The 56,313-nt window shown below is 66.4% G+C and carries 54 protein-coding genes (1 of these 54 only partly in view); 27 read left to right on the top strand and 27 right to left on the bottom strand.

Going from position 1 to position 56,313, the window contains the following annotated elements; translation table 11 throughout:
- From ponA2 to ABIA65_RS28770, 6 genes are all read right to left on the bottom strand, one after another.
- Positions 1–622, bottom strand: partial view of a transglycosylase/D,D-transpeptidase PonA2 gene (ponA2, locus tag ABIA65_RS28795; protein WP_354525699.1) — the 5' end (the start) only. 1,874 nt of this gene lie to the left of the window's left edge; the window shows 622 of its 2,496 coding nt (coding positions 1–622); its start codon is at positions 620–622; its stop codon lies beyond the left edge, outside the window.
- 208 nt (positions 623–830) lie between these two features.
- Positions 831–2,210, bottom strand: coding sequence for an NAD-dependent succinate-semialdehyde dehydrogenase (locus ABIA65_RS28790; RefSeq protein WP_354525698.1), 1,380 nt, complete (start codon positions 2,208–2,210; stop codon positions 831–833).
- A 53-nt stretch (positions 2,211–2,263) separates the two neighbouring features.
- A complete protein-coding gene (locus ABIA65_RS28785) occupies positions 2,264–3,739 on the bottom strand; it encodes an APC family permease (RefSeq protein WP_354525697.1) in 1,476 nt (491 codons plus the stop codon).
- Positions 3,740–3,767: 28 nt separating this feature from the next.
- Positions 3,768–4,874 (bottom strand): zinc-binding dehydrogenase, encoded by a 1,107-nt coding sequence (locus ABIA65_RS28780; protein WP_241404541.1) that lies wholly within the window; start codon positions 4,872–4,874, stop codon positions 3,768–3,770.
- Positions 4,874–6,232: an aspartate aminotransferase family protein gene (locus ABIA65_RS28775; protein ID WP_502919637.1), complete on the bottom strand. Its 1,359-nt coding sequence runs from the start codon at positions 6,230–6,232 to the stop codon at positions 4,874–4,876. The genes ABIA65_RS28780 and ABIA65_RS28775 overlap by 1 nt, the downstream gene beginning before the upstream one ends.
- 17 nt (positions 6,233–6,249) lie before the next feature.
- Positions 6,250–7,317, bottom strand: coding sequence for a phosphotransferase (locus ABIA65_RS28770; RefSeq protein ID WP_354525695.1), 1,068 nt, complete (start codon positions 7,315–7,317; stop codon positions 6,250–6,252).
- Between the two features lie 195 nt (positions 7,318–7,512).
- Between ABIA65_RS28770 and ABIA65_RS28765 the strand changes: the two genes are divergently transcribed.
- Entirely contained in the window at positions 7,513–8,688 is a 1,176-nt protein-coding gene (locus ABIA65_RS28765) for an RsbRD N-terminal domain-containing protein (RefSeq protein ID WP_354525694.1), read from the top strand.
- 9 nt (positions 8,689–8,697) lie between these two features.
- On the opposite strand, the gene ABIA65_RS28760 is transcribed toward ABIA65_RS28765, so the two are convergent.
- Both ABIA65_RS28760 and ABIA65_RS28755 read right to left on the bottom strand, forming a co-directional pair.
- On the bottom strand, positions 8,698–10,017 hold the full coding sequence (locus tag ABIA65_RS28760; RefSeq protein ID WP_354525693.1) for a Dyp-type peroxidase: 1,320 nt from the start codon (positions 10,015–10,017) through the stop codon (positions 8,698–8,700).
- Entirely contained in the window at positions 10,018–10,572 is a 555-nt protein-coding gene (locus ABIA65_RS28755; protein WP_354525692.1) for a hypothetical protein, read from the bottom strand.
- A gap of 278 nt (positions 10,573–10,850) precedes the next feature.
- Here ABIA65_RS28755 and ABIA65_RS28750 point away from each other — a divergent pair, with 278 nt between their 5' ends.
- From ABIA65_RS28750 to ABIA65_RS28740, 3 genes are read left to right on the top strand one after another with little or no spacing between them, the layout of a single operon-like run.
- Entirely contained in the window at positions 10,851–11,447 is a 597-nt protein-coding gene (locus ABIA65_RS28750; protein WP_354525691.1) for a TetR/AcrR family transcriptional regulator, read from the top strand.
- The gene (locus ABIA65_RS28745; protein WP_354525690.1) at positions 11,444–11,941 is read left to right on the top strand and encodes a DUF6653 family protein; all 498 of its coding nucleotides are present in this window, start codon (positions 11,444–11,446) and stop codon (positions 11,939–11,941) included. Before ABIA65_RS28750 ends, ABIA65_RS28745 begins: the two co-directional genes overlap by 4 nt.
- 49 nt (positions 11,942–11,990) lie before the next feature.
- A complete protein-coding gene (locus tag ABIA65_RS28740) occupies positions 11,991–13,130 on the top strand; it encodes a hypothetical protein (RefSeq protein ID WP_354525689.1) in 1,140 nt (379 codons plus the stop codon).
- A gap of 77 nt (positions 13,131–13,207) precedes the next feature.
- Here ABIA65_RS28740 and ABIA65_RS28735 read toward each other — a convergent pair whose 3' ends face one another.
- Positions 13,208–13,936, bottom strand: a complete 729-nt coding sequence (locus ABIA65_RS28735; protein ID WP_354525854.1) for a TVP38/TMEM64 family protein — start codon at positions 13,934–13,936, stop codon at positions 13,208–13,210.
- Between the two features lie 89 nt (positions 13,937–14,025).
- Between ABIA65_RS28735 and ABIA65_RS28730 the strand changes: the two genes are divergently transcribed.
- Positions 14,026–14,226, top strand: a complete 201-nt coding sequence (locus ABIA65_RS28730; protein WP_354525688.1) for a hypothetical protein — start codon at positions 14,026–14,028, stop codon at positions 14,224–14,226.
- A gap of 2 nt (positions 14,227–14,228) precedes the next feature.
- On the opposite strand, the gene ABIA65_RS28725 is transcribed toward ABIA65_RS28730, so the two are convergent.
- The 3 genes from ABIA65_RS28725 to ABIA65_RS28715 all read right to left on the bottom strand — a co-directional run bounded on the left by ABIA65_RS28725 (position 14,229) and on the right by ABIA65_RS28715 (position 16,411).
- Positions 14,229–14,996, bottom strand: a complete 768-nt coding sequence (locus tag ABIA65_RS28725; protein WP_354525687.1) for a glucose 1-dehydrogenase — start codon at positions 14,994–14,996, stop codon at positions 14,229–14,231.
- Positions 14,997–15,068: 72 nt separating this feature from the next.
- The gene (locus ABIA65_RS28720; RefSeq protein WP_354525686.1) at positions 15,069–15,857 is read right to left on the bottom strand and encodes a helix-turn-helix transcriptional regulator; all 789 of its coding nucleotides are present in this window, start codon (positions 15,855–15,857) and stop codon (positions 15,069–15,071) included.
- Between the two features lie 32 nt (positions 15,858–15,889).
- Positions 15,890–16,411 (bottom strand): hypothetical protein, encoded by a 522-nt coding sequence (locus tag ABIA65_RS28715; protein ID WP_354525685.1) that lies wholly within the window; start codon positions 16,409–16,411, stop codon positions 15,890–15,892.
- Between the two features lie 186 nt (positions 16,412–16,597).
- Between ABIA65_RS28715 and ABIA65_RS28710 the strand changes: the two genes are divergently transcribed.
- The 5 genes from ABIA65_RS28710 to ABIA65_RS28690 all read left to right on the top strand — a co-directional run bounded on the left by ABIA65_RS28710 (position 16,598) and on the right by ABIA65_RS28690 (position 23,450).
- Positions 16,598–18,133, top strand: coding sequence for an ABC transporter substrate-binding protein (locus tag ABIA65_RS28710; RefSeq protein WP_354525684.1), 1,536 nt, complete (start codon positions 16,598–16,600; stop codon positions 18,131–18,133).
- A gap of 13 nt (positions 18,134–18,146) precedes the next feature.
- A complete protein-coding gene (locus ABIA65_RS28705) occupies positions 18,147–19,121 on the top strand; it encodes an ABC transporter permease (protein WP_354525683.1) in 975 nt (324 codons plus the stop codon).
- The gene (locus tag ABIA65_RS28700; RefSeq protein WP_354525682.1) at positions 19,118–19,999 is read left to right on the top strand and encodes an ABC transporter permease; all 882 of its coding nucleotides are present in this window, start codon (positions 19,118–19,120) and stop codon (positions 19,997–19,999) included. Before ABIA65_RS28705 ends, ABIA65_RS28700 begins: the two co-directional genes overlap by 4 nt.
- Complete coding sequence (locus ABIA65_RS28695) at positions 19,996–21,642, top strand: dipeptide ABC transporter ATP-binding protein (RefSeq protein ID WP_354525681.1); 1,647 nt, start codon at positions 19,996–19,998, stop codon at positions 21,640–21,642. Before ABIA65_RS28700 ends, ABIA65_RS28695 begins: the two co-directional genes overlap by 4 nt.
- Before the next feature lie 137 nt (positions 21,643–21,779).
- Complete coding sequence (locus ABIA65_RS28690) at positions 21,780–23,450, top strand: hypothetical protein (RefSeq protein ID WP_354525680.1); 1,671 nt, start codon at positions 21,780–21,782, stop codon at positions 23,448–23,450.
- A 133-nt stretch (positions 23,451–23,583) separates the two neighbouring features.
- On the opposite strand, the gene ABIA65_RS28685 is transcribed toward ABIA65_RS28690, so the two are convergent.
- The 3 genes from ABIA65_RS28685 to ABIA65_RS28675 are packed head-to-tail and all read right to left on the bottom strand — an operon-like array spanning position 23,584 to position 27,406.
- The gene (locus ABIA65_RS28685; RefSeq protein ID WP_371747024.1) at positions 23,584–24,072 is read right to left on the bottom strand and encodes a DUF5078 domain-containing protein; all 489 of its coding nucleotides are present in this window, start codon (positions 24,070–24,072) and stop codon (positions 23,584–23,586) included.
- Positions 24,069–26,978, bottom strand: a complete 2,910-nt coding sequence (locus tag ABIA65_RS28680) for an MMPL/RND family transporter (RefSeq protein ID WP_241404559.1) — start codon at positions 26,976–26,978, stop codon at positions 24,069–24,071. The genes ABIA65_RS28685 and ABIA65_RS28680 overlap by 4 nt, the downstream gene beginning before the upstream one ends.
- Positions 26,975–27,406 carry an MmpS family transport accessory protein gene (locus ABIA65_RS28675; RefSeq protein WP_241404560.1) on the bottom strand — a complete coding sequence of 144 codons (432 nt, stop codon included), beginning with the start codon at positions 27,404–27,406 and terminating at the stop codon, positions 26,975–26,977. The genes ABIA65_RS28680 and ABIA65_RS28675 overlap by 4 nt, the downstream gene beginning before the upstream one ends.
- 246 nt (positions 27,407–27,652) lie before the next feature.
- On the opposite strand from ABIA65_RS28675, the gene ABIA65_RS28670 reads away from it, so the two are divergent.
- Together ABIA65_RS28670 and ABIA65_RS28665 are read left to right on the top strand one after the other, a co-directional pair.
- Positions 27,653–28,030, top strand: a complete 378-nt coding sequence (locus ABIA65_RS28670; RefSeq protein WP_241405593.1) for a DUF732 domain-containing protein — start codon at positions 27,653–27,655, stop codon at positions 28,028–28,030.
- A gap of 36 nt (positions 28,031–28,066) precedes the next feature.
- Complete coding sequence (locus ABIA65_RS28665) at positions 28,067–29,002, top strand: LLM class flavin-dependent oxidoreductase (protein ID WP_354525679.1); 936 nt, start codon at positions 28,067–28,069, stop codon at positions 29,000–29,002.
- Here the strand turns inward: ABIA65_RS28665 and ABIA65_RS28660 are convergent.
- Together ABIA65_RS28660 and ABIA65_RS28655 are read right to left on the bottom strand one after the other, a co-directional pair.
- Positions 28,996–31,500 carry a glycogen/starch/alpha-glucan phosphorylase gene (locus ABIA65_RS28660; protein ID WP_354525678.1) on the bottom strand — a complete coding sequence of 835 codons (2,505 nt, stop codon included), beginning with the start codon at positions 31,498–31,500 and terminating at the stop codon, positions 28,996–28,998. The genes ABIA65_RS28665 and ABIA65_RS28660 overlap by 7 nt on opposite strands.
- Positions 31,501–31,616: 116 nt before the next feature.
- On the bottom strand, positions 31,617–32,357 hold the full coding sequence (locus ABIA65_RS28655; RefSeq protein WP_241404563.1) for an SDR family NAD(P)-dependent oxidoreductase: 741 nt from the start codon (positions 32,355–32,357) through the stop codon (positions 31,617–31,619).
- 62 nt (positions 32,358–32,419) lie between these two features.
- Between ABIA65_RS28655 and ABIA65_RS28650 the strand changes: the two genes are divergently transcribed.
- The 6 genes from ABIA65_RS28650 (at position 32,420) to ABIA65_RS28625 (ending at position 39,349) form a co-directional block, all read left to right on the top strand.
- The gene (locus ABIA65_RS28650; RefSeq protein ID WP_241404564.1) at positions 32,420–32,947 is read left to right on the top strand and encodes a hypothetical protein; all 528 of its coding nucleotides are present in this window, start codon (positions 32,420–32,422) and stop codon (positions 32,945–32,947) included.
- Positions 32,944–33,996, top strand: a complete 1,053-nt coding sequence (locus tag ABIA65_RS28645) for a glycoside hydrolase family 183 protein (RefSeq protein ID WP_354525853.1) — start codon at positions 32,944–32,946, stop codon at positions 33,994–33,996. The genes ABIA65_RS28650 and ABIA65_RS28645 overlap by 4 nt, the downstream gene beginning before the upstream one ends.
- Before the next feature lie 12 nt (positions 33,997–34,008).
- The gene (locus ABIA65_RS28640) at positions 34,009–34,827 is read left to right on the top strand and encodes a potassium channel family protein (RefSeq protein WP_354525677.1); all 819 of its coding nucleotides are present in this window, start codon (positions 34,009–34,011) and stop codon (positions 34,825–34,827) included.
- Positions 34,824–36,587, top strand: coding sequence for an Hsp70 family protein (locus tag ABIA65_RS28635; protein ID WP_354525676.1), 1,764 nt, complete (start codon positions 34,824–34,826; stop codon positions 36,585–36,587). Before ABIA65_RS28640 ends, ABIA65_RS28635 begins: the two co-directional genes overlap by 4 nt.
- A 10-nt stretch (positions 36,588–36,597) precedes the next feature.
- Positions 36,598–38,346, top strand: coding sequence for an acyl-CoA dehydrogenase family protein (locus ABIA65_RS28630; RefSeq protein WP_354525675.1), 1,749 nt, complete (start codon positions 36,598–36,600; stop codon positions 38,344–38,346).
- A 91-nt stretch (positions 38,347–38,437) separates the two neighbouring features.
- Positions 38,438–39,349 carry an SPFH domain-containing protein gene (locus ABIA65_RS28625; protein WP_354525674.1) on the top strand — a complete coding sequence of 304 codons (912 nt, stop codon included), beginning with the start codon at positions 38,438–38,440 and terminating at the stop codon, positions 39,347–39,349.
- Here ABIA65_RS28625 and ABIA65_RS28620 read toward each other — a convergent pair.
- The 3 genes from ABIA65_RS28620 to ABIA65_RS28610 form a co-directional block, all read right to left on the bottom strand.
- On the bottom strand, positions 39,322–39,945 hold the full coding sequence (locus ABIA65_RS28620) for an antibiotic biosynthesis monooxygenase (RefSeq protein ID WP_241404569.1): 624 nt from the start codon (positions 39,943–39,945) through the stop codon (positions 39,322–39,324). The two genes, ABIA65_RS28625 and ABIA65_RS28620, sit on opposite strands and share 28 nt — an antisense overlap.
- A gap of 89 nt (positions 39,946–40,034) precedes the next feature.
- Entirely contained in the window at positions 40,035–40,346 is a 312-nt protein-coding gene (locus ABIA65_RS28615) for a hypothetical protein (RefSeq protein WP_354525673.1), read from the bottom strand.
- Positions 40,346–41,002 carry a DJ-1/PfpI family protein gene (locus tag ABIA65_RS28610; protein ID WP_354525672.1) on the bottom strand — a complete coding sequence of 219 codons (657 nt, stop codon included), beginning with the start codon at positions 41,000–41,002 and terminating at the stop codon, positions 40,346–40,348. The genes ABIA65_RS28615 and ABIA65_RS28610 overlap by 1 nt, the downstream gene beginning before the upstream one ends.
- 93 nt (positions 41,003–41,095) lie before the next feature.
- Here ABIA65_RS28610 and ABIA65_RS28605 point away from each other — a divergent pair, with 93 nt between their 5' ends.
- A complete protein-coding gene (locus ABIA65_RS28605; RefSeq protein ID WP_354525671.1) occupies positions 41,096–42,055 on the top strand; it encodes a GlxA family transcriptional regulator in 960 nt (319 codons plus the stop codon).
- 3 nt (positions 42,056–42,058) lie between these two features.
- Here the strand turns inward: ABIA65_RS28605 and ABIA65_RS28600 are convergent, their stop codons facing one another.
- The gene (locus ABIA65_RS28600) at positions 42,059–43,144 is read right to left on the bottom strand and encodes a class I SAM-dependent methyltransferase (protein ID WP_354525670.1); all 1,086 of its coding nucleotides are present in this window, start codon (positions 43,142–43,144) and stop codon (positions 42,059–42,061) included.
- Between the two features lie 87 nt (positions 43,145–43,231).
- Here ABIA65_RS28600 and ABIA65_RS28595 point away from each other — a divergent pair, with 87 nt between their 5' ends.
- Positions 43,232–43,939: an SHOCT domain-containing protein gene (locus ABIA65_RS28595; RefSeq protein WP_354525669.1), complete on the top strand. Its 708-nt coding sequence runs from the start codon at positions 43,232–43,234 to the stop codon at positions 43,937–43,939.
- Positions 43,940–43,949: 10 nt separating this feature from the next.
- Here ABIA65_RS28595 and ABIA65_RS28590 read toward each other — a convergent pair whose 3' ends face one another.
- Entirely contained in the window at positions 43,950–44,849 is a 900-nt protein-coding gene (locus ABIA65_RS28590) for a hypothetical protein (protein ID WP_354525668.1), read from the bottom strand.
- A 237-nt stretch (positions 44,850–45,086) separates the two neighbouring features.
- Between ABIA65_RS28590 and ABIA65_RS28585 the strand changes: the two genes are divergently transcribed.
- On the top strand, positions 45,087–45,719 hold the full coding sequence (locus ABIA65_RS28585; RefSeq protein ID WP_241404576.1) for a TetR/AcrR family transcriptional regulator: 633 nt from the start codon (positions 45,087–45,089) through the stop codon (positions 45,717–45,719).
- A gap of 4 nt (positions 45,720–45,723) precedes the next feature.
- Here ABIA65_RS28585 and ABIA65_RS28580 read toward each other — a convergent pair whose 3' ends face one another.
- On the bottom strand, positions 45,724–46,347 hold the full coding sequence (locus tag ABIA65_RS28580) for an MBL fold metallo-hydrolase (protein ID WP_354525667.1): 624 nt from the start codon (positions 46,345–46,347) through the stop codon (positions 45,724–45,726).
- 31 nt (positions 46,348–46,378) lie between these two features.
- Positions 46,379–47,464, bottom strand: a complete 1,086-nt coding sequence (locus ABIA65_RS28575) for an S-(hydroxymethyl)mycothiol dehydrogenase (protein ID WP_354525666.1) — start codon at positions 47,462–47,464, stop codon at positions 46,379–46,381.
- Between the two features lie 30 nt (positions 47,465–47,494).
- Here ABIA65_RS28575 and ABIA65_RS28570 point away from each other — a divergent pair, with 30 nt between their 5' ends.
- From ABIA65_RS28570 to ABIA65_RS28560, 3 genes are all read left to right on the top strand, one after another.
- Positions 47,495–48,274, top strand: coding sequence for a dioxygenase family protein (locus ABIA65_RS28570; protein WP_354525665.1), 780 nt, complete (start codon positions 47,495–47,497; stop codon positions 48,272–48,274).
- 34 nt (positions 48,275–48,308) lie between these two features.
- Entirely contained in the window at positions 48,309–49,133 is an 825-nt protein-coding gene (locus ABIA65_RS28565; protein ID WP_354525664.1) for a serine hydrolase domain-containing protein, read from the top strand.
- 110 nt (positions 49,134–49,243) lie between these two features.
- Entirely contained in the window at positions 49,244–49,756 is a 513-nt protein-coding gene (locus ABIA65_RS28560) for a DUF3145 domain-containing protein (protein ID WP_354525663.1), read from the top strand.
- 15 nt (positions 49,757–49,771) lie between these two features.
- Here ABIA65_RS28560 and ABIA65_RS28555 read toward each other — a convergent pair whose 3' ends face one another.
- Positions 49,772–50,677, bottom strand: coding sequence for a diacylglycerol kinase (locus ABIA65_RS28555; protein WP_354525662.1), 906 nt, complete (start codon positions 50,675–50,677; stop codon positions 49,772–49,774).
- Positions 50,674–52,254: an FAD-binding oxidoreductase gene (locus ABIA65_RS28550; protein ID WP_354525852.1), complete on the bottom strand. Its 1,581-nt coding sequence runs from the start codon at positions 52,252–52,254 to the stop codon at positions 50,674–50,676. The genes ABIA65_RS28555 and ABIA65_RS28550 overlap by 4 nt, the downstream gene beginning before the upstream one ends.
- A 50-nt stretch (positions 52,255–52,304) precedes the next feature.
- On the opposite strand from ABIA65_RS28550, the gene ABIA65_RS28545 reads away from it, so the two are divergent.
- Entirely contained in the window at positions 52,305–52,889 is a 585-nt protein-coding gene (locus ABIA65_RS28545) for a TetR/AcrR family transcriptional regulator (protein WP_354525661.1), read from the top strand.
- A complete protein-coding gene (locus ABIA65_RS28540; protein WP_354525660.1) occupies positions 52,886–54,475 on the top strand; it encodes a glycerol-3-phosphate dehydrogenase/oxidase in 1,590 nt (529 codons plus the stop codon). Before ABIA65_RS28545 ends, ABIA65_RS28540 begins: the two co-directional genes overlap by 4 nt.
- On the opposite strand, the gene ABIA65_RS28535 is transcribed toward ABIA65_RS28540, so the two are convergent.
- Positions 54,476–55,336 carry a LysR family transcriptional regulator gene (locus ABIA65_RS28535; protein ID WP_502919636.1) on the bottom strand — a complete coding sequence of 287 codons (861 nt, stop codon included), beginning with the start codon at positions 55,334–55,336 and terminating at the stop codon, positions 54,476–54,478.
- Positions 55,337–55,414: 78 nt separating this feature from the next.
- On the opposite strand from ABIA65_RS28535, the gene ABIA65_RS28530 reads away from it, so the two are divergent.
- Complete coding sequence (locus tag ABIA65_RS28530) at positions 55,415–56,164, top strand: SDR family oxidoreductase (RefSeq protein ID WP_354525658.1); 750 nt, start codon at positions 55,415–55,417, stop codon at positions 56,162–56,164.
- Positions 56,165–56,313: the final 149 nt, after the last annotated feature.

Raw genomic sequence — 56,313 nt, 5'->3', positions numbered from 1 at the left:
CCGCGTCCTGTACGCCGAAGGCGCCGTTGCCGAACGACACCAGGTTCAGATAGCGCGCCAAGATCTCCGACTTGGGGAGTTCCTTGTCCAGGGCCAGGGCTATCCGGATCTCGCGCAGCTTGCGTGCTGGGGTTATCTCCACCGCGGCCCGACGCTCCGCGTCTGTTTTCGCCTTGACCAGAAGGTTGTAGTTCTTCACGTACTGCTGCTCGATGGTTGATCCGCCACGCATCTGGTCGACGCCCCGCATGTAGCCGAAGAGTCCGTTCAGCGTCCCCTGTAGATCCACCCCATTGTGTTCGACGAAGCGTTTGTCCTCGATCGATACGATCGCCAGCTTCATGGTGTCGGCGATCCGATCGCTGGGCACCACCCATCGTCGCTGCTCGTACAGCCAGGCAATCGGCCTGCCCGCGGCGTCGACCATGGTGGAGACGGTCGGTGCGTCGCCCTGCAGCACCTCCGACGAGTCCTGCGCCACCATGTTGGAAAGTCGCGATGTCAACATCCCGACGCCCCCGACGACGGGGAATAGCAGTGCGGCCGTGAGAAACCCGGCCAGCACACAATGTGTGGCCAGTTTGGCAACCGTAGCCCCCCACCCCGGGCGCGGGTCGGACATGGCGTCAAGAGTAGGACGTTGAGGGTCCCGTGGTGTGCAGATCGCCCGCGTTTCATCAAGCGCGTCGGGGTCTCGGCGCGATCCTTCCCGAGTTCGGCTGCTCCACCGACCCCTCGCAGGGTCGGTGGAGCAGTCGAATCACTCTGTATGGGAACCGCTTTCGCGGCGTTGTGCGTGACCTCGCGGCCCGACGCGACGGACTAGGCGCTCACAGCGGCACCGAGCGGATCAGCTTGTGATTGATGAACTCTCGGATTCCGAGTGCTCCCAGCTCACGGCCTGAACCCGAACGCTTCGTCCCGCCGAACGGCAGGTTCGCCGCATCGAGGCCGACGCCATTGATGTAGACCATGCCGGTGTCGAGCGCGTCGGCAACCCTGCCCGCCTGCCCCGCATCACCGGTGAAGACATACGACCCGAGCCCGTAGGGCGTGTCATTGGCGATCTGCACGGCATCGTTCTCGTCGGCCGCGCGGTACACGATCGCGACGGGGCCGAAGAGCTCCTCGCGGTGCACCGGGTTGCTCGCGGCGACATCGGCCAGCACTCCGCACGTGTGGAAGGCGCCGTCGCGTGAACTCCTCAGCAGCGCTGTCGCGCCCGCCTCGATCGCCCGGTTCACCTGTGACTCAAGGATCTCAGCCGCGCGCACCGAGGACAGCGGGCCGATGGTCGTCTGCTCGTCCATGGGATCGCCCGGCGTCACAGCGGCGAGCTTATTGACGAAGCTCTCCACGAAGTCGTCGTACACGCTGTCGACGACGATGATGCGCTTGGCGCCGTTGCACGACTGGCCGGTGTTGTCCAGGCGTGCCTCGACCGCCGCGTCGACCGCTGCCGGGACGTTCGTGGCATCGAGCACCAGGAACGGATCGGAACCGCCGAGCTCCAGGACGACCTTCTTGACCGACCCGCCCGCGATGCGCCCGACCACCGCGCCGGCACGTTCGGACCCCGTGAAGCTCACCCCGGCGATGCGAGGGTCCTCGATCACACCGGCGAGGTCGTTCTCCGAGGCCAGGATCCTGGCGAAGACGCCATCGGGTGCCGCCGCCGCGGCGAAGGCCTCGGCAATCCTGCGGGAGGACTCCACACACTGCGGCGCCGGCTTGAGCAGCACGGTGTTGCCCACCGCGAGACTCGGCGCCGCGAACCTGGCGACCTGGTAGTACGGGAAGTTCCACGGCATGATGCCGAGGACGACGCCGATGGCCTGCTTCCTGATGAGTGCGCTGCCGTCGCCGTCGGCGAGCTCGATCGGCTCGTCGACCAACATGCTCTCAGCGTTGTCCGCGTAGTAGTCGTAGATGTCGGCACTGAACTCCACCTCAGCACGCGCCTGGGCGATCGGCTTACCCATCTCGCGGACCGCCGTCTCGGCGAGTTCATCCAGTCGGTCGCGGTGGAACTGCGCGACCTGCCGCAACACCGCCGTCCGCTGGCCGAGGGGGCGACCGGCCCAGGGCCTTTGCGCCGCGTGTGCGGTGCGGACGGCGGTCTCGAGTTCGGCGGCGCTCGCGAACGGATGCGGGACACCCGCCTCGCCGGTGGCCGGATTCACGACCTGAAAGGGAACTGCTGAGGACATCTTCGATCTCCAGGGTTGAGAGTTGTGGATCTGGGACAGCGAGTCCTTGGGCGTCAGCCCACGGGCTGTCCCTCGGTGGCCGCTCCGTCGTCGAGCTTGTCGTAGAGGTCTGGGCGACGGGATCGGATGATCATCGCCCCGACAGCCCCGATCACGAACGACGCCAGCACGAAGCCCATGACGCCGTAGGCCTGGGCCTGGGTTCCGGTCAGCAGGCTGAAGTTGGTGACGACGAGCACCAGGATCACCCCGAGGCCCAGTGTGGACACGGTCGGCGCGATGACGGTGTGCCACACGCCCTTACCGGTGTCGACCCGGCGGAAGAACACCAGCATCGCGACGCTCACCAACGTCATGAGGATGACGACACCCAACGACGATGCCGCGCCAGCCAGCGTGAACACGACGGTGACCGGATCGAGTCCCGCGGCGATCGCGGCGATCAGGCAGGCGGCGGCGAAGGCCGACACCAGCAGTGACGCTCGCGACGGCGCGTGGTGTTTCGTGCTGACCTCGCCGAATGCTGCTGGAAGGACGTTCTTTTGGGCGAGTGCGAAGACATACCGGGTCACGATGTTGTGGAACGACAGGGCGCAGGCGAAGAAGCTGGTCACCAGCAACACGCGGGCGATATCGGCCAGGATGGCGCCTGCGACACTCCCCATCAGGTTGAGCACGACGTTCTCGGGGTCGTCTGCTGAGGCTTGAACCACGGTGTCGACGCCAACGCCTGCGACAACACACCACGCGGAGACCGCCGAGAAGAGGCCGATGACGATGACGGCGACATAGGTTGCCCGCGGGATGGTGCGGTCCGGGTCGCGTGCCTCGTTGCGAAACACCGCTGTCGCCTCGAAGCCGATGAAGCTGTAGAACGCGAACATCACACCGAGGGCCGGGACGCCCGCCCCGAGGGTGCTCAGCGGCACGGACAGAGATGAGCCAGCGCTACCGCTGTGGACGAACACCCCGATGTTCATCGCCACCACCACGATGATCTCGAGAACGAGCGCGACGACCAGAACCTTGGAACTCAGCTCGATGTCGCGGTAGCCGAGGAGCGCGACGAGCGCGAGGAGCCCCAGTGAGAACACCCACCACGGAATACCGGTGGACAGGAGGTTCTCTGTCGCCACGCCGAAGTACGCAGTGACGCCGATGAGCAACATCGAGTAGGAGCAGACCGCGACCGCCGCCGCCCCCGTCCCGGTGATGCGTCCCAGACCGGCCTGGATGTACGAGTAGAACGCGCCCGCATTGGGAACGTAGCGGCTCATCAGCGTGAACCCGACCGAGAACACCCCAAGCAGGACGGTGCACACCAGGAAGTAATACGGTGCGCCACCGTTACCGCTCTGGGCGATCAGGACCGGCAGGTTGGCGGCGACCACAGCCAGCGGCGCAGCCGCCGCGACCACCATGAAGACGATCGAGGGAACACCCAGGTTGCGGCTGAGCAGGGAGAGCGGCGCGGTACCTTTCGGCGTGCCTGCCTCGGCGATCGGAGCTGAAGAGTTCGGACTGTCCATCGTGCATGTTCCTTAGGGGTCGGTCGAATCAGTTCTGATCCGGGATGAGCAGGGTGCGCAGTGCGGCGCCGGTGGCGAGTTCCTCCAGTGCGGCCGCGGCGTCCTCCAACGGGCGCCGCGCTGTGACGAGTTCGTCGATCTTGAGGTCGCCCGCCATGTAGCGATCCACGAGTTCCGGGAAGTCGATCGCCGGGCGGACGCTGCCGTAGTTCGAGCCGAGGATCCGCTGGTCGGCCTCCGCGAGCACCAGTGGCTCAAACGACGCCGTGGCGCCAGCCTCTGGAAGCCCGACGACGACTGCGGCCCCGCCGAGACCGAGCATGCGGATGGCCTGCTCGGTGGTGGTCGTCTTACCGATCGCGTCGAAGACGTAGTCGGCACCGTCGGGGAGGATCTCGCGAAGCGCCGCAACGGGATCGACCTTGGATGCGTCGATCTCATCGGTGGCCCCAAGGGTGAGGGCGAGTTCCGTCTTCTGAGGCTGGACGTCGATGGCGACGATCCGGCTCGCACCCGCCATACGCGCACCCTGCACGACGGACAGACCCACGCCACCGCAGCCGATGACAGCGACAGTTGCGTCCTTCTCGACCTGTGCGGTGTTGGTCACGGCGCCGACGCCGGTGGCGATCGCACAGCCGATGAGACAGATGACGTCCAGCGGCGCGTCCTTGCGCACGCGAATGGCACCGCTGGCGGGCACGATCGCCTCCTCGGCGAACGAGGACACCCCCTGGTAGTGGAAGATCGACTCACCGTTGTGGCGAATCCGCGAGGTGCCGTCTTGGAGAACGCCGCCGGGGGCGACGAGATTCATCGCCACCGAGCACCGGGCCACATGACCTGCCATGCAGTACCGACACTCGTTGCACGGCGCGACCCACGACAGCACCACGTGGTCCCCGACGGCGAGATCCGTGACGCCAGGGCCCAGTTCGGTCACCGTGCCACTGCCCTCGTGGCCCAGAACCATTGGCACCGGTAGCGGCCACTCGTTGCGAATGATGTGCAAGTCGGAGTGGCAGACGCCGGTTGCGGCGATCTTGACCCTGACCTCACCGGGGCCCGGCTTGTCGAGCTCCACATCAGCCAGCTCGACCTCGCCCGACTTGCCTGAGAACAACACTGCGCGCACTACTTCTCCTCGGTTTTGGGGGGATTTGATTTCACATCAACGACTTGCCCTGCCTCGGCGGTCAACACCTCATCCAGGGTCGCCAGCAGGTGATCGGCGTGTTCCACCTGGAACGGCAGCGGCGGCCGGATCTTCAGGATGTTCTCCGAGGCTCCGGTCGCGCTGATGAGAATTCGGCGTTCCCGCAGTTCGTTGACGATGTTGGAGGCGGCGGGGGCGTTCGGCGCGCGGCTCTGCGGGTCGGTGATGAACTCGGCGGCGATGAACAATCCACTGCCGCGGACATCGCCCAGAATGGCGTGGCGCGTGGCGAGTTCGTTCAACCCGGCGAGCAGCCGCTGTCCAACGGTGTCCGCGTGGGCGATCAAGTCGTCGGCCTCGATGACGTCGAGGACCGCCGCGGCTGCGGCGATGCTGACCGGATTACCTCCGAAGGTGTTGAAGTAGCGGATGTCTCGACCGAAGCGATTCATCGCCTCGTCTGTGCCGATCACCGCGGCGATGGGGATGCCGTTGCCCATCGGCTTGCCGAGCACCACAAGGTCCGGCTCCAGTCCGTGGCGGGAGAACCCCCACCACCCGGTGCCGAGCCGTCCGAATCCTGATTGCACCTCGTCGGCGATCCACAGCCCGCCCGCGTCGCGTACGGCTCTCGCGGTGGGTGCCAGGAATCCGGCGGGGTCGCACTGCACTCCGTCGCTGGACAGCACCGAGTCAACGATCATGCCGGCCAGGCCGACACCACGTTCCTCAAGCGTTGTGATCGCGGCCCTGACGCGCTCGGCGAATGCCGCCCCGGCGAGGTCTGGACTCTCCCGATAGAGATCTGGAGCGTCAACGAGAACGACGTTGGGTCCGATCTCATTGTTCGGCCCCAGGCTCGGAGAGATCTGCGCGGCCGCCGCCGTTGTGCCGTGATACGCGTGTGAGGTGCAGATGATGCCTTGAGCGCCAGTCTGATACCGCGCGATCCGTAGCGCTAGGTCGACGGCCTCACTGCCGGTGCATGTGTAGGTGACCTTGGACAGCGGGCGCGGGAAGAGCGCCAACAGGCGCTCCGAGTACGCGATGAGAGGTTCCGTCAGGTACCGCGTGTGGGTGTTGAACACACCGAGTTGCTCGCTGACGGCCTGCTGAACATGGGGATGACTGTGGCCGACCACCGGCACGTTGTTGTAGGCGTCGAGGTACTCATTGCCGTCGGAGTCGTAGAGCCGAACACCCTCGGCCCGTGCGACGTTGACGGGTCGCCGGTAGAACAGTCGGTAGCTGGGCGCCAGGACCGCCGTGCGTCGTCGGTTGAGGAGCTTGCCGGGTTCGTCGAGCACATCCTCTTCGCCACCAAAGGCGTTGGCCATGTAGGTCGGTTGCGAACTCACTTTTGCTGCACCTTCTCTGAGGTCGACAGTCCGCATACCGCATTCAGGTGCGCCCGGGCGTCGTCGGGATGGATGGTGAGGACCAGTTGAAGCGTTGGCAGTGTGTGACGCATCCGCATGCTGCCGTAGGCGGTCGGGTTCGTGCGCCCACGGGTTGTCCAGGTCAGCGCCTGAACGCATAACCGCGCCACCGCCATCGGATAGATCACGGCGAGCTCGTCCTCGGTCAGTGGGTTCACTCCGTGGTAACCGGCCACGACATGTCCGAGGGCGGCCAGCGGAGCGTCCTTGCGCAGCATCGCGTATGCGCCCGCGATCGCGACCTCGGCGACTCTGACACTGAACAGTGCGTCGTTGAAGTCCAGCACTCCCGCGATGGCCTGGTCGCCTCCGTCGCGAGTCTCGATCAGAACGTTGTTGTCGTTGAGGTCTTGGTGCACCACCGATGGTGGCAGTGTCGACAGGAGCGGCTCGATCTCGTCGAACCACTGCAGAACGGTGTGGATGTATGGCTCTTCCGCGAGGTAGGGATCGGCGTCGATGCACTCCTGGATGGCCTCGCGGGACCGCGTGATGTCCCAGTGGTGCGTGGTGGGTAGATCTGATGGCGGAAACCCGTTGAGTGCGTTGGTGACTCGGGCGGCGGTGGCGCCCAGCTCGGTGAGGAGATCGTCGGAGTGATCGTCCACCCGCGCCAATTCGGTTCCATGTACCCAGTTGAGGACGGAGAGTCGGCCATAGCCAGGACCTGCGTCGACGACGGTGCTGCGCGCACCGCTGTTGTTGGGAACGACTGTCGGAACCGCGACGGCTAGGTCCTGGTCGGCGACATGAGCCAGGATGTCGTCCTGCCACTTCTTGTCGGTGCGGGATTCCCGGCGGACCTGGAGCTTCGCGAGGTAGAGGTCACCGGTGGTGGTGGACACCCGGTAGTTGCGATCGAGTTCGCCGCCGAGGAAGGCCAGCTTGACGGCTGAGATCCCGTAACACCCACTGAGGCGCTCTGTGAGAGCTGACACCCAGGCGTCGTCTGTGACGGGCGGTTCAGCTGGCGTGTGGGGCATCAAACTTCCTTCCGCTGCTCGGGTGACTGGTTCTCGAGCAGCCGTTGCGGTGTGGGGCACCACACATTCAAGAAGGTCAAAACGTCCTGGTCAATGCCAGATACGGCGCCAGAAATGCACCTACACTGTGCGAAATGCACAATTGCGGGGTTTCGGTGACCGAGCCGGACAGCCACTCAGACGGAAGGGGAGGCGATGGGTGAGGACCTCACGACTGAGCTGATCCGCACGACGGCTCGTCGCCTCCTCGAGGTTCGCATCGATGAGATCGTCGACATGACCGTGCAGCGGACGATCGACGACGAGCCGACCTACACGGGAGGGCCGGTCAGCCGTGACGACCTGCGCTATCACATGGACCGCACCATGCGACTGGCGCTGACCAGGCTGGCCGGCGGCGCCATCCCCGACTCGCTGCAGTCGGCCGCACTCGATGTCGGGCACATCCGCGCCCAGCAGGGGGTTCCCCTGCCCAGCGTCCTGCACGCGTTCCGAATCGACCTCAAATCGCTGTGGGAGGCACTCATTGCCGAGGGCCGTGCCATCGGTGCCAGCGCCCGTGCGGATTTCCTGGAGCGCTCGTCGTTGATGGTCTGGGAGGCAGTCGAGCTGAACACAGAGGAGGTGGTCCATGGCTACCAGAAGGCTCAGGACAGTCTTGACGAAATCCGTTCCGCCGCATTCGATCGACTGCTGCTTGACTCGGATCTGCACCCGCAGGTCGTGGAGCACGCAGCCACGGTGCTCGGACTGCCGGTCGCTGGTCACTACGTGTGCGTGGTCGGCGCCTTCCCGATCCCTCGACCGGAGCTCGTGGCCGAGTGCGCCACCCGCCTGCAAGCGCGCGGGTACCCGTTCTACTTCAGTTGGTTCGCGCAGGAGCTGCGGGGTGTCGCCCATATTCCTGACGACCGTTCCGATGTACGCGATGACCTCGTCGCACTGAGTGACCACGTCTGCGCGATCGCCCACGCAGACGGTCTGGGCGCCGTTGCGCAGTCAATCCGGCTTGCGCGCATGGCAGTTCGCGGGCGTGCGCACCCGGGGATTCAGTGGCTCAACGACAGCTGGCTCAATGCCGTGACCGCCGCGAACGCCGAACTGTCCGAGGCGATACATGCTGCCGTCTTTCAGCCGCTGGCCGCATTGAGTGCGGGGGAGCGCAGCGGGCTGCTGGAGACTGTCGGAGATCTCGTATCCCATGGCGGAACCATCGCGATGATCGCCGAACGAACCTATCGGCACCGAAACACCGTCCGCGCGCGACTGCGGACGTTCGCGGCGCTCACCGGACTGGACCTGACGACAACGAATGACTTGGCCACCGTGGCAATCGCCTTCACCGTCGACGCCGCGAGAGTCTCGCCGTAGCGATAGTCGTCAGTTGCCGAGGGTGGCGAGGTAGCGCAGCGCGCTGATCCCCGGCAGGAAGAAGTACGCCCCGCCCAACAACGTCGTGAAGGCGGGTAAACCCTTGTGCACCTGGCGGATGGGGCGCTTGGGAATCGTGAAATCCAGTGTGCCGTCCTGGGCGCCGCAGATCGGATCGTGTTCATTGCCGAGTTCGTGGAAGGTCTTGTCGTTGATCCACACGTTCTGGGCGAACTCGAACTGGCGCACCAGGCTCGCGCAGATGATGAACGCGGCGATACCGCGATCCTCGCCGTCGTCCGGTGAGCCCTCCGGCAGGGCGGGTCCGTAGGTCGCACCGCGGCGGATCATCCGGCGGCGGTTCATGTTGTGGGCGGTGTCTCGCGGATTGAGTCTGCGCGCATGCGCTCCCAGTGGGCAGGCATAACCCAGCGGGTCCATCTCCTTGTAGTTGTAGTCGTTGTTGCGCATCGGGTCGGCGCCCAGTTCGGGATCGTCCTTGTCCGGTGCGAGCACCAGGGGTGCTCCGCTGCGCCACCGGCCCATGAACTTGGCGGCCAGCAGTTCCTGGCCCTCCGCGGTGTCGGCGTGCTCGCGCAGGTGATCGCGGAAGACACCGACGTGCTCCTGCAACCGCCGATACGCCATGTAGCTTCCGTTGCGTGACAGCACCTCGGGCTCAGGAAGATTGGCGACCGGACCGTTCTCATCGGGATAGCCGAGGATGAACTCGCCGGGTTCCAGCGGTGCGCCGGAGCCGGGAGTGGGCTCCTCGCCGGTGCCCTTCATGACCGGTTGCGACAACCGGTCGCGGAAGCCGAAGTGGTCGTGCGCGTAGTTGAACGGTGGCGTCGCGTTGAGGTCGAGGTAGGACAGCGACCGCACACCGTCGGTGCGAGCGAGCAGTTCGTCGTGCGCCTCGATGGAGCGCTTGCACTGCTCGTCGGTGCGGGAGAACAAGATCGCGATCGCGTGACAGTCCTCGCTGGCCAGACCGCCCACCCAGTGTTCAGGTGCGCTCGTCCCGGTGTCGCCGAGGATCTGCGCACGCGACACCATGCCCTCGCGGAACTCGTCGGGGAAGGTGGCCAGCGACTCCTCCGGCACGCCGAGAGCACGGAGGCCATTCCACGTGAACGCCAACGTAACCCAGCGATCGGACTCGTCCATCGTGTCCTGCGCGGCCGTGGCTGACTGAACCTTGTCGAGCAGCTCGGTCAACCAGGCGCGCCCGCCGTCGGGTGTGTCGAACGTTAGAAACTCGTACCGGCCGGTGATCGCGGGGGTGCGAGTCAGCAGGATGTGCTGGATGTCGTCGAACTCGAGCATCTACTGCATCTGATCAAGCATGGTCGAGAAGGCCGCCTTCAGCCGCAGCGCCTTCTTGATCTCGTCGGCCGTCGCGTACGGGTACTCGCCGTACTCCAGGAAGCTGGGGTAGTGGTGATCACGGACGAACTTGATGAACGCGTCCGGGTTCTCCTTCCAATCCTCAGGGAAGCCTTCGAGATTCGTGAAAACCGTCGTGATACCGGTCGCGCTGAACAGCGCGACCGCGTCCTCGGTGTACTTGTCGAAGTCGGTGTCGAAGATGCCCTGGTACTGAAAGTGCAGGCCGGAGCCGACGTCGAACAGCACCCACCGCAGGTAGTGCAGGCGCAACGGTGCCAGTGCCTCGGGGCTGGCCGCAATCGTCTCCTCGATGGTCTTTCCGTAGGCGCGAACGGTCTCCTCGCGACCCTCCTTGACCTTGGCGATGATCGAGAATCCGTAGCAGGCCGGCGTGCGCGGGAAAATGGGGCCGTACCGCCCCCGCTCGAGTTCGAAATACCCCTCTTTGGGTATCGCCATGGCGGCGGGCTTGGACCAATCTGCATCAGCCATTTTGGGTCCCCCCATTTGACGGTTTCAGTGAGCCGAATGTAGCACCGGTGTAGTGCTGGCCAGGCAGTTTTGGCGGCCGCTCAACTATGGGCGTCGGTGCACCGGCCGGCCCTAACGGTCCGTCGTTGAATGCTGGACAGGCAATTGTTTGCCCCCTTTTCAAGCAAATTCAATATCGAGGGCGCTCAGGCATTGCAGGCGCCGATTTCATCGCGACGACTATGCGGCGGGCCGCAGGGCGAGTAGTCTATGACCGTACGACCAAAGGAGTCATAGATATGGCAGTGGCGTTCACCGATCGCGAGAAGCAAGACATTGCAAAGGTTCTCGTCGACACGGCCGAGGAGCTGTTCGCGACACAGGGACTCAAGAAGACCTCGCTCGAGGAACTGGTAGGTCCCGCGCGTATCGCCAAGGGCAGCTTCTATGCCTTCTTCGACTCGAAGGAGGCGCTCTACCTGGAGGTGATGTTGCGCCGCGCTCCGCAGATCGCGACGCGATTCACCGGCATGCTCGAGCGACCGGTCGATGAGGAGGGCCTGGTCGCGCTGATGCACGCCATCGCCGACGTGCTCGTCGCCGATCCCTTCTACCGCAGACTGCTCTCCCATCCGGACGAACTCGATACGGTCACCCGTCGCGTCGGCCGAGAACAGATCGCACGCATCAGCCCGCACCTGCTCACCCCGCTCGTCGAGTATCTGGCCGCAGGTCAGCGCGACGGCGCCGTCGTCGACGACATCGCCCCCGAGGTTCTCGTCGACGTGATCCGCGCTGCCGGTCTGATCGTGATGCACCGCGACCGCTTCGCCACCGACTACCGCCAGGTTCTCGATGCCACGATCCGGTTCCTGTCGAGGGGAATGCTCCGATGAGAATTCTCGATAGATACGCACGCATGGCCGGCATGAGCGAACAGGCCTGGAAGCGCCATGCCAACCCGTGGAGCGTGTGGACCCGGTTCGCCGCGATCCCGTTGCTCATCCTGTCGATCTGGAGTCGCGTTTGGATCGGTTGGTGGGCGCTCGCGCCACTCGCTCTGGTCATTGCCTGGCTGTGGTGGAACCCGCATGCCTTCTCGCCGATCGACAAGCCGACCGCCTGGTCGTCCAAGGGCATCTACGGTGAACGGCTCTGGCTGCAGCGACAGTCGGGTATGCCGGTCGGCTTCTCCGTGGTTCAACGGTTCTGGAGTGTGGGCGCCATCGCCGGGGCCACGCTGCTGATCTGGGGGCTGGTCGCACTCGAGGTATGGCCGACAGTGTTCGGCGCGACTCTCATCGTTTACGGCCAACTGTGGCGAATCGACCGGCTCGGCATTCTCTACGAGCAGGAGGGTAGCCCCCAATTGCCAGACTCACTCGGTTAGGGTTCGCCTGTTCAGGCGATGCAACCCGGCGTAGGAGTACCAAGAAGACATGGCGTACAAGGCGATTCGACGGTCCCTCACTGCCGGAGTGGCGATCGCGGGGGCGAGTGCCATCACCTGGTCGACGGTTGCCGTCGCGCCCGCCAACGAGCCCGTGGTTGTCGCACACCGCGTCGTCGCCGCCACGGTCACCCCGGCGGGGTTGGCCAGCTCGCTGCAATTGCTTACCGAGGCGGCCGCCGCCACAGTCCAGCAGAGCGTCGACGGACTGGTCACGAAGCTTCCCGCGCTGTGGAACCAGGTGGACGCGCAGTGGGCCGACGTGGAGCTGACCCACTGGAACTACGCGCTCGTCGCCGACTCCTTCCTGATGCCCGTGGCTCCACTGTTGTTCGGCCCGCTGAACGACGCGGTCGCCGAGGTGGTGGCGCGTCAGTTCCCGGTGCTGGGGGACGAGATTCGGGCCATACCTGGACTCATCGAGTACGGCGTGATCAGGCTGATCGGCCCGCTGCTGAGCGCCATCGGCGGCGCCGGCGCCGCGCACGCCCAGATCTTCAAGTCGATGTCGAACTGGGAGCTCCAGCCGTTCTTCGAGGCTCTGGTCGCGGCGCCGGGCCACGTCATCGACGGTCTGCTGTTCGGCGGCTACGGCGACCTGCGGCCGCTGCTGACCGGCGAGATCGGCGGCACGCCGATTCCCGCCCCCGGCCTCCTGACACCGTGGGGACAGCCGCCCGCGCCGCGCGACATCAAGTGGGCGCCCGACGCGCCGCCGGTTGTGGTCGAGTCCGAGACGGTCGCCGAGTTGGTCACCGACACGACGGTCGTGCAGGACGAGGTCGTCGTCGAGCCAGTCGAGCCGGTCGTCGTCGAGCCCGTCGTCGAGCTGGTCACGTCGGTTGAGCCCGTCACCGAGACAGTCGAGACGGTGAAGATCGCTGCGCCGGCTGAGGCCGTCGCCGAGGAGGAGACGCCCAAGGACGCCGTCACCAAGGACGCCGACGTCACCAAGGACACCGAAGCTGCCAAGGACGCCGACGACACCGAGTCCAAGCCCGCTCCGACGCGGAAGCGATTCGGCGACAGGAATTCTCGCGGCACTGTGCGCGTCAGTGCTCCCAAGGCTGGCGCATCCACCTCGCGTGACTCAGGCAGCGCGTCGTCGAGCGACTCCGGCAGCGAGTAGACACTCTCACCGCGCCCAACGTGAACTAGTTGTCGAGGATCGACTGATTTCTCACCATCGACTTCACGTTCGGCGGATCAGTCGACGGTGGAGCGTCTCCGCCACGCGCGGTAGCCACGGTGTGCGGTGAACGCCCCGATGATCGCGGTCACACACCACACCGCGATGGCCGAATAGGCCAGCGGTGCAGACAAATCGCCGATCGATGCGCCCAGCGCGGTGTAGACGAACGCCCGCGGCGCCGACCCGATGAACGCGCCGACCGCCATCTGCCACAGCGGAACCCCGAACGCACCGAAGGCGTAGGAGGCCAGCGCGTCCGAGACACCCGGGATGAACCGCTGACCGACGACCGCCCACAGCCCCCGCCGCTGGATCTGCTGATCGAGTCGGTCAGCACGGTCGGTCCCGAGCAGTGCACGCGCGCTCTCGCGGCCGGCGCGGCGACCGATGAGACTGGTGATCATCGCAGTGCCCATCGCCGAGCCCAGCGTGACGAACGTCCCGAGCACGGGACCGAAGAGCACACCGCTGCCGGCAGCCAGGATCGGGCCGGGCACGAATACCGCACCCAGCATGGCGGACATCACGACGTAGGCGAGTGGGGCCGCGGGGCCTGCGGCCTGGATCGCGTTCCGCACACCCTCGACGTCGATGACACGCGTCACCGCGACTAGATAGAACAGTCCGAGCAGGAACGCCGCGAACAGTGCCAGCCGCAGGATGTGGCGCCGCCGGGACGGCCCGGGCGCTGGGGCCGGGGCATCGGCGGGGGCGGAGTCGGAGTCCGGGTCGGAGTCGGTCATCTTGACCCGATTCTTTCCCATCACCGAAAAACCATTTGCGGCAACCTCGTCCACAGCCGTTGAATCGACCCCATGGGTGGGGGCAGCGGGTGACCGAGTGGGGCTGGCGGCGGTTGTGGTGCATACCGCAGATGTCGCGTGAGTGCAGCCGGGAGCACGACTTTGGGCACCTCGAACTCGACGCCATCGGTTCGGCATTCGGGCGAGATCGAACCCGTCGGGCGCTGTCGGGGGTGGGCTCACGCATCGAGCCCTGGTCGTCGGCGATTGTCGACGACCTGACCCGCTGACGTCAGACCCGCACTCCCGAGGACGCGCCGACCAGGCCACCGTCGATCACGAGGTCCTGCCCGTTGATGTAGGACGCGGCCGGGGACGCCAGGAACGCCACGGCTGCGGCGACGTCCTCGGCAGTGCCGAACCGCGCTGCGGGGATTGCAGAGCGGATGTCTTTGTGTGCGTCGTCGGCGACGTTGTCATGGAACATCGGCGTCGCGATGTACCCGGGGCTCACCGAGTTGACCCGGATCCGCCGCGGGGCAAGTTCGGCCGCCAACGTGCGGGCCAGGCTGTGCACCGCGGCCTTGGTCGCGGAGTACAGCGTCGCCCCCGCCATCCCGCGGTGCAGCGTCCACGATGCGTTGACGATGATCGCCGAACCTTCGGCGAGCAGCGGCAGGGCCTTCTGGATTGTGAAGTACACGCCCTTGAAGTTGATCCCGACGATGCGGTCGAACTCCGCGTCGGTGACCTCGTCGGCGGGCTGGAATGCCGCGACTCCCGCGTTCGCGAACAGCAGATCGAGGGAGCCGAATCTTTCGGCGACCTCGGCGATCGCCGTATCCAGGGCTTCGGAATCGGCGGCGTCGGCGGCGATTCCGAGCACACGGTCGCCGCCGCCGAGGTCGGCGCGTGCCGCCGCCAGACGCTCGGTGTCGCGTCCGGTGATGGCCACCCTGCCGCCGGCCCGCAGTAGGAGGCGTGCGGTCTCCAGGCCCATCCCGCTGGTGCCGCCGGTGATCAGGGCCGTGGTCGGTGAGTGAAAGTCGTTGTCGGTCATGACACCAGCGTGGGTGGTGTCGGCCGCCGCAACCAGTGCGGACTCAACATGGGACCGCCACCACCAGGATGATCAGGGACGTGGGTTGTACATCTCCACAAACCACTGTGGCTGGTCGACGATCCGCATGGTGGTGGTGTCGAAGTAGAGGTCGCCCAGTTCGGGGTGGCGGACGGCCTTGACGGACTGGGATGCGACGCCGACGTCGTGGCGCGCCCACATCGCCGCGAACTCAGGGCTACGGGAGCACAGGTCGTCGATGATCCGGCCGAACTCGGGGTCGCTTGGGAAGTGCGCGGCATCGGCACGGAACGCCGCCACCACGGCGGGAGCGGCGGTGGCCCACGACGCGTGGACACCGCGGTACCGCTCGTTGGTGAAGAACGCCACCAGACAGTTGCGGTCGTCGTCGCCCAGGCCGAACACCGTGCGGGTGGCGTCGTTCACGGCGAGCACGTTCCAGTACATGTCCCGCAGAATGGCAGGCCTGGGCAACCACGCGTCGAGCAGATTGCGTAGTTCGGGTGGGATCGCAGTCTGGCGGTCGGTCACGACCGGGGGCGGGTTGAGCCCGGCGAGCAGGTAGAGGTGCGTGCGCTCGGGCTCCGCCAGCCGCAGCGCACGGGAGATCGCGTCGAGGACCTCGGGTGAGACCTTGATATCGCGTCCCTGTTCGAGCCAGGTGTACCAGGACAGGCCGACCCCGGCCAGCGATGCGACCTCTTCGCGTCGCAGGCCTGGCGTGCGACGGCGACCGCCGTCGACGATGCCGACGTCCTGTGGTGTCAGCCGCTCGCGGCGAGTGCGCAGGAAATCGCGGAGCTGACTGCGACGGTCGTCCCGCATTGATGTCGGCTCCACCATCGACAGGTTAATGTCACGCCGCGCCGACGTCAGCCGCGCGCCGAACCCTCCAGCGGTCCGCCGTCGGCTGCCTGAAGCAGACAGATGACGGTACTGGGCAGGGGAATCGCGCCGGTGCGATCCTGCTTCGAGTCGATGAGGTAGGTGACGGACAGGGTGCCTTCGGCGGCGCCGCCCGTGTACTGGTCGACCCCCGCGGCACATGCCCGATCCGCGACGTCGGCGATGGCGGCATTCACCGCGACGGGCGCCAACAGGTACACCTCGGCCCGGTGCGGGCCTGAGCAGTCGACGGCGGTGACGGTGGCCTCGCCGACATCGACGGCGGGCACCTCGGCGACACACTCACCGACCTGCAGGTCGACCCACTGCTTCGTTTGCGGGGCGGACGGCGGGGGAACGGCTGCGGCGGTCGAAGACACCGAAGCGGGTACCGACACCGGTGCGGCGACCGACGATTCGCCAGACCCGGAGTCACTCGCCCCGCAGGCAGTAAGTAGTGCGACGGCGGTGAGGAGCGCCCACCTGCCGCAACGACTCTGGATTCGCATGCCCGCCTCCGATCCGCGCCGGTCGACTAGCGGTTGAGTCTAGGCCCGGCAGTGGCTGTCACGTCGTAACTGCGGCCGCGATCCCATGGCGGAGGTGTGGAAATCGGGTCAGTGGGTACAGACGTCTTGCGCAGCACTGGCGCCCCATGAGGCGCCGCCCACCGACTGAGCCCGAAAGAGAAGTGAATGCGACGACCAGCGGCCGTGACCGCCGCGATGGTCGCGCTGCTCATGGCAGTTCTGGTGTCAGCGTCATGCGCCCCCGCGCAGCGAGTGAATCTGGGGGACTCCGCGGGCAACCTGATCGCTGCGATCGCCGGTGAACCCGATCAACTCGATCCGCAGAAGACCAGCTCCTACTTCTCGTTCGAGGTTCTCGAGAACGTGTTCGACACGCTCGTCGAACCCGATGCGAACCTCGAGATGCGGCCCGCGCTGGCCGAGTCGTGGGAGGTGACACCAGATCAGCTGACGTGGACCTTCCACCTGCGCGACGGTGTGACGTTCCATGACGGCAGCCCGCTGCGCGCCGACGACGTCGTGTACTCCTACCGGCGGATCATCGACGAGAAGCTGTCCAACGTCGACAAGTTCAGCGCGGTCGCCGACGTGAGCGCGCCCGATGAGGACACCGTGCTGATCCGAGTCAAACAGCCCACCCCGAATCTGCTCACCAATCTCGGCGGATTCAAGGGTATGGCGATCGTGTCGCGCGCCAACGTGGAGTCCGGCCAGATCGCCAGGCATCCAGTGGGTACCGGTCCGTTCGCCTTCGTCGCGCAGCGCAGTGGTGACTCGATCACGTTGGCGGCCAACGCCGACTACTGGGGCGGCGCCCCCAAGGTGCCGGGCGTGACGTTCCAGTTCATCTCCGAGCCCTCGACCGCGCTGTCGGCGCTGCAGGCCGGTGAGATCGATTGGACCGACTCGATACCCACTCAGCGGGTCGCGCAGCTCGCCGGCGACGACTCGATTCACCTCGCGGTGACCCCGAGCAACGACTACTGGTACCTCGCACTCAACGAGGCTCGCCAGCCCTGGAACGACGTGCGGGTTCGGCGGGCCATCGCGTACGCCATCGACCGCGACGCCATCGTGGCCGCCACCAGCTATGGCACGGCCGTGGCCAACCAGCTGGCGATCCCCGAGGGCAATCCCTGGTACATCCACTACGACGCCTACCGCTATGACATCGAGGAGGCCAAGCGCCTGCTGGCCGAGGCGGGTACCACGCCCACCAACATGGACATGCTTGTCACCAGTGAGTACCCGGAGACCGTGACAGCGGCCCAGGTGATCGCCGACAACCTCAAACCCCTTGGCATCACGGTCAACATCCGCACCGTCGACATGGCCACCTGGCTCGACGAACAGAACACCGGCAACTTCGACATGTTGATGATGGGCTGGCTCGGGAACATCGACCCCGATGACTTCTACTACGCCCAACACCACACCGGCGGGTCGAGCAACGCGCAGAAGTTCTCTGACCCGGAGGTCGACCGCCTGCTCGATGCCGGCCGCGTGCAGACGGCCCGCGACGCGCGCGCCGATGACTACGCCAAGGCCGCCACCCTCATCGCCGATCGGGTCAGCTACATCTACCTCTACAACCCGTCGGTGATCCAGGGGTGGACGCCGGCACTCACCGGCTATGACGCGCGCCGCGACGGTGCGATCCGGTTCCGCACCGCTGCCCTGGCCGGGGACGACGACCAATGACAGACAGCGACCAATGACCGTGCCCGCGTTGATATCTCACCCCGCCATGCAGTTCCTGGCCCGACGGGTGGCGTACTCTGTGGTCGTTCTGGTCGGCGTGCTGATCGTCGTGTTCGCCCTGGTGCACCTCGTCCCCGGCGACCCGGTACGCATCGCGCTGGGCACGCGCTACACACCCGAGGCCTACGACGCGCTGCGGGCGGCCAGCGGGCTGGACCGGCCGATCGTCGAGCAGTTCTTCGGCTACATCGCGTCGGCCGCACGCGGTGACCTCGGCGTCAGCTTCCGCAATGGCGATCCCGTCGCCGAGATCCTCATCGAGCGCCTACCCGCCACGGTGTCGTTGGCCGTCGTCGGCATCCTGATCGCCCTGTGCATCGCGCTGCCCGCAGGCATCTGGTCGGCCCTTCGGGAGGGCCGGCTCAGCGACGCCATCGTCCGCGTCACCAGTCAGTTCGGTGTCTCGGTACCCGACTTCTGGATGGCGATCCTGCTCACCGCGCTGTTCTCCACGACGCTCGGGTGGCTGCCCACATCGGGATACCGACCGCTGTTCGGTGATCCCGCGGGCTGGCTGAGCCACATCGTCCTGCCCGGTCTCACCGTCGGACTGGTGGCGGGGGCGATCATGACTCGCTACGTCCGATCGGCCGTACTCGACGTCGCCGCAATGGGTTACGTGCGCACCGCCCGATCCAAGGGGCTGTCGCCTGCGGTGGTGACCTTCCGGCACACCGTCCGCAACGCTCTGGTCCCGATCCTCACCATCACCGGGATCCAGCTCGCCACCATTCTCGGTGGCGTCATCGTCGTCGAGGTGGTGTTCGCCTGGCCGGGCCTGGGTCGGCTGGTCTACAACGCCGTCTCGGCGCGGGACTACCCGGTGATCCAGGGTGCGGTGTTGTTGATCGCCGCACTGTTCCTGCTCATCAACTTGGTCGTGGACCTCCTCTACGCCGTCGTCGACCCGAGGATCCGGCTGTCATGACCGACGAGACGCTGAATCAGCCGCGCATCGCCTCGTGGCGGCTGCTGCTCGGCAACCCCGTCACGGTGGCCAGCGGAGCCCTGCTCGCGATCGTGGCAGTCATCGCCGTCGCCGCGGAATGGATTGCGCCGTACGGTATCAACGACGTCGACGTTCCCAGCGCGTTGCAGGGACCCAGTGCCGCGCACTGGTTCGGTACCGACGAACTCGGCCGCGATGTGCTGTCGCGCGTCCTGGTGGCAGTGCAGGCGTCGATGCGGGTTGCCGTCGTCAGCGTGGCGTTCGCCGTCGTCGTGGGAGTGACGGTCGGGGTGATCGCCGGATATCGAGGTGGCTGGCTCGACACGGTGTTCATGCGCGTCGTCGACGTCATGTTCGCCTTCCCCGTACTGCTGCTCGCCCTGGCGATCGTCGCGATCCTGGGGCCTGGCGTCACCACCACGATGCTGGCCATCGGTGTCGTCTACACGCCGATCTTCGCGCGGGTGGCGCGAGCCAGCACGCTGTCGGTGCGCGTCGAACCGTACGTTGCGGTATCCCGCACCATGGGCACTGGCCACGCGTACGTGCTGGCCCGCCACATCCTGCCCAACATCGCGGGTCCGCTCATCGTCCAGACGACGCTGTCCCTCGCGTTCGCCATTCTCTCCGAGGCCGCACTGTCCTTCCTGGGCTTGGGAATACAACCTCCGGAGCCGTCACTGGGGCGGATGATCTTCGACTCGCAGGGCTTTGTCACGTTGGCGTGGTGGATGGCGGTGTTCCCCGGCGCGGCGATCTTCGTCATCGTCCTGGCGTTCAACCTGTTCGGTGACGGACTACGGGATGTCCTGGATCCCAAACAGCGAACGATGCTGGAATCGCGGAGGAATCAGTGACGCCGACACCGGGGGAGACCGGCCCCATCCTTGCCGTCAAGGATCTGCACGTGCGGATCGGCCGGCGCGACATCGTTCGCGGTGTCACGTTGAGCGTGGCCGCCGAGCAGACGCTGGGAATCGTCGGCGAGTCCGGATCGGGCAAGTCGATGACGGTGCTCGCCGCGACAGGCCTCCTCGACGCGCCTGGCGCCGTCGCCACGGGGTCGAGCACCCTTGCGGGCACGGGCGGCTCGGGGCGGACTGAACTCGTCGGAGCCTCCCCGCGGGTGCTGCGTGGCGTGCACGGAAGCCGGATCGGCTTCGTGTTCCAGGATCCGGGCACCTCGCTCAACCCGCTGCTGACGCTCGAGCGCCAGATCACCGAGTCGGTCGAGGCGCACCGTCGGGTGACACGTCGCGAGGCCACCTCCCGCGCCCTTGAACTGCTCGAGGCGGTCGGACTGCCCGACCCGCAGGCCCGGCTGCACTCCTACCCGCATCAGCTCTCCGGCGGGCAGCGTCAACGGGTGATGGTGGCGATCGCGCTGGCGTGTGACCCCGAACTGCTGGTCGCCGACGAGCCGACGACAGCACTCGACGTGACGACGCAGGCGCAGATCATCGACCTGATCCGCACCCTGCAGCGCGACTTCGGCACCGCGGTGGTGTGGATCAGCCACGACCTCGGTGTGATCGGCCAGGTCGCCGACGACGTCACGGTGCTCCGCGACGGTGCGGCCGTTGAGCAGGCGCCGGTTCTCGACGTCTTCGACCGGCCCACAACGGACTACACCCGCGAGCTGCTCGCCGCCCGGCCACTGGTCGGGACGGGTGGCCCACCGCCTCCCGTGCCGGACGCCACGGTGCTGCTCGAGGTCAGTGATCTCGACGTCCGCTTCCCGGTGATCACGCCGACTGGCCGCAGCACCGTCCACGCCGTGCAGGACCTGTCCTTCCAGATTCGGCGAGGCACCACGCTCGGTCTGGTCGGCGAGTCCGGCTCGGGTAAGTCGACGGTGGCGGCCGCGCTGACCGGGCTGGTCGCCCCGGACAACGGTCGGGTGTCCCTTGATGGCACTGACGTCCTGGCGGTGCGGGGCCGCGCGCAGAAGGCGCTACGTCGCCGGATCAGCCTGGTCTTCCAGGACCCGTTCTCGTCGCTGGATCCACGGCGGACGGCGGGCACGGCGATCGGGGAGCCGCTGGCGGTGCACCGCATCGTGTCGGGCCGGCGGCAGCGTGCGGCGCGTGTGGCCGAACTGCTCGATCTCGTCGGACTGCCCGCATCGTTCGCGTCGCGGTATCCCCATGAGCTCTCCGGTGGTCAGCGTCAACGGGTGAGCATCGCCCGGGCACTCGCCCCCGATCCCGACCTGATGATCCTCGATGAGTCCACCGCGTCGCTCGACGTGTCGGTCCAGGCGCGGGTGCTTGATCTGCTGGCCGACCTGCAGCGCGACATGAGCCTGACCTACCTGTTCATTGGCCACGACCTGGCGGTGATCCAACGGATGAGCCATGACGTGCTGGTGATGCGGGCCGGACGAGCGGTGGAGTACCGACCCGCGACGGAACTGTTCGCCGCGCCCGAGCAGGAGTACACCCGAGCGCTGCTCGCCGCGGTGCCACCCGCGCGGCCCGCGACATTGCCTCGGCTGTAACGGATCCACCGAATCGACGATGGATGTAGTGAAGCCGCGGCAGCTGCTGGTTCAGGGCCAGCGTTGGGGGAGATGGCTGCGCATGGAAGCAGTGGCGGAGACGTCATGCTCCGTGAATTCAGAGGAGTAGACGCACGATGCGTGCACCAAACTGGGATCTTCGTAACCGGGGTGTCGCCATTCTGGCGTCGGGCGTCGTCGTCGCGATGACGGCGCTCAACGTCGGCCTCGCGCCCGCGTCCGCCGATCCAGACGATGGCCACCGCGCGCCGACGACGACGGTCGCCGTGCCCGAGCCGGAGGCCGCGGCGCCGGAGACGCAGGAGAAGCCGGCCAAGCAGGAGAAGCCGAGCGCCGTCGAAGAGGCGCCACCGGCATCTGCCACTGCCACTGCGCCAGCGGTCACTGCGCCGACGGCCCCGCCTGCCGTGGAGCAGACCCCGCAGACGCAAACCCCACAGACGCAGACTCCGCAGACCCAGGTGACGCCCGAGACGCAGGTCGAGGCCGAACCGGAGACGCAGGCACCCAAGCCCGCGCCGCCGACACAGACGCAGGCACCCAAGCCTGCGCCCGAGACGCAGGCGTCGAAGTCGCCGACCACGACAGCGACGAGCGTCGTGCCGTCGGCCACGCCCTCGGCGACGTCCGACCCTGAGACGGCCACGTCCGCCCCGGAGACGTCCACGCCCCCGGCTGACCGCGTGACACCGGCCTCGGAGCCCAGCGAGGCACCCGCCGATCCGACGTCTCCGACAACGCCGACCTCTCCGACAACGCCCACAACGCCCACGTCGCCCACCACCGAGTCGAGCACCGAACCCGAGGCCGCGGACGCATCGAGCCCGGAGCAGTCGACCTCTTCGAGCGTGTCGCGGGCGGCTCGCGAGATCGAGGCCGTGGCACCGGAGACGGTGGAGGCGCCCGCACAGGACGTCGAGATCGCCAAGGCCGCGAAGGTCGTCGAACAGTCTGAGCCGGCGCCCGCAGAGGTCGCCGATGTCGCGGCCATAGCCAGGATCATCGACGTGCCCACGCTTGACCGCCAACGGCGCGACAACGACCTGCGTGCCAACGACAGGGTTCGCCTGGCGGGGGCGTGGGACCGCAATGTGCGGCAGTGGAGCCCGGACTGGGTGCAGTACGACGACTACTACCGGCCGGTGTTCGCCAACCCGTATCGCGATCCGGTGCAGATCATCTACGTGTATCAGAATGCGCAGCGCATCCTGAGGATTCCGCCGCTGTCGCGCATCGTGTTGGAGGTCGCCCAGTACGCGGCGTACAGCTTCACCGCCGTGGTGATGAACGCCGTCAACACCGCGGTCAACGTGGCGGTCGGCAGCTTCTTCGGGGGTGGCTTCTTCCCCGGAATCGGTCTGCCGTTGCCGCCCCCGCCGCCTCCGCTGCTGCGCTATGACAACGTGCCGGTCTTCGTCAACTACTCGCAGCAGCGGTACGAGCCGTTCCGTGTGCAGCGCATCATCGACGTGGGCCCCGACACCCGGTACGGCGAGCACAAGGTGCTGCTCGACGGCGTCACTCCGGCGTGGGGTCAGTGGAACAAGACACCAAGCGGCGAGCGTCAGTTCGAGGTGCACCGGACACAGCAGTTCCCGGGTCTCGACGAACCTCGCGAAGCGCCGCTGCCGGGTGACTACCAGCTGCGGCTGGCCTCCGACGACTCGGCGTCGAGCGGATTCACCGGCCGCGACGTGTATCTGATGGCAGCGGCTGTGCTGTGCGCCCTGCTCAGCGCTGGCGCGGTGATGCTCAGCGTGGCCATCGGGCGGCGCCGCAACACCTGATCCAGCAGGCGATTTCGGCGCGCTAAGGAGCGCGCAGCGCTCCAAACCGCGCCGAAATCGCACTGGGAGACGATCGAAACACAAGAGCCCGGATGCCAGTCGGCATCCGGGCTCTTGTGCGTCTCGGGGTGTACTACCGGGCTACGGGCCAGCCCCAGACGGACATGTCGCCGCGAGGGTATTCCATGCACACGTCGGTGGCCTTGGCCACCACACCCTTGTTGTTGAAGAAGATCTTCGCCCAGTTGCCCCATCGGGTGGCCACCTGCTCGTAGTACACGTTGGTGGCGGTGTTCTCGGAGTACTGGCGACGACCGGCGGCATCCAGCGAGTAGAACCAGTGGATGCGGTCGACAGCCATCTGCTGGATCTCCGGCGGCCGGTTGTTCTTGTCGATGATGTAGCGCTCGAAGTAGATCGGGCTGGTGTCACGCGCGGCGGCTAGGAACTGCTCGGCGTCACACTGGGTTTCGATCTGCCGCTTCGGGATCGGGTAGTCATCGGTCGAGTCAGCGGTGGCCGTCCCGGCGAACGTCGTCGCGGCGATGGCACAGGCGGCAGCGGCGAGGCCACTCCGAAGCGAGAGACTGCGCATGCTTTTCATAATGCTCCTTGTCGTCATGCGGTCGGAACCGATTCGGGATTCTTGTTGGCGGAGGGTGGGGGAGTCGGCCACGGTGCGGGAAGTGGTCGGGTGCGCACGTTCTGCGGCCACCAGAACCACCGACCGAGGATCGCCGCGATGGACGGCATCATCAACGACCGGACGATGAGCGTGTCGAACAGCAGGCCCAGGCCAATTGTCGTACCGACCTGACCGATCACTGTGAGTTCGCTTACGGCCATTGACATCATCGTGAAGGCGAACACCAGACCTGCCGAGGTCACCACCGATCCCGTACCGCCCATGGAGCGGATGATGCCCGTGTTCAAGCCGGCGTGTATCTCCTCCTTGAAGCGCGCTACCAACAACAGGTTGTAGTCGGCGCCCACCGCAAGCAGGATGATCACGGCCATCGCCATCACCATCCAGTGCAACTCGATGCCCAGCAGGTGCTGCCAGATGAGCACCGACAGGCCAAACGACGCACCGAGGGACAGCACCACGGTGCCGACGATGACCGCCGACGCCACGACGCTGCGCGTGATGAGCAGCATGATGATGAAGATCAGCGCCAATGCGGAGATGCCGGCGATGATGAGGTCGTAGTTATTGCCGTCCGACATGTCCTTGAACACTGCCGCGGTACCGCCGAGATACACCTTGGAGCCCTCAAGTGGGGTGCCCTTGATGGCCTCCTTGGCGGCCATCTTGATGCTGTCGATCCTCGCGATTCCCTCGGGGGACATGGGGTCACCCTCGTGGACGATCATGAACCGCACCGACTTGCCGTCGGGTGAGATGAAGTTCTTCATACCGCGCTTGAAGTCCTCGTTGTCGAAGATCTCCGGTGGCAGATAGAACGAGTCGTCGTTCATCGACGCGTCGAACGCCTCGCCCATGGCGGTGGAGTTCTCCTGGCCCTCGGCCATCTGATCCTGCATGCCCTTCTGGGTGGCATACATCGTCAGCATCATGGTCTTCATGGTCTTCATCGTCGAGATCATCTCGGGCATCAACGCGACCATCTGCGGCATCAGGGTGTCGAGCCGTTCCATGAGCGGCAATAGCTCTTGGATGTCGTCGGTCATCGTGTTGATGCCGTCAAGGGTGTCGAAAACCGATCGGACGGCCCAGCAGACCGGGATGTCGTAGCAGTGCGGTTCCCAGTAGAAGTAGCTGCGCATCGGACGGAAGAAGTCGTCGAAATTGGAGATGTTGTCTCGCAATTCGGCGATATCGATCGTCATGTCCTTCATCTTGCCGACCATCTGATGGGTGGTATCCGCCATCTGCGCGGTCAGGCTCGACATCTTTTCCATCGTGTTGACGGTTTTTTCCATCTCGTTCGCCTGAACGAGCATGTCCGCCATGCGGTCCTGCAGATACTTCTGGTTCATCGTCTGCGTCGTGCCCTGCATGCTGATCAGGAACGGGATCGAGCTGTGCTCGATCGGCTTTCCGTCGGGGCGCGTGATCGTCTGCACCCGGGCGATGCCCTCGGTCTTGAACACCGCCTTGGCGATCTTGTCGATCACCAGGAAGTCGGCGGAGTTGCGCAGATCGTGATCGCTTTCGACCATCAGCAGTTCGGGATTCATCCGAGACTGGGAGAAGTGCCGGTCGGCGGCCGCGTAACCCTCGTTCGCGGGAAGGTCTGCAGGCAGGTAATTCCGGTCGTTGTAGTTGGTGCGGTAGCCAGGCAGCGTCAACAGGCCCACCAGCGCCAGCGCAACCGTTCCGATCAGAATCGGGCCGGGCCAGCGGACCACGGCGGCGCCGATCTTGCGCCAACCCCGGGTCCGTAATGCGCGCTTGGGCTCGAGCAGCCCGAACCGGGTGGCGATGGTGACGATGGCCGACCCGAGCGAGAGCGCGGTCATCACGCAGACCACCATGCCGATGGCGAGCGGAACGCCGAGGGTCTGGAAGTACGGCAGCCGGGTGAATGACAGGCAGAACGTCGCGCCGGCAATGGTCATGCCGGAGCCCAGCACGACGTGGGCGGTGCCACCGAACATGGTGTAGAACGCTTGTTCTCGGTCCTCGCCGACACTTCGAGCCTCCTGATATCGACCGATCAGGAAGATGGCGTAGTCAGTGGCCGCGGCTATCGCGAGCGTGACCAGGAGGTTGGTCGCGAAGGTCGAGAGGCCGATGATCTCGTGGTAGCCCAAGAATGCGACGACGCCGCGCGATGCCGCCAGCGAGAGCACCACCATGACGAGCGTCAGCAGCACGGTGACGATCGACCGGTAGACCAGCAGCAGCATCACGATGATGACCGTGAACGTGGCGAGCTCGATCATGGCCATGCTTCGGTCGCTGGCGATGTGCTGGTCGGCGGCCAGTGCGGCGGGTCCGGTCACGTAGGCCTTCACGCCAGTTGGCGCCGGAACGCTGTCGACGATGCTCTGGACGGCCTCGATCGACTCGTTGGCCAGCGTCTCGCCCTGGTTGCCCGCGGTCTTGACCTGTACGTAGGCGGCCTTGCCGTCGGAGCTCTGCGATCCCGTGGCGGTGAGCGGATCGCTCCAGAAGTCCTGTATGGACTGAACGTGCGTCGTGTCCTCGCGCAGCTTCTTGATGAGTTCGTCGTAGTAGGCGTGCGCTTCGTCGCCCAGGGGTTCCTGGCCCTCCAGGACGATCATCGCCGAGCTGTCGGATTCGCCTTCGTGGAAGTTCTGGCCGACGCGCTTCATCGCGATCATCGACGGAGCGTCATCGGGATTCATCGACACCGCACGCATCTGCCCCACGGTCTCCAGCTGCGGGACCGAGACGTTGAGGAATGCGATGAGGACGATCCAGCCGAGCACGATCGGCCACGCGAAGGTGCGGATTATCCGTGGGACGAATGGACGTTCAGTGTGTGCGGTCTGCGTGGGAATTGCGTCGGTTGGCGGCTCGGATGTAGGAGCACTCATGCGGACTTCACCAGGCAATAGGTCTGGGCGTTCAGGCCGGTGGAGGTCCTCTCGGCCTTCAGGACGTCGTCGACGATGACACGGCACGTGATCGAACTGCCGTCACCCTGCGCCACGATATTGGGCTGGGCCGCGGGCGCCGTCGTGCTCAACGTCAAAGTCCACGGCAGCATGACGCCATCGAGGCGTTGCGGCTTGGCATCGAGGTCGAGGTAGTTGATGTCGGCGTAGGCGCCGGGTTCCCCGGTGATCTCGTAGGTGACGATCTTGGGCTCGAACGGTTCGGGATCGTCGGCGAACTGCACGGGCGTAACGATGATGCCCTCCGCGCCGAAGAAAGTCCGCATGCGGGACACCGTGAAACCGGCGATCACCACGACCACCACGATGAGGAGCGGTATCCACGCCCTCTTCAACAGGCCCGTCACCGTACTCCTCTTCGCTCTTTGTAAATCGTTCACGCGCGTCCGACCTGCTTGTTCGCCACCGGTTAGCTAATGTAACTTAGAGCTTAGCTCGGTTAAGTTAATCATGGCGACCCCCACATCACCGCGCGCCGTGTGGCGCACGCCACTCAGCGCGGTAGGCGGGATCAAAGGGGTTGGAAGCCAAGTCAATCACGTCATGCGTGGGATAGGGTATGTCCGCAAATGAGTACAAAGAAAATTCGCTGGATGCAGGCGGCGGCCTTGGCGACTCTTGGCGCGGCGTCGATCGGCCTTGCGGGGCCGGCGAACGCGGACGTCGACACCGATTTCGCGAACGAGCTCCATATCTACGGCATCTACGGCCAGCGTGACTACAACGCCTGGATCGGCAAGATCACCTGCAAGCGGCTGCGTACCGGCCTCGACGCCAATGCCGGCGAGGCCGCTGTATTCCTGAAGAAGAATCTGCACAAGGACAGCACCGAGCAGCAGGTCTATCAGTTCCTCAATGCGGCGATCAATTTCTACTGCATCGACCAGCGGCCGGTCGTGGACAGCATCGCGGGCGTTCCCTCCGCGGCGCCGCTACCTGCCGGTGCTCCGTTGCCTGCCGAACAGGGCTAGGGCATACCCCTGCGACGCTAGGCGGAGTTTGCGGCCATGACGGGCCTCGACATCGGCGTGTATGTCCCGCAGATGGCATTCTCCTACGCCGACATCCTGCACCGCGCGAAGCGCTGCGAGGACCTCGGGATCGGTTCGCTGTGGCTGTACGACCACATGTACGGGCCGGGCGTGCCCGGCGCTCCGTCGCTGGAGGCATGGACCCTCGCGACGGCGCTGCTGGCGCACACCGAACGGCTTCGGGTTGGGCACATGGTGCTGTGCAATCAGTTCCGTCACCCGGCCGTGCTGGCCAAGATGGCCACGACGCTCGACCAGATCTCGGGCGGGCGGCTGGCACTCGGTCTCGGCAGTGGCTCCATCTCCGAGGAGCACGACCGGATGGGGCTGCCGTGGGGCACGTTCGGTGAGCGATCAGAGCGTCTCGGCGAGACGCTGGAGATCCTGACCCAGGCCTTCACCAATGAGGTGGTCGACTTCGCGGGCTCGCACTACACCGTGAAGGACATGCCGATCGTGCCCGGCTCCGTGCAGCGCCCGCGGCCGCCGATCGTCGTCGGCGGTGTCGGGGAGCGCTACACCCTGCCCCTGGTCGCGCGCTACGCCGACGTGTGGAATGTGCCCACCTACGCGCTCGGCGACCTGGTACACAAGGTCGACGTGCTGCGCTCGCTGTGTGCCGACATCGGGCGCGACCCGGATGAGATCGTGCTGTCGGTGGAGGCCGTCATGGCACTGGCGCCCGACGATGCCTCGCTGCCCAGGGTTCGCGAACTCGCCGAGAAGCGGTTCGGTGCGCCGATGTTCGGCCTGCGGGAGGGCGGCCTTGTCGGCACGGCACCGCAGATCGTCGACCGGATCAAACAGTACGAGGCACTGGGCTTCGGTCAGATCGTGCTCTTCACCCATGATCGCGCATCGGATGAGACGCTCGATCTGCTGGCGTCAAAGGTGATCAGCGCACTTCAGTAGTCAACCTCGATCGTCACGGGGCCGACGTTCCAGATGTCATCGCAGTATTCGGCGATGGCACGGTCCGACGAGAACTTGCCGCTGCGTGCAGTATTCAAGATCGACATGCGTGACCAGGCATCTCGGTCCTGCCACGCCGCCGCCACCCGGTCCTGGCACTCCACGTACGACGCGTAGTCGGCCATCACCAGGAACGGATCGTCGTGGACGAGGTTGTCGACCAACGGCCGGAACACCTCGGTGTCGCCGTGGGAGAACTGCCCCGATGAGATCAGTCCCAGAACCGCTGTCAGCTCGTCGTTTCCGTCGATGTATTCCGACGGGCGGTATCCGTCGCGTTTGACCTGTGCCACCTCGGACTCGGTCAACCCGAACAGGAAGAAGTTCTCGGGCCCTGCCTCTTCGCGTATCTCGACGTTGGCGCCGTCCAACGTGCCGATGGTCAGCGCACCGTTGAGCATAAACTTCATGTTTCCGGTACCCGAGGCCTCCTTGCCCGCGGTCGAGATCTGCTCCGACAGATTCGCGGCGGGATAGATGAGGTGGGCGTTCTGCACGTTGAAGTTCGGCACGAACGCGACCCGCATGAAGCGGCTGACCTCCGGGTCGTGGTTGACGGTCTCGCCTACGGCGTTGATGAGCTTGATGATGCGCTTGGCCATGAAGTAGCCCGGCGCGGCCTTACCGCCGAACACGTAGGCGCGCGGCGCGATCTCGAGCCCGGGGTTCGACTTGAGCCGGAGATACTGCCGGATGATGTGCAGCACGGACAGGTGCTGGCGCTTGTACTCGTGGATCCGCTTGACCTGAATGTCGAACATCCAGGTCGGGTCCAGCTCCACCCCGGTGGCCGAGTGGAGGAAATCGGACAGCCGAGCCTTGTTGGCGCGCTTCACGTCCCGCCACTTCTGGCGGAACTCGGGATCCTCCACGTAGGCCTCCAGACCGCGGAGCCGGTCCAGGTGCGTCAGCCAGCCGTCGCCGATCGTGCTGTCGAGCAGATCGCGAAGGCCCGGGTTGGACAGGGCCAGGAAGCGGCGCGGCGTGACACCGTTGGTCTTGTTCGAGAAGCGTTCTGGCCACAGCTCGTAGAAGTCCTTGAGCACACTGGCCTTCAACAGGTCCGAGTGCAGCGCCGCGACCCCGTTGATGGCATGGCTGCCGACCGTCGCGAGATGCGCCATGCGCACCGTCTGGCCGCCATCCTCGCCGATCAGCGACATGCGTCGCACACGCTCGACGTCGCCGGGGAAGTGCGCCCGCACCTCGTCCAGGAAGCGGGAGTTGATCTCGTAGATGATCTCCAGGTGCCGCGGCAGGGACTCCCGGAACAGGGTGAGCGGCCACTTCTCCAGCGCCTCCGGCAGGAGGGTGTGATTGGTGTAGCCGAACGTGGCGACGGTGATCGCCCAGGCCTCGTCCCAGTCGACCCTGCGCTCGTCGACAAGGATCCGCATGAGTTCTGCGACGCCGATCGACGGGTGGGTGTCGTTGAGCTGCACCGCAAACCGCTGGGGCAGGTCATGCAACGAGGCGTCGGCGAGATCGTCCATGATGTGGACGATGTGCTGAAGCGAACACGACACGAAGAAGTACTGCTGGAGTAGGCGCAGCCGCTTGCCCGCATCGGGTTCGTCATTGGGATACAGCACCTTGGTGACCGTCTCGGAGGTGACCTCCTCCTCGACTGCGCGGTAGTAGTCGCCGGTGTGGAAGGCATCCAATGCAAACGAATCGACGGCTCGGGCGCTCCACAGCGTCAGCGTGTTGCAGGTGTGCACGCCGTATCCCTGAATCGGCGTGTCGTAGGCGACGCCCTTGATGACCTGCTTCGGCAGCCAGCGCACACGGACGGCGCCCGCGTCGTCGACGTACTGCTCGGTGTGGCCACCCCAGTTGATGAGGTAGTTCACATCGGGTTTGGCTATCTCCCAGGGGTTTCCGTTCGCCAGCCAGTTGTCGGTCTTCTCGACCTGCCAGCCGTCGGCGAACTCCTGCTTGAAGATGCCGAACTCGTAGCGGATGCCGTAACCGATCGCCGGGCGTTCCAGCGTCGCCAGCGAGTCCAGGTAGCACGCCGCGAGACGTCCGAGGCCACCGTTGCCAAGCCCGGGCTCCACCTCACACGCGAGTACCTCGTCGAAGTCCTGCCCGAGCGCGCCCAGCGCCGCGCGGGCGGCCTCCTCGATCTGCAGATTCAGCAGGTTGTTGCCCAGCTGCGGTCCCATCAGGAACTCGGCCGACAGATAGCAGGTCACCTTCTTGCCGAGGTCGAGCGAGGTCTGCGTGGATGCGACCCGGTTGTCCTGCATGCGATCCCGCACGGCCAGCGCGAGCGCCCGATAGTAGTGCTCGGGTGTCAGCGCGGCCGCCGGCCGGCCGATCGAGTACCGCAGATGATCGGCGATCGCCTCCCGCAGATCCTCGGCGTCCAAACCGGTGCGGATGTGCGAGGGCTCGGCGGGAATCCCGGTGTGAGTACCTACGACGTCGGTCATATTGTTCTCCAGTCCCTCGTGGCGATCGCAGTGTGGCAGGGCTGCGTGCACACCGGACGAGTATGCGTCGACGGCCGCGTGAATGCGCGGCGACGGGTGCTGAGCGCGGATTCGCCTCAGCCAGCACCCTTGCCGTTGTCGACGCGGTACACCGCACCGTGGATCGCCGCGGCGTCGTCGCTGGCCAGAAACGCGATGGTCTTAGCGACGTCGTCTGTCTCCATGAATCCCCGAGGTGAGGCGATGCGCATGATGAGATCCCAGTCAGCACCGTCGGGCGCGACGAACTCGGTGCTCTGCGCCGTCGGCATGCCGCCCGGGCACACGGCGTTGACGCGCAGTTTCTCCTTGGTGAACTCGATCGCCAGCGCGCGGGTCAACCCGATCAGACCGTGCTTCGCCGCGCAGTAGCCCGCCGAGTAGACCTCACCCTCCACGCCCGCGATCGAGCTGACGTTGACGATGTTTCCGTCGGTCTCGAGAAGATGCGGCAGCGCGGCCCGACACAGATAGAACGGGGCGTGCAGGTTCACCGCGAGGTCGCGCTCCCACTCCTCATCGGTCATGGTCGGGGTGTGGCGCATCTGGTGGAATCCCGCGACATTGACCAGAACGTCGAGCCTGCCGAACTCCTCGATGCAGTCCGCCACCGCCTGCCGGCATGCCGCAGACGTGGAGATGTCCACCGAGGCGAACTTCCCATCGGGCACATCGGCGAACACCTCGGTCATCTTCTCGGCGTCACGCGCGATGCCGAAGACAGACGCGCCACGCTCGGCGAAAACCTTCACCGTCGCCGCGCCGAGTCCTGCCGATGCGCCGGTGATGAGCGCGACCTTTTCCGTGAGTGAAGTCATGGCTGCACCCTCTCATGCCGGAATTCGGCTGATCTTGGTGGACAAGCTGCGATACTGCGAACATGTGGATCACCCGTGCCCTCGCTGTCGCCGCCGCGTTCGCCACCGTTGCGCTAGGCGTAGCCAGCCCCGCCAGTGCTGATCGCGTCATGGAGGGCATCTACACCTACACCCAGGGCGACGTCGTCGCCGAGTGGACCGTCTACCCGAGCTGCGTGCCCACCGTCGGTGACCTACGCGAGGAACTGCGCCTCCCGGTGGCCTGCCGCCTGCACGTCGCGTCGTCGACGAACAAGGTGAACGGGGGTGACGCGCGACTGGCTGACGGGCGGTGGGTGTTCTCGACGTCGGTGAAGGAGGGCTTCCAGTGCCCCGACGGCAGCTGGGCGCCGATCCAGGCGTCTTATGAGTTCGACGATGTCAGCATGACCGGCACGCGCACGGTGTCCTACGGCAACGTCTGCAACAACGAGGTGGCCGCCAACCTCGACACCTATCCGTTCACCCTGGCGTTCAATCGGCCGCTGCCGATGCCCGTCCAGCAGTACCCGCTGTACTGCGAGCCCGGCGGCCTGAAGCGCTGCTTCTGAGCCCTTCCGCGGCGACGGGAGGCAAGGTCGCCGACCTGACCGGGCCACGCCAGACCCGGCGCTGGGGTGCCACGTGCACCGATCTCGGCGCCTCGGTGACGGCCCCGAACGGCAGGCTCGTCTCGGTGTTCGGCGACACCTTCTCCGGACGCAAGGTGGGGCGCGGCGACTGGCGTTCGCCGGTCGTGCTGATCGGCACCGGCGATGCCACCGCACGGATCACCTACGACCATGCGGGCGGCCCGGACCCTCGCTACGCCAGGCAGCTGTGGCACTACGACCACGACAACGTGACGTCGGGCTGGACCCGCAGCGGCATCAGCACCGTCATCCCCTCTGACCTGCTGTGCATCGAGGACACCCTCTACCTGCACGTGATCGTCAACCGTGGTTTCGGCAACGTCGTGTGGACCGAGATCTGGACATCACAGGACTCGGGGACCAGCTGGTCACATCTGGGTGATGACGCGGTCTTCCCTGCCGACCTGCACGACGGGCACGCACAGTGCTGGTCATGGGACTACGACCCGTCCGATGGCTGGGTGTACGTGGCGTCCACGGGATTCCAGCGCGACAAGGGCATCGTGCTGCAGCGGGTGCGACCGCACCACCTGGCTGACCGCTCCCGGTACGCGGCGTGGGGGGAGGCGGGCGGACGGTGGTCGTGGGGGGAGCAGGCCACCCCGATCACGCCCGACGGCGAGACCTGGGGTGAGCTGTCGCTGCGTCGTTTGGACTGCGGCCGATGGGTTCTCGGGGGCTTCGCCGCTTCGCGGTACGCGCTGGGCTACCGGGTGCTCGCCGCGCCCACCACGCGGTTGGACTCCGTGTCGCTGCAGACACCCGTCATCGGCACGGCGTGGCGCGACGAGGACCACCGGGGCAACGCGGTGGCCCAGCTCTACGGCGGCTATGTCCTGCCGGGTTCGGTGCTCGACGTGCCCGGCGGCGTCGGCCTGATGGTGTCCCAGTGGCACACCGACAGCGGATGGCCCTACCGGGTCATGCAGTTCAAGGCGACTCTGCGGAGCCTCGATGCGGGCGGCTAGGGTCGGCCGGTGATGTTCGAGCAATCCCGCCTGCAGCGGTACGAACTCCGGATGGAGTGGCCGCTGGCGGCCGTCGCCCTGGCCTTCCTCGCGCTGTTCTCCATCGACGTCCTGTACCAACCGCAGGACACCGTGGACCACATCGTCAAGTACGCGATGTTCCTCTGCTGGGGCGTGTTCTGCGCGGACTATCTGATTCGACTCGGGCTGGCCGAGGCGAGGCTGAAGTGGTTCGTGCGCCACCTGCTCGATCTCGCGATCATCGCGTTGCCCGCGTTGCGTCCGCTGCGGCTGCTGAGCCTGACCGTGGTGATCAACGTCTTGCAGCGGGCCATCGGGCACACCATCCGCGGCAAGGTCATCGTCTACACGGTGTGCGGCGCCGTCGTCATCATCTACTCGGCGTCACTGGCGATCCTGGAGGCCGAACGCGGCGTCCATCCCGACCACGCTTTTGCCAACCTGGGCGACGCGCTGTGGTGGTCGGTCACCACCGTCACGACGGTCGGATACGGCGACACCGTGCCCTCGACCGTCACGGGCAGATTCGTCGCGGTCGCGCTGATGATCGCGGGTGTCAGCCTGCTCGGTGTGGTCACCGCGACGCTGGCGTCCTGGATCGTGGAACGGGTCGCGGCGGAGGACACCACGATCCGGGCCGCCACCGCCGCCCAGATCGATGAGCTTCGTGACGAGATTCGCCAGCTGAGCGAGGCGCTGTCCCGTTCGGCACCCGGCGACCCGAGCCCCGCCAACGGTGAATTGAGCAACCGGGGTGACCGCACTGGATCTACCGCTCATCGCGGGGACGGGCACAATTCGTTGACGTGACGCAAGGTGTGGGGCTCTCGGTTGGTACCGGCAACCTGACCGCAGTGGCGGTGGGTCGCGCTGCGGTGCGGCGCGCAGCGGTCCTGACCAAGTTCACCCACCGGCCCTCGGAGGTCGGGGTTCCCAGCGAGAACCCGAAGCTGGACGAGCGCGGCCTCGTCATCACCGACTTCGTCGACCGGGTCGGCGACCCCGTCGGATTGCTGGCCCCCGACGGCTCGTCGCATCGCGCCGACGCACTGTTGGCCGACGGACTGCGGGCGATGTTCCACACCGTCGCACGCCAGGGGTCCGGGCCCGTGGGGGTGAGCTACCCGGCGCACTGGCGGCCCCCGGCCGTCGACGCGTTGCGCCGCGCGCTGTCGGCGATGCCGGAGTTCGGTGCCCCCAACCCGGTGCTGCTGACGCCCGATTCCGTTGCCGCGCTCACGGCTGTGCAACAGGACCCGGGCGTGCCCGCGCGGGGTGTGATCGCGTTGTGCGACTTCGGTTCCACGGGTACCAGCATCACCCTGACCGATGCCGCCCGGGACTTCGCTCCCGTCGCGCCGACACAACGCCACGTCGACCTGTCGGGTGACCTGATCGACCAGGCACTGCTCACCCACGTGATCGGTGGCCTGAGTTCTGCGGGGACGGTGGATCTGACGGGTACCTCGGCGATCAGCTCACTGTCACGGCTGCGGGCGCAGTGCCGGGCGGCCAAGGAGCGACTGTCAACGTCCGCGGCGACGACGGTGTCCGCGGACCTGCCCGGTCACCGCGGTGAGATCCGCCTGACCCGAACCGAACTCGACGACGCGATCCGGAAACCGCTCGCCGGATTCATCGAGGAGTTGCAGGACATCCTGCAGCGCAGTGGGATTCGGCCGACCGACCTGGTCGCTGTCGCAACGGTCGGCGGCGGAGCGCGCATCCCCATCATCACCACCACGCTGTCGGAGAACCTTCGGGTACCCGTCATCACCACCGCTCATCCCGAGCTGGCGGCTGCCATCGGCGCCGGGCTGCGCGCGGTACGCGGCACCGTCGTCGAGGGCGCCACCGCCATGGCTCCGGCGGCTCCTGCCGCTCCTGCCGCTCCTGCCGCTCCTGCCGCCGCTGCGACCACGGGCCTCGCTCCGGCTGCGCCCGCACCGAGCGCGGCTCCCGGCCCGGTGGGCGGGCTGGCCTGGTCGGATGCGGGTGACGACATCCCCGACGTGGCAGCGCCTTCCGTTGACGAACCACCTCTCGACGGCTGGGACAGTGCCCGGCCCCAGATCGAGTTCGCCGCGCCCGAGGAACCCGACGAGGAACCTGCGCCCTGGTACCGCAGTCCATTCGTGATGATGGCCGGCGGCCTGGCCGTGGTCCTCGCGGCCATCGCCGCCGCCGCCGTGTTCCTGGTCGGTGGCGACGAACCCGCGTCGACCACCACGACCACCACCAACCCGACGGCGACGACCACGACGGCGACCTCATCGGCACCACCGGCCCCCGCCCCGGAGGCGCCCGCGCCGGCGCCCCCGTCGGAACCCGCGGTGGTGAACCCGCCACGACGCACGGTCACCGTGACCGAGGACGAGCCGCCACCGCCCGCACCACCGGCACCGACGGTCACTGAGACGCCGCCGCCACCGCCGACGGAGCCACCACCACCGCCGCCGCCGAGCAGCCCACCACCGAGCAGTCCGCCGCCACTGATCCCGACGCTGCCCTACGAGACCATTCCCGGGCTCCCGTTCGTTCCGTCACCGTTCCAGCCGCCGCAGTCATAGGCTCGCGGTCATGGACGGTCTGCTCTTCGATCCGAACACCTATGACCCGCAGCAGTTCGACGCCGAGACGCGCAGGTTGCTGCGGGCGACCATTGACTGGTTCGAGGGGCAGGGCAAGAACCGCATCCTCGACGACGATCTCACCGCGCAGTGGCCCGCCGACTTCGTCGAATTCGTGAAGCGGGAGAAGTTGTTCGCGACGTTCCTCACGCCGTCCGAGTTCGCAGGCGGCAACCCGAACAAGCGCTGGGACGCGGCTCGCAACGCGGCGCTGGCCGAGATCCTCGGTTTCTACGGGTTGACGTACTGGTACACCGAGCAGGTCACGATCCTCGGGCTTGGGCCGGTCTGGCAGAGCGAGAACAAGGACGCCAAACTCAGGGCCGCCGACGACCTCGAGGCCGGCCAGGTGATGGCTTTCGGACTGTCCGAGCGCAAGCACGGCGCCGACGTGTACAGCACCGATATGGTCCTGACTCCCGCAGGCGAGGAGGACCGAGCCAACGGCATCCTCTACCGGGCGACGGGGGAGAAGTACTACATCGGCAATGGCAATGTCGCCAGTCTGGTGTCGGTGTTCGGTCGCCGCGATGACGTGGCCGGTTCCGGCGACCGAGACGACGCGTACGTCTTCTTCGCCGCCGACAGCCGCCACGACAACTACCGGCTGATCGGCAATGTCGTGCACATGCAGATCTATGTGAGCACCTTCCGCCTCGAGAACTACCCGGTGCGCGCCGAGGACATCCTGCACACCGGCGTGGAAGCCTTTGCCGCGGCACTCAATACGGTCAATGTCGGCAAGTTCAACCTGTGCTCGGCCTCCATTGGGATGGCCGAGCACGCCTTCTACGAGGCCATCACCCACGCACAGAACCGCATCCTCTACGGCAACCCGGTCACCGACTTCACCCACGTGCGGGCCAACTTCGTCGACGCGTATTCGCGCCTGGTCGCGATGAAGCTGTTCAGCAGGCGCGCCGTCGACTACTTCCGTAGCGCGAGCCTGCAGCATCGCCGGTATCTGCTGTTCAACCCGATGACCAAGGCCAAGGTCACGATGGAGGGCGAGACGGTGATACGGGCTCTGCATGATGTCATCGCCGCCAAGGGCTACGAGAAGAACACGATGTTCCGTGAGGTCGCCCAGTTGATCGGGTGCCTGCCCCGACTGGAGGGCACGGTGCACGTCAACGTCGGCCTGGTGCTCAAGTTCATGCCGAACTACATGCTCAATCCCAAGCAGTACCCGCCGATTCCGGTCCGCGACGACCCGACCGATGACGTGTTCTTCTGGAACCAGGGGCCGACCCGCGGAGCGGGCAAGGTGCAGTTCGCCGACTGGGCGCCGGTCTACGAGCAGCACACCCGGATTCCGAACGTCGCGGTGTTCTACGAGCAGGCCCAAGCCTTCCGGGATCTTCTCGTCACCGCCGCGCCCGACGCCGACCAGCAGAAGGACCTCGACTTCCTGCTCAATGTCGGGCATCTGTTCTCGCTCATCGTCTACGGCCAGCTGATCTTGGAGCAGGCCGCGCTGACGGGTCTCGACGACGACATGGTGGACCAGATCTTCGACTTCCAGGTCCGCGACTTCAGCGCTTACGCCGTTGCGTTGCACGGTAAGCCGACCGCCACGGCCGCCCAGCAGGAGTGGGCACTGTCGGTGATCCGCAAGCCGGTACCCGACACCGGGCGATTCACGCGGATATGGGAGCGGGTGCGCGCGTACGACGGCGCCTACGAGATGGCGCCATGACCGCGGCGGTGCCAGAATTGATGCATGGACTCGGGCCCGTCCGGGCCGGATAGCGGTGTTCCGTTCGGACCTCGGTCGGAATGGAGACACCATGATCACCATCTACGCACTGGCCGCGGCGGCCAGCCTGGGCCTGCTGTTTCTGGGGCAGAGCATTCGCGTCGTGAAGCAGTTCGAACGGGGTGTCGTGCTTCGGTTCGGCCGGGTGCGGTCGAGCGTCAAGGGGCCGGGGCTCGCGATGCTGATACCCGTCGCCGATCGCCTCCAGAAGGTGAACATGCAGATCATCACGCTGCCCGTGCCCGCACAGGACGGCATCACCCGGGACAACGTGACCGTTCGGGTGGATGCCGTCATCTACTTCAACGTGGAGGATCCGGTGCGCGCCGTGGTCGACGTGCAGGATTACCACTCCGCCATCGGGCAGGTCGCGCAGACGTCGCTGCGGTCGATCATCGGCAAGAGCAACCTCGATGACCTGCTGTCCAACCGCGAGCGACTCAACGAGGGTCTGGAGCTGCTGATCGACAGTCCGGCACTCGGGTGGGGAATCCACATCGACCGCGTCGAGATCAAGGACGTGGTGCTGCCCGATTCGATGAAGCGGTCGATAGCCCGCCAGGCCGAGGCGGAACGCGAGCGACGTGCCAGAGTCATCACCGCCGACGGCGAGTTACAGGCGTCGACGAAACTGGCGCAGGCGGCCGAGGTGATGGCCGAGCAGCCGGCGGCGCTGCAGCTACGTCTCCTGCAGACGGTCGTCGAGGTCGCGGCGGAGAAGAACTCCACCCTGGTGCTGCCGTTCCCCGTCGAACTGCTGCGGTTCCTCGAACGGTCCACACCGTCGGGGTCCGCACCATCGGACACCGTGGACACCGGGGACACCGTGGACACCGGGGACACCGCGATGCACTCGGTCACGGCATCGGATCCGCCGCAACTGAGTGCATCGCAGCCGGATGGGCTGGCTGTGGGTCAGGCCATCTCGGGAACGCGTAGGTGAGCGATCGCCAATTCGAAGTCACGTTCCTCGAAGATCAGGGCGGCCGCATCCTCGGACACCGAGCCCTTGAGCCGCTCAATCTCGTCGTGATTGCGCTCGATCGCCTCGGCGCTCTCGAAGGCCACCGATGTCACCCCGCGGCCTGTTGCCTTGTCCACCAATAGGCTTGCGCTGCAGAGTCCGTCAAGTTGCTGCATAGCTGGCAGGGCTGATCTGAACACCTCGATGCCCGCGTCGACGTTGGCGGGGTCGACATTGGCCCAGGTCACCCGGACACAGGCGCCCTCACCGGCCTCCTGCTCGCGGTGCAGGACCGCGATCTCCCACTCATCGACGGTGGGGCTGCCGCCGTCGCCGAAGATCTCCGCGGCGCGGTTGCGGACTTCCTGGACAGCCGGTCCGCTCGCGCGCATCGCGTCCTCGGACTCCCAGGCGCTGGTGGTGATGCAGCGGCCGGATTCCCGATCTACCAACAGGGATATGCCGATGTGGCCATCCAGGCCCTCGAGCAGGGGCATCACCGTCTCGCGAATGTAGGCAATGCCGGCGTCTACAGATGAGGGCGTGGCCTCAACCGTCGTTGTTCGTGCATACACAATCTGCTCCCTCTGGACGGGGCAGCGTCCCGACGGCGCCGCCGTCGGGTCTTATGGTCCTCCGCTGAGAGCCGAGTGGCAATGGATCCTCAGTACTGGCCGTGACGCCGAGTGCCACTCACCGCGGAGCGTGGCAACCGTCCGGCGCGTGAATGACCGGCCAGGCGGTCACCGTCGACGACGACGTCAAAGTCGAGGTTCAGCCGCATCGGCTTGGTGGCCGACTGCCGCCAAGTGGCTCGCGACCCGGTGAGGGCCAGGTCCTGCAGCCGCACAGTGTCGTCCTTCAGGGTCGCCGAACCACTTAGCGCCCCAGCGGATTCGGTGAACAGGTAAACGACAGCCAATGACCCGATCGGAGTCTTGATGGTGACGTCCCACGTCCCGGCGAGCACGCTCATCAGAACTCCACCGGCGTGCGTCCAGCGGCCGTCCACACTGTGCCGCGCCGCTCGTAGGCGAACAACTCCTCAACTGCGAGTGCGACGCGTGAACCGTAGCTGCGCTCCAGCAGGTGAAGGGCCAGGTCGAGTCCTGATGTCACCGCGCCTGCGGTGACGAGATCGCCGTCATCGACGACACGTGCATGGACGGCGTTGACGCCGGTGGCGTCCAGCACGTCCATGCCGAGGTGATGGGTGGCGGCGTTGCGGCCCTCGATGAGGCCTGCCATCGCCAGGGCCAACGCGCCGCCGCACACCGTGGCGACCGTGACATCGGGATTGGCCAGCGCCTTTCGCAACAGGTCGACGGCAGCGGTCTGGCCGAACCGGGACAGCAGGACGGGGATGGTCTCGACCCCCTCGTCCGGATCGCCCGAGACGGGCCCCGAAGCGCCGGGCACGATGACGTACCCGGGCTTGGCCGGGTCCAGTGCCGCGCTGGCCTGCAACACCAGTCCGCGGGTGCCGCTGCGCACCGGGCGCGGGCCCTCCGCCGACACCAGCGTCACCTCAAGGTCGCCGCCGACGGCCTCGCTGCCCGCGGCAAGGACTTCGAAGGGGGCGATGACGTCTAGCGGGTCGAACCCGTCGAACAGAACGATTTGTGCGTGCATCAGCCCATCGTGTCCGTCAGCCTGGACGCCCACTAGTGGCCAGAATGACAGTAAGCAACGGAATCTTGCCACCCCTCTGATACCGTGCGCGCCGTGCACACCGTTGCCGTTCTTGCGTTGCCCGACACCATCGCATTCGACCTGGCCACGCCCGTCGAGGTCTTCGGGCGCACGGTGTCCGTGTCCGGGGAGCCGTGCTACCGAGTGTTGGTCTGTGGAACCGATCCCGTGGTCACCGCGGGACCGCTGCGCATAGCCACCGACCTCGGACTCGATGCGCTGGCCGACGTGGACACGATCATCGTCCCCGGGCGCGACGTGGCGACGGCGCCGCCGCAGGCCGTCCTCGATGCACTCGTCGCCGCGTACGCCAGGGGTATCCGCATCGCGTCCATCTGCTCCGGCGCATTCACCCTGGCCGCCGCGGGCCTTCTCGACGGCAGGCGCGCAACCACGCACTGGGTGGCCGCCGACGCATTCCGCTCGGCGTTTCCGGCGGTCCACCTCGATGCGGACGTGCTCTACGTCGACGAGGGGCAGGTGCTGACGTCGGCCGGCGCCTCGGCGGGACTCGACCTGTGCCTGCACATGGTGGCCCGCGACCACGGAACCGCGGTCGCCGCCGACGCCGCACGACTGGCGGTGGCACCACTTCACCGCAGCGGGGGTCAGGCGCAGTTCATCGTGCGAAACCGGCCCACCGCCAACGGTATTGGCGAACACGCCACGCTCGCCGACGTTCTCGCCTGGATCGAGCGGGAGGCGCATCGTGACCTCGCGCTGTCCGATATCGCGGCCAGGGCGGCGGTCAGCGTCCGCACTCTCAACCGCCGGTTCGCCGCCGAGACGGGCCAGACTCCGATGCAGTGGCTGACCGGCGTGCGCGTCCGTCATGCACAGCAGTTGCTCGAGACGACGACCATGGGGGTGGAGCGCATCGGCCGCGAGGTCGGCTTCAGCTCACCTGCCAACTTTCGCGAGCAGTTCCGCAGGCTCGCAGGGGTCTCACCGCAGAACTATCGCCACACCTTCCGCGACCGCATCGCCGGCTGACGGTCAGTGGCTGGGCGGCTTCTTCTCGATCACCAACTGGGCCAGGGGAATCCGAATCTGTACCGGAGCGGCGGCCAGGCGTTGGGCGACACCGTTCTCCAGCGCGTCGAGGAATGACCCCACGGGTTGGGCGCGGGTGCCATCGAGTGCCAGCGCCAGCGTCGGGAACAGCGAGGCCCGCAGGAACGCCGCCCAGCGTGTGCCGAAGGTGTCCGTGTCTCGGTCGCTCTGGTAGAGCTTCCAGAACCGGTCCTCGGCGTCGAACAACTCCATGTGCGTTATCGACAGCTTCTCGAAGGTGCCCGATGGCGCAAAGGGTGACTCGAAGTCCTTTGCGGTGCGTCCGACGATCGGCACCGACATGCGACCGTGTTCCTCGGCGGTGAGCGCGGCGGTGCCGGCGAGTTCGGTGAGCGTGTCCGTCAGGGCGTCCAGGACCGGACCGAACCCCAACTGACCGTCCTCGTCGACGCCCATCGTGGTCACGACTATCTGCCCGCCGGGGCACAACTCGCGACCACGGAAGGCCACGAACTCGTGCCAGTCGTGGGCGGCCTGCCTGGCATACGCCGCGCGAATCCGCTCGTCACCGCTGTATGCCGCAAGGAGGTGACCGTCGACAGGCATAGGCACCTTGGCCAGCCACTGCAGCGCCCACGACGACCAACCAAGGTTCACGCTGTTCGACGGCAGGATCTGCGAGTAGTACGACCGTCCGACGGCCGATGCGAAGGATGCGTGATCTCGCTGCAGGTAGCTGTCCGGATCGTCGGTCAGGGTGCGGAACAACGCGGTGAAGTCGTTCTCGGGCACGTCTGTGTGGGTGACCAGGATGGAATGCTCGGGGCGGGTGCGCTTGCGCAACACCGCGATCGCCGCGCTGATCGGAAGAACGGAGTTGTACCCGGTTCCCGCGCCATAGTCGGCGATCACGATGGGACGTGGCGAGCGGGGGATCGGCGCCACCGCTGCGGCATGCTCGAAAAGCGTTATCGCCTGCCGCAATCCGGCTGCCTGCAGCCGCGAGGCAGCGCTGTACCAGGCGCTGTCCTTGGCCTCCGGCCGCACCACGACGCTCGACTCGCGCATGACTGAGACGGTAGTCCGTCAGGTGCGGATCACGCTTGTCAGTTGACGAGATGGCGGTGCGGTGGCCGGCGTGTCAGACTGCGGAACATGAGTCGGGGGACTGCGCCACGTGTACTCACGCTGGTAGCGGTGCTGACAATGCTGGTGTCGGCCATCGGCTTCGTGGTCGCGCTGATCCTGAACGCCTTCGTCTTCGACGAGTACGACGCCTACGGCGAGGTGCCGATCCCCGGTTCGAGCAGCCTGGTGCTGCCCGAGGGCGAGGTTCTCATCACCTTCCACACGGTGGTCATCGGCGGCACCAGCGGTAGCGGACTACCCGTCCCACAGATGTCCATCAGCATCGTGCCGCCCGAGGGCGTGCCCGACCCCGTCCTCACCGAGGACATCGGGGGAACCACGACGGTTAACAACGACGCCCGGGTGCGGGTGTGGGTGGCGCAGGTCCCCACCGCGGGCACCTACGACATCACCACCGACGGCAACGTCAGCGCCTTCCTGGAGCCCCGACTGGCCTTCGGTCATTCGAGCAACCACGGCTACCTGCCGGTCGTCTTCGCCGTCGTGTTCGGCATTGCCGTTCTCGACCTGATCATCGCGCGGGTCTGGGCCGGCCGGGTCAGGTCGAGTTCGTGGCGACCCGTAAATCTGGAGCAGCCGATCAGCTCGTACACACCCACCGATCAGGGCATCCGATTGCAACACTTGGAGACCCTGGCCCGGCTGCGTGGCTCGGGCGCCCTGACCCAGGAGGAGTACGAGTCCGAGAGGAAACGGGTCCTCGACGGGCTCTGATGGCGGTGCATCACACCGGAATGATGGGGATCTTCTTCATTGCGCTCTCTCGCGGGTCGGGCGCGCCAGCCGCGGCCCTGTGGTTCTCCTCGCCGCGGGTGTAGGTCCACACGCAGAAGGGTTCACCCTCGGCGAACTTGAAGTCGGACGGCGGCAAGTTGATGTCGAGCTTGCACCCGGGAAAGAACGGAGCCGAGATCCTCTGCTCGAACGTGCAATTCATCCAGGCGCGCTTCGGCGGGTACAGGCCTTCGTCGGTGTACTTCTGCAAGACCTCGCAACGGCGCATGTTGAGGACAACGTGATCCTCGTTGATCACGATGTACTCGCCGCCGTAACCCAGCGTGCCGTCGATGCTCAGAACAGCCAGCTTGAGGAAGTCCACGACGTGCACGGGCTCGATGTTGAGCACCTTCGCCAGTTTTGGGTACTGGTAGTCGATGATCAGTTGATACATGTCCGGAAGGCCTAGCCAGACGTCTTCCTCGGGGATGATCTTGGTCCATTGGTCGATGAAGTAGTTGTGGCCCTTCAGATACTGATCCCAATAGGTCTGGATCAGCCGCAGCAAGGCGTCTTTGGTCAGATCCTCGGTCTGCACGTCGAACGGGATGGCTTGATACTGGGCGTTCTTCCAATCCCACCCGGGCGGCGCGATGAAGCGTCCCATCGGCAGCACCTGGCGCATGACCGCGCGCGACACCTCGGCCGCAACGTCCATGGCGGCGTTGATGCCGACCATCTTCGAATAGGTCGCGACGTGGGCGTAGGGCATGAAGTTCAAGACGTCTTCGAAGACGCGTGCTTGCCCCTTCAGGAAATCTCGCGAGAAGTCCTGGATGTTGCCGACCTTGCCCATGAAGTCATGGGTGTAGTCGTCGTAGTTCAATTCGGTTGTGTCGCTGGACATTAGGCTCCCTGTGTATGGCAATTGCATATGACTTCGCAGTGGTGACACCCGAGGGAGTCATAATCTGTCGAAGTGGCAGAATGTGACATCGGTGAGTCTAGGAAGGCCTGCGAGGGTTGCAGAACGGCCTGTCCCACTGAATGGACACCAGCCGGCACCGTCGCGGGCTCAATGGATGTCGGCGCAGTTAGGCTCACCGATGACGACTGACCAGCCGGACGGATGGGGGAGCACCGCGTGAAGGCGCCGAGCAGGCCGACGCTGACCGAGCGCCGAGCCGAGGATCTCCGCATGGATATCGCGCTTGCCGCACGCGACATATTCCTCGCCGATGGCACGACAGCGGCAACGGTCGAACGCATCTGCGAGGCCGTGGGCATTGCGCCACGCACGTTCCATCGACACTTCCCGGTCAAGGAAGACGTCGTCATGCCGCTATTCCGTCAGTTCGGCAACCTCAGCGTTCAAGTCCTGCAACGGGCCCCAGCCGGAGGCGACGTCGTTGACGTCTTGATCGAGGCGTTCGGCACCGAGTTGACCAAGCGCGGCGAAGTCGAGATCGGCCGCAGATTCATGGCGCTTGTGCTCGCTGACCCTCAGTACCGACTGCGCTGGCTGGACTGGGGTCAGGATCTGGCCGAGCCGATCTCAGACTTCCTTGGTGAGCGTTTCGATCTCGGTGCAGATCCGTTCGAGCGCACGCTGCCAGCGCAACTGGTGATCCAGGTCTGTCGGCACGCTTACGCGTTCTGGGTCGACAGTGGAGACTTCGCCAGCCTGGAGTCTGCGTTGCGTCGTGGTTTCGACATGACACTTCGATGCCTGCCGAGGCGGGCGGACAAACCCAAGGCGGGCGCTGACGGGAACTGAGGGATCAGTGCCCGCGGGCAACCCACTCGTCGTAGTGCACGATCTCGTCACCGATCTTCGTCGTGTCCCCGTGGCCGGTGTAGACGACCGTCTCGCCGGGCAGCATGCCAAGGCGCTTGGAGATGGAGTCGAGGATGGTCGGGAAGTCCGAGTAGGACCGTCCGGTGGCGCCCGGCCCGCCCTCGAACAGGGTGTCGCCGCTGATGACGGCGTTCAGGTCCGGTACGTACCAGCACACCGAACCCGGTGAGTGCCCGGGGGTGTGCATGGCCTTGAGCTCGACGCCGCCGACGGACAGGGTGGCGCCGTCCTCGAAGGAGCGGAACTCCTTGTCCGGGTGCGTCATCCGCCACAGCATGTCGTCGGCCGGATGCAGCAGCACCGGCGCGTCCAGCGTCTTACCGAGCTCGGGGGCGACGGTGATGTGGTCGTTGTGGCCGTGTGTGCACACCACCGCGACGACGTTGCGGCCGCGCACGGCGTCCACGATCGGCTGCTCGACGTGGGCGGCGTCGAAGACGATGACGTCGGAGTCGTCGCCGATGAGCCAGATGTTGTTGTCGACGTCCCAGCTGCCGCCGTCGAGTTCGAACTTTCCGCTGGTGACCAGGCGTTCGATGCTGACCATCAGTATTCTCCGTTCATCGCGCGAGCGTTCATCACAGGATCACCACGGAACGCAGTACCTCACCGGCGTGCATCTTGTGGAAGGCGTCCTCGATACCGTCCAGGCCGATGCGCTCGGAGACGAAGCGCTCCAAGGGAAGTCGTCCCTGGCGGTACAGGCTGATCAGGGTGGGGAAGTCACGCTCGGGCAGGCAGTCGCCGTACCACGACGACTTCAGCGAGCCGCCGCGGGAGAAGAAGTCCACCAGCGGCATCTCGAGGGTCATATCCGGTGTCGGCACGCCGACCAGGACGACGGTGCCGGCCAGATCGCGGGCGTAGAACGCCTGCTTCCAGGTCTCGGGCCGTCCGACCGCGTCGATGACGACGTCGGCGCCGTTGCCCTCGGTCAGGTCCTGGATGGTCTCGACGACGTCGAATTCACCTGCGTTGATGGTGTGGGTGGCGCCGAAGTCGCGCGCCCAGTTCAGCTTGGTGTTGTCGGTGTCCACCGCGATGATCTTCTTCGCACCCACCAGTGCCGCACCGGCGATCGCCGCGTCACCGACGCCGCCGCAGCCGATCACCGCGACGGTGTCGTCACGGGTGACCGCGCCGGTGTTGATCGCCGCGCCGATACCGGCCATCACGCCGCAGCCCAGGAGCCCGGCCACGGCCGGGTCGGCCTCGGGGTCGACCTTGGTGCACTGTCCCTGATGCACCAGGGTCTTGTCGGCGAAGGCGCCAATGCCCAGCGCGGGGGTGAGTTCGGTGCCGTCGGTCAGCGTCATCTTCTGGGTGGCGTTGAACGTGTCGAAACACAGCTGAGGGCGGCCGCGTTTGCAGGCCCGGCATTCCCCACACACCGCGCGCCAGTTCAGGATGACGAAGTCGCCGGGGGCGACATGGGTGACGCCCTCGCCGACCGCTTCCACGGTGCCTGACGCCTCGTGGCCGAGCAGGAACGGATACTCGTCGTTGATGCCGCCCTCGCGGTAGGTCAGATCGGTGTGGCACACCCCGCAGGCGATGATGTCGACAACGACTTCGCCGGGACCCGGATCGGGGATGACGATATCGACCAACTCGACGGGTTGTTTCTTGCTCCGGGAGATCACACCGCGCACTGTCTGACTCATGCCTACAACCTAGTGGGGCACACTTGTCGGGTGAGCGTTCGACCTCCCGCGGTGTACCTCTCGCATGGCGCGCCACCGCTCGTCGACGACGAGCGCTGGGTTTCGGAACTCCGGCAGTGGTCGGCCGACCTGCCCAGACCCACCGCGATCCTGATGGTGTCGGCGCACTGGGAGGCCGCTCCTCTGACCATCGGCTCCACCACCACCGAAACCCCTTTGACGTATGACTTCTGGGGTTTCGCGGACCGCTACTACGACGTCACCTATGACTCGCCCGGCGCGCCAGGGCTGGCCGCCGCCGTCGCGGCGATGATGCCCGACGGCGTGCCTGTCGTGCATGATCCGGACCGACGGCTGGACCACGGCGCCTACGTGCCGCTGACGGTGATGTATCCGCAGGCCGACGTTCCCGTCCTACAGATCTCCATGCCGACCCTGGACCCCCAGGGACTTCTCGAGCTCGGCGCCCGCCTGCGCCCGCTGCGGGACGAGGGCGTGCTGATCATCGGGTCCGGTTTCACCACGCACGGCCTGCCGTACCTGACCGACCCGACGCCGGGGGCGACGCCACCGGCGTGGTCCGTCGAGTTCGACGCGTGGGCCTCTGAGCGGCTGGCGGCCGGCGACCTCGACGGGCTTGTCGACTTTCGCGCCAAGGCGCCGGGAATGCCGTATGCCCATCCGACCATCGAGCACTTCGCGCCGCTGTTCGTCGCGCTCGGCGCATCCGACGATCCCGAGCAGGCGCCGCGGCAGGTGATCGACGGCTACTGGATGGGGCTGGCGAAGCGATCGATCCAACTGGTGTGACGGTGTCGGCCGCGCCACGAGTAGCATCCAGCGCGTGACCGCGCTCGACGTGATCTCCGAATGGCCGGTGCCGACCGCCGCGGCAGCAGTGCTCGGCCCGTCCGGTGTGCTGGCCCAGTATGGGGATGTCGGGCGCCGATTCACGCTGGCGTCGGTGACCAAGCCGCTCGTGGCGCGCGCCGCGCAGGTCGCGGTCGAGGAGGGCGTCGTCGATCTGGACACGCCCGCGGGCCCGCCGGGATCGACGATTCGCCACCTGCTCGCGCACACCTCCGGCTACTCGATGCGCTCGGAGACGACGCAGGCGGAGCCGGGCACACGGCGGATCTACTCCAACTACGGCTTCGAGGTCCTGGCCGAGGCCATTGCGCAGGCGTCGGACATCCCGTTCGACCGCTACCTCGCCGAGGCTGTTTTCGAACCGCTCGGGATGACGTCGTCGACGTTGTTGGGTGGGTCGGAGGCCGCGGGCTTCGGTGCTGTGTCGACGGTCGCCGACCTGACCGCGTTCGGGGCCGATCTGCTCCGTCCCGCCCTGGTGTCACCTCAGATGCACGCCGACGCGACGTCGGTGCAGTTCCCGGGGCTGGCCGGCGTGTTGCCCGGGTATGGGAGCCAGCGCCCCAACGACTGGGGTCTGGGCTTCGAGATCCGCGACGGCAAGACGCCGCACTGGACTGGTGCCGCGAACTCCGCGCGGACGTTCGGACACTTCGGCCAGTCGGGCACTTTCATCTGGGTCGATCCGGCCGCTGACCTGGCACTCGTGGTGCTGACGGACCGTGATTTCGATGCGTGGGCGCACCCGCTGTGGCCGGCGTTATCTGATGGAGTGCTGAGAGAATTCGAACGACACTAGCGCAACACGGGTCCCACAAGGCACAATAGACACGCGCGAAACAATTGCATCTATTCGGTAACGCCAGGCCGTTGGGGAAGACGTCCCAGGTGGAGCCGAAGGAGCAGAGTATGCGTGCGTCGAACCAATTCGCCGACGCGACGACAGGTGTGGTGTACGTGCACGCCTCACCCGCGGCGGTATGCCCACATGTCGAGTGGGCGCTTTCGTCGACCCTGTCGGCGCGAGCGAACCTGAAGTGGACGGCGCAACCGGCCATGCCTGGCCAGTTGCGCGCGGTCACGAACTGGATCGGCCCGGTGGGCACCGGTGCGTCGCTGGCCAATGCCCTGAGGGCGTGGTCGGTGCTGCGCTTCGAGGTCACCGAGGACCCGAGTGAGGGAGTGGACGGGCACCGCTGGTGCCACACTCCTCAGCTCGGTCTGTGGAACGGCGCCATGAGCGCCAACGGTGACGTGATGGTCGGCGAGATGCGTCTGCGCGGACTGATGAACTCGGGTGCGGAGACGCTTGCCTCGGAACTCGACACGGTGCTCGGCACGGCGTGGGACGAAGCGCTTGAGGCCTATCGCGGCGGTGGCGACACCGGCGAGATGACCTGGCTCAACCGCGGCGTGGGCTGATCCTCTAGATACGGACTACGGCCGCAGGATCGTCAGCGCGCCCGGCACCGCGGACACCTCGACTGGCAGTGGGCAGACGAATTCCCCGTCGGCATAGGCGTTTATGTCGGGGCACTCGACGTTGATCACCTTGGCTCGTTCAGTGCGCACCGCGTCGAGGTTGACGTGGGTGCCCTTGAACACCGTCGGGAACAGTCGGATCAGCTTGGTGCGCGAGGCCGACTGCACCATCGTCACGTCCAGCATGCCGTCGGAGTGATCGGCGCCTGGGGTGATCAGCATGCCGCCGCCGTAGCTGCGCGTGTTTCCGAACGCCGCCAGGGTGAGGTCGATGCTGAGTTCCTCGCCGCCGTCGAAGGTCAGCCGGAACGGCAGGAGGCGCAGCTTGGACAACTCGGCGACCATGGCCAGGTTGTAGCGCATCCGTCCGTGCGGCCACGTCATGCGGTTGGTCCGGTCGGTGACCAGCGAGTCGAATCCGGCGGCCATCACGGTGCCGAACCAACGGTCGGTTCCGTCGGCGCCGCGGATGCGACCGAGGTCGATGGTCTCGGCTATGCCGTCGAGCACGATATCGGCGGCTGCCGCGGGATTGTCTGTCGGCAAGCCGAATTCGCGGGCGTGGTCATTGCCAGTGCCGGCAGGGATGATGCCCAGCGGGACATCGCCGAGTGCCAACGCCTGCAAGGCCACCGACACGATGCCATCACCCCCGATGACCACCAGGGCGTCGGTGCCGCGCGCCAGTTCCTCGTCGAGCAGTCGACGGGCGTGGGCGGCGTCGTGCCCGACGATCGCGCAGACGTCGACACCGCGTTGTTGGAACCGCGCCACCGCCCGCTCGGCCGCGTGCGGCGCGCTGCCGTGCCCCGATGCGGGGTTGGTCAGCACGGTGACACGGCCCGGTGGTGTGCGGGTCACGGGATCAGCTTGCCCGGGTTCAGGATTCCGGCGGGGTCGAGTACCGCCTTCACGGCGCGCAGCACCTCGACGCCGAGATCGCCGATCTCGTCACGCATCCACGGCCGGTGATCGGCGCCGACAGCGTGATGGTGCGTGATCGTCGCACCGCAGCTGACCATCGCGTCTGATGCCGCCCTCTTGGCCCTGTGCCACTGCTCGATCGGGTTACCCCGCTGCCCGGCGACGACGGTGAAGTACAGGGATGCTCCGGTGGGATACACATGGGAAATGTGGCACAGCACAAGAGCCGGAGTGCCGGATTCGGCCAGCGAGGTGGTGAGCGCCTCGGTGACGGCGGCCTTGAGGGCGGGCACGCGGTCCCAGTTGACCGCAGTCTCGAGGGTCTCGCACAGCGCCCCCGCCGACAGCAGCGAATCACGGAGGTAGGGCGCTCCGAACCTGCCGTGCTCCCACGCGCGTGCCGGACCCTCACCGAGTGACGTCGCACCCTGGCTCTCGAGCAGTGCGCGTGTCTCGGCGTGCCTGCTGTCGGCATGCGCCGCGGTGCCCTCGAAGACCGTGATCGCCAGGCAGCCACCGGTGATCGACTGCTCGCCGATGTTGTCGGTGGTGGCGAGGTTGACACCGGTCTCGGCCTCGTCGGACAGCCGGATCACCGTCGGTCCGGTGCCGGTCTGCGCGACGGCGCGCAGGGCGGCGGCACCGGTGGCGAAGTCGGGGAAGGACCAGGCCTCGTAGCGGGTGGCCTCGGGGACGGGGTGCACGCGAACGCGTACTCGGGTGATGACCCCGAAGACGCCCTCGGATCCGAGGATCAACTGGCGCAGATCGGGACCCGCGGCAGATGCCGGGGCACGGCCCAGGTCGAGCACGCCCGCCGGTGTCACCACGCGCAGGCCCCGGACCATATCGTCGAATCGTCCGTAGCCCGCGGAGTCCTGGCCTGAGGACCGCGTCGCGGCGAACCCGCCGATGGTGGCGAACTGGAAGCTCTGCGGAAAGTGGCCGAGCGAGAAACCGCGTGCGTCAAGGAGGCGTTCGGCGTCGGGACCGGTCACACCAGCGCCGAGTTCAGCCTCACCCGACACCTCGTCGAGTCGGTGCAGTTGGTCGAGACGCCGGAGGTCGAGCGAGACGACGGCCTTGAAGTCACCCCGTAGCGGGTCGAGGCCACCGACGACGCTGGTACCGCCGCCGAACGGCACGACCGCGATGCTTCGCTGCGCGCACAACGACAACACGGCAGCCACCTCGTCCTCGTCGCCGGGCAGCAGCACCGCGTCGGGTGCGTCCTGGACTCCGGTATCCCTGCGGCGCAACAGGTCCAGTGTGGACTTTCCCCCCGCGCGCAGCAGTCTGCCGATGTCGTCGGAGACACAATGCGCCTCACCGACGACGGCGATCAGAGCCTTCGCGTCAGCGGCCGACAGTGCCGACGGCCGCAACCGGACCTCCTCGGCCGTCAGTTCGGTGCCCGCGATGGCCTCCACGCCCAGGGCTTGGTGCAGAAGGGTGCGAATGCCGTCCGAGAGGGGCTTGGCGGCGGCGGGGTCACCCCACGCATTCCACGACATCGGGGGCAGCATCTGGTCGTCCGATCGAGTCATGCGTTACAGTATTACAGATGATGTCAATCAGTAACGATGACATGGAGGAACCGGTCGGCGATCGCATCCTCGACGCCGCCGCGAGCTGCGTGCTCTCCTACGGCGTTGACCGCGTGACCCTCGCCGAGATCGCCCGCCGCGCCGGCGTCAGCCGACCCACGGTCTACCGGCGATTTCCCGATACCCGCTCGATCCTGGCCGCCCTCCTCACGCTGCGGATCACCCGCGCGCTCGACGACGTGCCGTCCCGCGGCGTTGGCCGCGAACTGCTCGTCGAGCGGGTCGTCAGCGTGGCTGATCTGCTGCGGCTCGACGAGGTCATCATGGCTGTCCTGCACCAGGCGCCCGACATGGCGATGGTGTACCTGTCCGAACGGCTGGGCACCAGCCAGCAGATCCTGCTCGACACCGTTGCAGGCGAGATCAAGTCTGCCCAGGACGAGGGCAGCGTTCGACCCGGCGACGCCCGCGAACTCGCCGCAATGAGCCTGCTGATCGCCCAGTCCACGATCCTGTCGGCCGACCTGATCAGGCCGATCCTGGACACCGAGCCGCTGGCCACCGAGCTGGCACACGCCCTGAACGGATACCTCAAGCCATGACCCCATCCACCGCGCTGTCCGCCGCCCGCCGTGCCACCGACCTCGCCGCGCTCGGTGACGGCGAGATCGTCGATGTCGTCGTCATCGGCGGCGGCATCACCGGCACCGGCATCGCGCTCGACGCCGCCACCCGGGGCCTGTCAGTGGTGCTGGTGGAGAAGCATGACCTCGCGTTCGGGACCAGTCGGTGGAGTTCGAAGCTGGTGCACGGCGGGCTGCGCTACCTGGCCACCGGCAACGTCGGCATCGCTCGCCGCAGCGCCATCGAGCGGGGAATCCTGATGACGCGCAACGCCCCTCATCTGGTCAAGGCGATGCCGCAACTCGTTCCGCTGCTGCCGTCGATGAACGCCGCGTCACGGGCGTTGGTGCGCGTCGGTTTCGTTGCGGGGGATGGCCTTCGCAAGCTCGCCGGCACGCCTGCGGCGACCCTGCCGCGTTCGCGTCGTATCGACGCCCGCCGTGCCGTGGAGCTGGCTCCCACCGTGCGGCGCGCCGGTCTGCAGGGCGGCCTCCTGGCCCATGACGGGCAGCTGATCGATGACGCTCGCCTGGTCACCGCGGTGGCGCGCACCGCGGCGCAGAACGGTGCGCGCATCCTCACCCGGGTCGCCGCGTCGGAGGCCACCGGGACATCGGTGCGGTTGACCGATGAACTGACCGGCGAAACCGTCGACGTGCGGGCGCGCGCGGTGATCAACGCCGCGGGCGTGTGGGCCGGTGACGTCGACAGCGCCATCCGGCTGCGGCCCAGCCGCGGCACACACCTGGTGTTCGACGCCGCGGCGTTCGGCAATCCCACTGCGGCCCTGACGATTCCGATTCCGGGGGCGATCAATCGCTTCGTCTTCGCGATGCCCGAGCAGCTCGGCCGCGTCTACCTGGGGCTCACCGACGAGGACGCTCCGGGGCCGATTCCCGACGTGCCGCAGCCGACACCGGAGGAGACCACGTTCCTGCTCGACACCGTCAACACGGCCCTCGACGTCGCGCTGACTCGCGATGACGTGATCGGCGCCTATGCCGGTCTGCGGCCACTCATCGAGCTCGGATCGGATCGGAGGGCAGGAACGAAGCGACCCGGGAAGGAGGTCAGCACTGCCGACGTGTCGCGTGAGCACGCCGTCGTCGAGTCCGCCAACGGCGTCATCAGCGTCATCGGGGGCAAGCTCACCGAGTACCGGTACATGGCCCAGGACGTCCTCGACCGCGCCGCCGCACTGCGTGGGCTGGACGCCGGACCCTGCCGGACGCGCAACCTGCCCTTGGTCGGCGCCCCCGCCAATCCGGTGTCGACCCTGCGTTCGCCGGCCGAACTGCCCGCTGCGATGCCCTCGTCGCTGGTTGCCCGCTACGGTGCGGAGGCGCCCAACGTGATCGCCCGGGCCACCTGCGATCGGCCCACCGCCCCCGTGGCGGACGGAATCGACGTCATCCGAGCCGAATTCGAGTACGCCGTCACCCACGAGGGTGCGCTGAGTGTCGATGACATCCTCGACCGGCGCACACGCATCGGCCTGGTCGCCGGCGACCGCGAGCGCGCCGTGCCGGCCGCCCAGGAGTTCGAGGGCCTCGCACGCGGGTAGTCAGGTGTTGAGCAACGCGTCTCGCACCGCGGAGACGGTGTGGCGTTGCCAGATCGCCTGAACCGGCACGAGTAACGGCGGTTCGAGGTCGACAACGGTGATTCGACCCTGCATCGCCGATCCCGCGTCCGCGGTGACCAGGGCGATGGCACCGGTTGTGAGGGGAGCGGCCACCATCGCGGCACCCTGGACGCGACTGACGACGTAGTCCGGCTCGAATCCTGCGCGGCGGCATGCACCCATCAGGAAGTCGGTGAAGTACGACGCGCCCGGAGGTGCCCACAACGCGAGCCGCTCACCCGCGAGGTCGGTGATATCGACGCACGACGCCGCCGCGAACCGGTGATCCGATGGAATCGCCACGCGCACTCGGTGATACCCGATGACGGCTGCCGCGAATTCTCCCGTCGGGACGACGCCGCGTCGCAGCCCGAGCTGGACGGTCCCGTCGAGCACCGCCTCCGTGAGACGGTCGGGGTACATCTGTCGGAGGGTGAACGACACCTCGGGAAACGCGTCGATCGCCGGCTCGAGGAGGGCGTATACCTCAGCCCCGCTGAGTGCGGGACTGTGTCCCACCGCCCAGGCCTGCTGGCCGGCGGCGGCGAGCCGGACGTGGTCGCCGATCGTGTGAGCTGCCGCCAGAAGTGGTCGCCCCTCGTGGAGCAACGCACGACCAGCGGGTGTCAACGAGATGCGGCGGCCCTCGCGGTGGAACAACGTTGTGCCCAGCTCAGATTCGAGCTGCCGTACCGAGCTGCTCAACGCCTGCTGGCTCAGGTGCAGTTCGACCGCGGCGCCGGTGAAGCTGCCTGCCTCGGCGACGGCGATGAACTGCTGGAGCCGCCGAAGGTCAGGTATCACAACCACAAACAATACTTGTGAAAACATCCGATTGTCGTGTTTTTCATTTGTGTTCGACGTCGTTAGCGTCGAGGCATGAGCGAACTCGCAGGCAAATCAGCAATCGTCGCCGCCGGAGCCAAGAATCTCGGCGGACTGATCAGCACCACCCTCGCCACGAGGGGAGTCAACGTCGCGGTGCACTACAACAGCGACTCGAGCGCAGCCGATGCGGACGACACCGTCGCCGCCGTCGAGGCTGTGGGTGCGCGAGCGATCAAGGTGCAGGGCGACCTGACCAAACCGGCCAACGTGACAGCGCTGTTCGATGCGGCCGTCGGAGCATTCGGTGGAATCGACATAGCGGTCAACACCGTAGGCAAGGTGCTCCGCAAGCCCATCGTGGAAACCACTGAGGCGGAATATGATTCGATGTTCGACATCAACTCCAAGGCCGCCTACTTCTTCCTGCAGGAGGCGGGCAGACGACTCAATGACAACGGGTCGGTGATATCGGTGGTGACATCACTGCTGGCGGCCTACACCGACGGCTACTCGACGTACGCGGGTGCCAAGAGTCCGGTGGAGCACTTCACCCGTGCCGCATCGAAGGAATTCGGTGTGCGTGGCATCAACGTCAACAATGTCGCACCAGGGCCCATGGACACACCCTTCTTCTACCCGCAGGAGACGCCGGAACGCGCCGAGTTCCACAAGTCGCAAGCTATGGGCAACCGGCTCACGGATATCTCCGACATCGCCCCGTTGGTCGTGTTCCTCGCCGGGGACGGGCACTGGATCAACGGTCAGACGATATTCGCCAACGGCGGCTACACGACACGCTGAGACTCTCCTGCCCAACTGACCGCGAGCGACACCAAAGCCCCTGATACGCGGGGTATGAAGTGGTCCCCAGAAGTTGGACTCTGGCGTTTGGAGCTTAAGCCGCAAGGGTCTGAGCCCGGTATTGGACCGGGCTCAGGCCCTTGAGCTTT

Origin of the sequence: Mycolicibacterium sp. 624 (genome assembly GCF_040548615.1) — a bacterium.
Classification (GTDB): domain Bacteria; phylum Actinomycetota; class Actinomycetes; order Mycobacteriales; family Mycobacteriaceae; genus Mycobacterium.
Note: the sequence above shows the minus strand (reverse complement) of the source record. Positions and strands in the feature narration are given on the sequence as shown.

Bases quoted from the DNA above. Each gene is read 5' to 3' on its own strand.
- ABIA65_RS28790 (WP_354525698.1), bottom strand. From the start codon at position 2,210: ATGTCCTCAGCAGTTCCCTTTCAGGTCGTGAATCCGGCCACCGGCGAG.
- ABIA65_RS28785 (WP_354525697.1), bottom strand. From the start codon at position 3,739: ATGGACAGTCCGAACTCTTCAGCTCCGATCGCCGAGGCAGGCACGCCG.
- ABIA65_RS28775 (WP_502919637.1), bottom strand. From the start codon at position 6,232: ATGGCCAACGCCTTTGGTGGCGAAGAGGATGTGCTCGACGAACCCGGC.
- ABIA65_RS28770 (WP_354525695.1), bottom strand. From the start codon at position 7,317: ATGCCCCACACGCCAGCTGAACCGCCCGTCACAGACGACGCCTGGGTG.
- ABIA65_RS28765 (WP_354525694.1), top strand. From the start codon at position 7,513: ATGGGTGAGGACCTCACGACTGAGCTGATCCGCACGACGGCTCGTCGC.
- ABIA65_RS28760 (WP_354525693.1), bottom strand. From the start codon at position 10,017: ATGCTCGAGTTCGACGACATCCAGCACATCCTGCTGACTCGCACCCCC.
- ABIA65_RS28755 (WP_354525692.1), bottom strand. From the start codon at position 10,572: ATGGCTGATGCAGATTGGTCCAAGCCCGCCGCCATGGCGATACCCAAA.
- ABIA65_RS28750 (WP_354525691.1), top strand. From the start codon at position 10,851: ATGGCAGTGGCGTTCACCGATCGCGAGAAGCAAGACATTGCAAAGGTT.
- ABIA65_RS28745 (WP_354525690.1), top strand. From the start codon at position 11,444: ATGAGAATTCTCGATAGATACGCACGCATGGCCGGCATGAGCGAACAG.
- ABIA65_RS28740 (WP_354525689.1), top strand. From the start codon at position 11,991: ATGGCGTACAAGGCGATTCGACGGTCCCTCACTGCCGGAGTGGCGATC.
- ABIA65_RS28735 (WP_354525854.1), bottom strand. From the start codon at position 13,936: ATGACCGACTCCGACCCGGACTCCGACTCCGCCCCCGCCGATGCCCCG.
- ABIA65_RS28725 (WP_354525687.1), bottom strand. From the start codon at position 14,996: ATGACCGACAACGACTTTCACTCACCGACCACGGCCCTGATCACCGGC.
- ABIA65_RS28715 (WP_354525685.1), bottom strand. From the start codon at position 16,411: ATGCGAATCCAGAGTCGTTGCGGCAGGTGGGCGCTCCTCACCGCCGTC.
- ABIA65_RS28710 (WP_354525684.1), top strand. From the start codon at position 16,598: ATGCGACGACCAGCGGCCGTGACCGCCGCGATGGTCGCGCTGCTCATG.
- ABIA65_RS28705 (WP_354525683.1), top strand. From the start codon at position 18,147: ATGACCGTGCCCGCGTTGATATCTCACCCCGCCATGCAGTTCCTGGCC.
- ABIA65_RS28700 (WP_354525682.1), top strand. From the start codon at position 19,118: ATGACCGACGAGACGCTGAATCAGCCGCGCATCGCCTCGTGGCGGCTG.
- ABIA65_RS28690 (WP_354525680.1), top strand. From the start codon at position 21,780: ATGCGTGCACCAAACTGGGATCTTCGTAACCGGGGTGTCGCCATTCTG.
- ABIA65_RS28685 (WP_371747024.1), bottom strand. From the start codon at position 24,072: ATGACGACAAGGAGCATTATGAAAAGCATGCGCAGTCTCTCGCTTCGG.
- ABIA65_RS28680 (WP_241404559.1), bottom strand. From the start codon at position 26,978: ATGAGTGCTCCTACATCCGAGCCGCCAACCGACGCAATTCCCACGCAG.
- ABIA65_RS28670 (WP_241405593.1), top strand. From the start codon at position 27,653: ATGCAGGCGGCGGCCTTGGCGACTCTTGGCGCGGCGTCGATCGGCCTT.
- ABIA65_RS28665 (WP_354525679.1), top strand. From the start codon at position 28,067: ATGACGGGCCTCGACATCGGCGTGTATGTCCCGCAGATGGCATTCTCC.
- ABIA65_RS28660 (WP_354525678.1), bottom strand. From the start codon at position 31,500: ATGACCGACGTCGTAGGTACTCACACCGGGATTCCCGCCGAGCCCTCG.
- ABIA65_RS28655 (WP_241404563.1), bottom strand. From the start codon at position 32,357: ATGACTTCACTCACGGAAAAGGTCGCGCTCATCACCGGCGCATCGGCA.
- ABIA65_RS28650 (WP_241404564.1), top strand. From the start codon at position 32,420: ATGTGGATCACCCGTGCCCTCGCTGTCGCCGCCGCGTTCGCCACCGTT.
- ABIA65_RS28640 (WP_354525677.1), top strand. From the start codon at position 34,009: ATGTTCGAGCAATCCCGCCTGCAGCGGTACGAACTCCGGATGGAGTGG.
- ABIA65_RS28630 (WP_354525675.1), top strand. From the start codon at position 36,598: ATGGACGGTCTGCTCTTCGATCCGAACACCTATGACCCGCAGCAGTTC.
- ABIA65_RS28625 (WP_354525674.1), top strand. From the start codon at position 38,438: ATGATCACCATCTACGCACTGGCCGCGGCGGCCAGCCTGGGCCTGCTG.
- ABIA65_RS28615 (WP_354525673.1), bottom strand. From the start codon at position 40,346: ATGAGCGTGCTCGCCGGGACGTGGGACGTCACCATCAAGACTCCGATC.
- ABIA65_RS28610 (WP_354525672.1), bottom strand. From the start codon at position 41,002: ATGCACGCACAAATCGTTCTGTTCGACGGGTTCGACCCGCTAGACGTC.
- ABIA65_RS28600 (WP_354525670.1), bottom strand. From the start codon at position 43,144: ATGCGCGAGTCGAGCGTCGTGGTGCGGCCGGAGGCCAAGGACAGCGCC.
- ABIA65_RS28595 (WP_354525669.1), top strand. From the start codon at position 43,232: ATGAGTCGGGGGACTGCGCCACGTGTACTCACGCTGGTAGCGGTGCTG.
- ABIA65_RS28590 (WP_354525668.1), bottom strand. From the start codon at position 44,849: ATGTCCAGCGACACAACCGAATTGAACTACGACGACTACACCCATGAC.
- ABIA65_RS28580 (WP_354525667.1), bottom strand. From the start codon at position 46,347: ATGGTCAGCATCGAACGCCTGGTCACCAGCGGAAAGTTCGAACTCGAC.
- ABIA65_RS28575 (WP_354525666.1), bottom strand. From the start codon at position 47,464: ATGAGTCAGACAGTGCGCGGTGTGATCTCCCGGAGCAAGAAACAACCC.
- ABIA65_RS28560 (WP_354525663.1), top strand. From the start codon at position 49,244: ATGCGTGCGTCGAACCAATTCGCCGACGCGACGACAGGTGTGGTGTAC.
- ABIA65_RS28550 (WP_354525852.1), bottom strand. From the start codon at position 52,254: ATGTCGTGGAATGCGTGGGGTGACCCCGCCGCCGCCAAGCCCCTCTCG.
- ABIA65_RS28545 (WP_354525661.1), top strand. From the start codon at position 52,305: ATGATGTCAATCAGTAACGATGACATGGAGGAACCGGTCGGCGATCGC.
- ABIA65_RS28540 (WP_354525660.1), top strand. From the start codon at position 52,886: ATGACCCCATCCACCGCGCTGTCCGCCGCCCGCCGTGCCACCGACCTC.
- ABIA65_RS28530 (WP_354525658.1), top strand. From the start codon at position 55,415: ATGAGCGAACTCGCAGGCAAATCAGCAATCGTCGCCGCCGGAGCCAAG.